42 protein-coding genes (2 of these 42 cut by a window edge) are annotated in these 57,671 nt (G+C 41.1%); 18 read left to right on the top strand and 24 right to left on the bottom strand.

The genetic code is table 11. The features are described from left to right. Positions 1 to 2,160 carry the 5' portion of an efflux RND transporter permease subunit gene (locus tag FCR06_RS19130; RefSeq protein ID WP_138502483.1) on the bottom strand. Its footprint begins 963 nt before the window's first position, so only the first 2,160 of its 3,123 coding nucleotides appear in the window; its start codon is at positions 2,158 to 2,160; its stop codon lies off the left edge, out of view. Further along, a complete protein-coding gene (locus tag FCR06_RS19125; RefSeq protein ID WP_138502481.1) occupies positions 2,157 to 3,767 on the bottom strand; it encodes an efflux RND transporter periplasmic adaptor subunit in 1,611 nt (536 codons plus the stop codon). Before FCR06_RS19125 ends, FCR06_RS19130 begins: the two co-directional genes overlap by 4 nt. An 835-nt stretch (positions 3,768 to 4,602) precedes the next feature. Between FCR06_RS19125 and FCR06_RS19120 the strand changes: the two genes are divergently transcribed. Next, a complete protein-coding gene (locus FCR06_RS19120; RefSeq protein WP_138502479.1) occupies positions 4,603 to 4,842 on the top strand; it encodes a hypothetical protein in 240 nt (79 codons plus the stop codon). Positions 4,843 to 4,926: 84 nt separating this feature from the next. Here FCR06_RS19120 and FCR06_RS19115 read toward each other — a convergent pair whose 3' ends face one another. Next, positions 4,927 to 6,081, bottom strand: a complete 1,155-nt coding sequence (locus tag FCR06_RS19115) for a PepSY-associated TM helix domain-containing protein (RefSeq protein WP_138502477.1) — start codon at positions 6,079 to 6,081, stop codon at positions 4,927 to 4,929. Between the two features lie 131 nt (positions 6,082 to 6,212). On the opposite strand from FCR06_RS19115, the gene FCR06_RS33640 reads away from it, so the two are divergent. Beyond that, a complete protein-coding gene (locus FCR06_RS33640; protein WP_223280198.1) occupies positions 6,213 to 6,353 on the top strand; it encodes a hypothetical protein in 141 nt (46 codons plus the stop codon). A 12-nt stretch (positions 6,354 to 6,365) separates the two neighbouring features. Here FCR06_RS33640 and FCR06_RS19110 read toward each other — a convergent pair whose 3' ends face one another. The 5 genes from FCR06_RS19110 to FCR06_RS19090 all read right to left on the bottom strand — a co-directional run bounded on the left by FCR06_RS19110 (position 6,366) and on the right by FCR06_RS19090 (position 15,250). Next, on the bottom strand, positions 6,366 to 6,584 hold the full coding sequence (locus FCR06_RS19110) for a hypothetical protein (protein ID WP_138502475.1): 219 nt from the start codon (positions 6,582 to 6,584) through the stop codon (positions 6,366 to 6,368). A 233-nt stretch (positions 6,585 to 6,817) separates the two neighbouring features. After that, positions 6,818 to 9,508 (bottom strand): TonB-dependent siderophore receptor, encoded by a 2,691-nt coding sequence (locus FCR06_RS19105; RefSeq protein ID WP_138502473.1) that lies wholly within the window; start codon positions 9,506 to 9,508, stop codon positions 6,818 to 6,820. A gap of 118 nt (positions 9,509 to 9,626) precedes the next feature. After that, complete coding sequence (locus FCR06_RS19100; RefSeq protein ID WP_138502471.1) at positions 9,627 to 10,610, bottom strand: helix-turn-helix domain-containing protein; 984 nt, start codon at positions 10,608 to 10,610, stop codon at positions 9,627 to 9,629. Between the two features lie 855 nt (positions 10,611 to 11,465). After that, positions 11,466 to 14,090, bottom strand: a complete 2,625-nt coding sequence (locus tag FCR06_RS19095) for a TonB-dependent siderophore receptor (protein ID WP_138502469.1) — start codon at positions 14,088 to 14,090, stop codon at positions 11,466 to 11,468. 155 nt (positions 14,091 to 14,245) lie between these two features. Beyond that, positions 14,246 to 15,250 (bottom strand): helix-turn-helix transcriptional regulator, encoded by a 1,005-nt coding sequence (locus FCR06_RS19090; RefSeq protein WP_189523488.1) that lies wholly within the window; start codon positions 15,248 to 15,250, stop codon positions 14,246 to 14,248. Positions 15,251 to 15,453: 203 nt separating this feature from the next. Here FCR06_RS19090 and FCR06_RS32800 point away from each other — a divergent pair, with 203 nt between their 5' ends. After that, positions 15,454 to 15,627 (top strand): hypothetical protein, encoded by a 174-nt coding sequence (locus tag FCR06_RS32800; protein ID WP_189523487.1) that lies wholly within the window; start codon positions 15,454 to 15,456, stop codon positions 15,625 to 15,627. On the opposite strand, the gene FCR06_RS19085 is transcribed toward FCR06_RS32800, so the two are convergent. Both FCR06_RS19085 and FCR06_RS19080 read right to left on the bottom strand, forming a co-directional pair. Beyond that, a complete protein-coding gene (locus FCR06_RS19085; protein WP_138502516.1) occupies positions 15,621 to 17,237 on the bottom strand; it encodes a flavin monoamine oxidase family protein in 1,617 nt (538 codons plus the stop codon). The two genes, FCR06_RS32800 and FCR06_RS19085, sit on opposite strands and share 7 nt — an antisense overlap. A gap of 331 nt (positions 17,238 to 17,568) precedes the next feature. Then, positions 17,569 to 20,307 (bottom strand): zinc-dependent metalloprotease, encoded by a 2,739-nt coding sequence (locus FCR06_RS19080; protein ID WP_138502465.1) that lies wholly within the window; start codon positions 20,305 to 20,307, stop codon positions 17,569 to 17,571. Between the two features lie 820 nt (positions 20,308 to 21,127). Here FCR06_RS19080 and FCR06_RS19075 point away from each other — a divergent pair. Further along, the gene (locus FCR06_RS19075) at positions 21,128 to 21,511 is read left to right on the top strand and encodes a hypothetical protein (protein WP_138502463.1); all 384 of its coding nucleotides are present in this window, start codon (positions 21,128 to 21,130) and stop codon (positions 21,509 to 21,511) included. A gap of 689 nt (positions 21,512 to 22,200) precedes the next feature. Continuing rightward, positions 22,201 to 23,829, top strand: coding sequence for a Na/Pi cotransporter family protein (locus FCR06_RS19070; RefSeq protein WP_138502461.1), 1,629 nt, complete (start codon positions 22,201 to 22,203; stop codon positions 23,827 to 23,829). A 158-nt stretch (positions 23,830 to 23,987) separates the two neighbouring features. On the opposite strand, the gene FCR06_RS19065 is transcribed toward FCR06_RS19070, so the two are convergent. From FCR06_RS19065 to FCR06_RS19035, 8 genes are all read right to left on the bottom strand, one after another. Beyond that, a complete protein-coding gene (locus tag FCR06_RS19065) occupies positions 23,988 to 24,938 on the bottom strand; it encodes an AAA family ATPase (protein ID WP_138502459.1) in 951 nt (316 codons plus the stop codon). Positions 24,939 to 24,985: 47 nt separating this feature from the next. Continuing rightward, positions 24,986 to 26,077, bottom strand: coding sequence for a DUF4350 domain-containing protein (locus tag FCR06_RS19060; protein ID WP_138502457.1), 1,092 nt, complete (start codon positions 26,075 to 26,077; stop codon positions 24,986 to 24,988). A gap of 889 nt (positions 26,078 to 26,966) precedes the next feature. Continuing rightward, a complete protein-coding gene (locus FCR06_RS19055; protein WP_138502455.1) occupies positions 26,967 to 27,782 on the bottom strand; it encodes an alpha/beta hydrolase in 816 nt (271 codons plus the stop codon). A gap of 194 nt (positions 27,783 to 27,976) precedes the next feature. Continuing rightward, entirely contained in the window at positions 27,977 to 28,435 is a 459-nt protein-coding gene (locus FCR06_RS19050) for a cupin domain-containing protein (protein ID WP_138502453.1), read from the bottom strand. Positions 28,436 to 28,565: 130 nt separating this feature from the next. Beyond that, the gene (locus tag FCR06_RS19045) at positions 28,566 to 30,962 is read right to left on the bottom strand and encodes a glycoside hydrolase family 15 protein (protein ID WP_138502451.1); all 2,397 of its coding nucleotides are present in this window, start codon (positions 30,960 to 30,962) and stop codon (positions 28,566 to 28,568) included. A 131-nt stretch (positions 30,963 to 31,093) separates the two neighbouring features. Continuing rightward, positions 31,094 to 32,029, bottom strand: coding sequence for a cation diffusion facilitator family transporter (locus FCR06_RS19040; protein WP_138502449.1), 936 nt, complete (start codon positions 32,027 to 32,029; stop codon positions 31,094 to 31,096). Between the two features lie 35 nt (positions 32,030 to 32,064). Next, on the bottom strand, positions 32,065 to 32,169 hold the full coding sequence (locus FCR06_RS34815) for a hypothetical protein (RefSeq protein WP_411268007.1): 105 nt from the start codon (positions 32,167 to 32,169) through the stop codon (positions 32,065 to 32,067). 72 nt (positions 32,170 to 32,241) lie between these two features. Beyond that, positions 32,242 to 33,054 carry an SDR family oxidoreductase gene (locus FCR06_RS19035; RefSeq protein WP_138502447.1) on the bottom strand — a complete coding sequence of 271 codons (813 nt, stop codon included), beginning with the start codon at positions 33,052 to 33,054 and terminating at the stop codon, positions 32,242 to 32,244. 377 nt (positions 33,055 to 33,431) lie between these two features. Between FCR06_RS19035 and FCR06_RS19030 the strand changes: the two genes are divergently transcribed. Together FCR06_RS19030 and FCR06_RS19025 are read left to right on the top strand one after the other, a co-directional pair. After that, positions 33,432 to 34,412 carry a VOC family protein gene (locus FCR06_RS19030; protein WP_138502445.1) on the top strand — a complete coding sequence of 327 codons (981 nt, stop codon included), beginning with the start codon at positions 33,432 to 33,434 and terminating at the stop codon, positions 34,410 to 34,412. Between the two features lie 215 nt (positions 34,413 to 34,627). Then, positions 34,628 to 35,038: a peptidoglycan-binding domain-containing protein gene (locus tag FCR06_RS19025; RefSeq protein WP_138502443.1), complete on the top strand. Its 411-nt coding sequence runs from the start codon at positions 34,628 to 34,630 to the stop codon at positions 35,036 to 35,038. 203 nt (positions 35,039 to 35,241) lie between these two features. Here the strand turns inward: FCR06_RS19025 and FCR06_RS19020 are convergent, their stop codons facing one another. Further along, a complete protein-coding gene (locus FCR06_RS19020; RefSeq protein WP_138502441.1) occupies positions 35,242 to 35,808 on the bottom strand; it encodes a DoxX family protein in 567 nt (188 codons plus the stop codon). Further along, positions 35,805 to 36,710 carry an SMP-30/gluconolactonase/LRE family protein gene (locus FCR06_RS19015; protein ID WP_138502439.1) on the bottom strand — a complete coding sequence of 302 codons (906 nt, stop codon included), beginning with the start codon at positions 36,708 to 36,710 and terminating at the stop codon, positions 35,805 to 35,807. Before FCR06_RS19015 ends, FCR06_RS19020 begins: the two co-directional genes overlap by 4 nt. A 748-nt stretch (positions 36,711 to 37,458) precedes the next feature. On the opposite strand from FCR06_RS19015, the gene FCR06_RS34625 reads away from it, so the two are divergent. From FCR06_RS34625 to FCR06_RS18995, 4 genes are all read left to right on the top strand, one after another. Beyond that, a complete protein-coding gene (locus FCR06_RS34625; protein WP_138502437.1) occupies positions 37,459 to 37,659 on the top strand; it encodes an SDR family NAD(P)-dependent oxidoreductase in 201 nt (66 codons plus the stop codon). Further along, the gene (locus tag FCR06_RS34810; RefSeq protein ID WP_138502514.1) at positions 37,625 to 37,834 is read left to right on the top strand and encodes an SDR family NAD(P)-dependent oxidoreductase; all 210 of its coding nucleotides are present in this window, start codon (positions 37,625 to 37,627) and stop codon (positions 37,832 to 37,834) included. The genes FCR06_RS34625 and FCR06_RS34810 overlap by 35 nt, the downstream gene beginning before the upstream one ends. Before the next feature lie 124 nt (positions 37,835 to 37,958). Further along, positions 37,959 to 39,590, top strand: coding sequence for an FAD-dependent oxidoreductase (locus tag FCR06_RS19000; RefSeq protein WP_138502435.1), 1,632 nt, complete (start codon positions 37,959 to 37,961; stop codon positions 39,588 to 39,590). Positions 39,591 to 39,824: 234 nt separating this feature from the next. Further along, positions 39,825 to 41,399, top strand: coding sequence for a GMC oxidoreductase (locus FCR06_RS18995; RefSeq protein WP_138502433.1), 1,575 nt, complete (start codon positions 39,825 to 39,827; stop codon positions 41,397 to 41,399). A gap of 457 nt (positions 41,400 to 41,856) precedes the next feature. On the opposite strand, the gene FCR06_RS18990 is transcribed toward FCR06_RS18995, so the two are convergent. After that, entirely contained in the window at positions 41,857 to 42,057 is a 201-nt protein-coding gene (locus FCR06_RS18990; RefSeq protein WP_138502431.1) for a hypothetical protein, read from the bottom strand. A 199-nt stretch (positions 42,058 to 42,256) separates the two neighbouring features. On the opposite strand from FCR06_RS18990, the gene mnmE reads away from it, so the two are divergent. The 5 genes from mnmE (at position 42,257) to FCR06_RS18965 (ending at position 50,039) form a co-directional block, all read left to right on the top strand. Next, positions 42,257 to 43,651 (top strand): tRNA uridine-5-carboxymethylaminomethyl(34) synthesis GTPase MnmE, encoded by a 1,395-nt coding sequence (gene mnmE / locus FCR06_RS18985; RefSeq protein WP_138502429.1) that lies wholly within the window; start codon positions 42,257 to 42,259, stop codon positions 43,649 to 43,651. Between the two features lie 539 nt (positions 43,652 to 44,190). Next, positions 44,191 to 44,520, top strand: a complete 330-nt coding sequence (locus FCR06_RS18980; RefSeq protein WP_138502427.1) for a hypothetical protein — start codon at positions 44,191 to 44,193, stop codon at positions 44,518 to 44,520. Between the two features lie 404 nt (positions 44,521 to 44,924). Next, the gene (locus FCR06_RS18975) at positions 44,925 to 45,935 is read left to right on the top strand and encodes an AraC family transcriptional regulator (protein ID WP_138502425.1); all 1,011 of its coding nucleotides are present in this window, start codon (positions 44,925 to 44,927) and stop codon (positions 45,933 to 45,935) included. Positions 45,936 to 46,125: 190 nt separating this feature from the next. Next, positions 46,126 to 48,840 carry a TonB-dependent siderophore receptor gene (locus FCR06_RS18970; RefSeq protein ID WP_138502423.1) on the top strand — a complete coding sequence of 905 codons (2,715 nt, stop codon included), beginning with the start codon at positions 46,126 to 46,128 and terminating at the stop codon, positions 48,838 to 48,840. A 35-nt stretch (positions 48,841 to 48,875) separates the two neighbouring features. Beyond that, positions 48,876 to 50,039: a PepSY-associated TM helix domain-containing protein gene (locus tag FCR06_RS18965; protein ID WP_138502421.1), complete on the top strand. Its 1,164-nt coding sequence runs from the start codon at positions 48,876 to 48,878 to the stop codon at positions 50,037 to 50,039. A gap of 54 nt (positions 50,040 to 50,093) precedes the next feature. On the opposite strand, the gene FCR06_RS18960 is transcribed toward FCR06_RS18965, so the two are convergent. Further along, the gene (locus FCR06_RS18960; protein WP_138502420.1) at positions 50,094 to 50,990 is read right to left on the bottom strand and encodes an alpha/beta hydrolase; all 897 of its coding nucleotides are present in this window, start codon (positions 50,988 to 50,990) and stop codon (positions 50,094 to 50,096) included. Positions 50,991 to 51,393: 403 nt separating this feature from the next. Here FCR06_RS18960 and FCR06_RS18955 point away from each other — a divergent pair, with 403 nt between their 5' ends. Beyond that, entirely contained in the window at positions 51,394 to 52,443 is a 1,050-nt protein-coding gene (locus FCR06_RS18955; protein ID WP_138502418.1) for a lysophospholipid acyltransferase family protein, read from the top strand. Between the two features lie 4 nt (positions 52,444 to 52,447). Here the strand turns inward: FCR06_RS18955 and FCR06_RS18950 are convergent, their stop codons facing one another. Next, positions 52,448 to 52,744: a hypothetical protein gene (locus FCR06_RS18950; protein ID WP_138502416.1), complete on the bottom strand. Its 297-nt coding sequence runs from the start codon at positions 52,742 to 52,744 to the stop codon at positions 52,448 to 52,450. 169 nt (positions 52,745 to 52,913) lie between these two features. Continuing rightward, positions 52,914 to 54,599: a hypothetical protein gene (locus FCR06_RS18945; protein ID WP_138502414.1), complete on the bottom strand. Its 1,686-nt coding sequence runs from the start codon at positions 54,597 to 54,599 to the stop codon at positions 52,914 to 52,916. A gap of 100 nt (positions 54,600 to 54,699) precedes the next feature. On the opposite strand from FCR06_RS18945, the gene FCR06_RS18940 reads away from it, so the two are divergent. Then, positions 54,700 to 57,671: the 5' portion of an alpha-mannosidase gene (locus tag FCR06_RS18940; RefSeq protein WP_138502412.1), read on the top strand. The gene runs 238 nt beyond the window's last position; the window shows 2,972 of its 3,210 coding nt (coding positions 1-2,972); it begins with the start codon at positions 54,700 to 54,702; the stop codon falls past the right edge of the window.

Raw genomic sequence — 57,671 nt, 5'->3', positions numbered from 1 at the left:
GCGGTCAATGTCAATTTGAATCTGGGAAGCAAATTGTAAATCGCTGTTGACATCCTGGAGTTCTGTCATATCCTTCATCTTGAGCACAAGTTGGGGAACATATTCCTGTAAGGGTTTGACATCAGAACTCTGAAGTGCTATTTGATAAAGTCCTGTGCTTTGTTGAGCGCCAATGGGTATCGCTGGGGGATTTTGTAAGAATACTTGGATGCCTGGAACAGTGGCGAGTTTAGTTCGCAAATTTTGCACGATTTCATCAGCACCAAGCTGGCGCTGCGATCGCGGTTTTAACCGAATAAACAAACTCCCGGAATTGGCTGCAACTGCTGCCCCACTGCCACTAGCACTCGCTCCCGCCCCAATATTGGAGTTGACTGCATCTACATTTGGGTCTTGGCGGATCAGGTTAGCAACTGTCTGCTGATGCTGGACAAGATTATCAAAGGATGCATCCTGGGCTGCTTGGGTAACTCCTGTAATTTGTCCGGTATCTTCGCTAGGAATAAAGCCTTTGGGAACTACCACCAACAACCCAACTGTCACCACTAATAGAACGACAGATAAAATCATTGTGGTAAAGTGGTATTTTAAGACTTTTTTCAGACTCCAATCGTAGAGAGCTAGGAAGCGATCAAATACATATTCGGAAGCTTGATACAATCGACTTTGATTAGCATGATCCACAGGACGCAGAAAACGGCTGCACAACATCGGAGTCAAAGTCAAAGACACAAAACCAGATACGAGAATTGCAACTGCGATCGTTACAGCAAATTCATGAAATAATCGTCCCAGGACTTCACTCATGAACAACATGGGGATGAAGACTGCAACTAAGGAAAGGGTCATCGATAAAATTGTGAAACCAATTTCTCTCGACCCATTTAACGCCGCTTCTAAGGGACGTTCCCCCATTTCCATGTGACGGACGATATTTTCTAGCATGACGATCGCATCATCCACGACGAAGCCCACCGAAAGGGTCAACGCCATCAGCGACAGATTATCTAGTGAGTAGTGCAGCAAATACATCACGGCAAAGGTGCCAATCAGGGAAACGGGTAATGCCAAACTAGGAATCACCGTCGCCGAGAGGTTCCGCAAAAACAGGAAAATTACTAAGATAACTAGAGCGATCGTCAAAATCAACGTAAATCTGACATCATCCACTGAATCTCTAATTGACTGAGACGCATCATAGAGAATCCCAATTTCCACGGATTTTGGAATCTGGTCGCTCAAATTCGGGAGTAATTTCTTGATCGTGTCTACGACTTGTACCGTATTGGTTCCAGGCTGTCTTTGAATGGTGATAATAATCGCACGGGTGTTGTTGTACCAGCTTGCTATCTTGTCATTTTCTACACTGTCAATAATCCGACCCAGTTGATTGAGATAGATGGGCATTCCATCTTTATAAGACACAATCAACTGGCGATAAGCAGCCGCATCCTCAAGTTGCCCATTAGTCTGGACTGTAAAATTCTTGTGATTTCCCGAGAGACTGCCGGTGGGTAAATTGACGTTACCCTGTTGAATCGCCGTCGCCACTTGATCTAGCCCAATTTGCCGCGCTGCCAACTGCTGCGGATCGAGTTGAATTCGAGCCGCATACTTTTGGGAACCATAGACGGCTACCTGTGCTACCCCATTGATTGTAGATAGTTTTTGCGCTAGATAAGTCTCAGCATAATTATCTACCTGAGAAAGGGGTAGTGTGGGAGAGTCCAGGTAAAGGTAGAGAATCGGTTGATCTGCGGGGTTAACCTTACTGTAAGTCGGAGGATTGGGTAAATCATCTGCAATTTGCCCCGATGCTCCCGATATCGCGGCTTGCACATCTTGCGCCGCGTCATCAATGTTCCGACTCAGGTTAAATTGTAGGGTAATTTGAGTCTGTCCCAGAGTGCTAGTTGAGTTAAGCGAATCGAGTCCAGCAATACTGGAAAATTGCTTTTCTAAAGGACGGGCAACTGATGCTGCCATTGTTTCCGGGCTGGCTCCCGGTCGGGCGGCAGTTACCTGAATTGTGGGATAATCCACACTTGGTAAATCGCTGATTGGCAGCAAGCGATAACTCATGAAACCGAAGATTAAAATCGCCGCCATCACCAAAGTTGTCATGATTGGGCGGCGGATAAATGGTTCTGAAAGGTTCATGATTCACCTCCGCCTGACTTCGGGGATTCTCCCCCTTGCTCCCTGCCCCCTGCTCCTTTTCCTCTTCTAGACTTCCCTGCATTTGAATCATTGCCAGCCGTTCTAATGCGGATTTTGCTACCCGAAACGAGATTCGCTTGACCATCGGTAACAATTTTATCGCCTGGTTGCGGCCCTTTCTGAATTACATCTAGTCCATTAATGGTGCTGCTAACTGTAACCGGGACGTTTTGTACTGTCATGTCTGGCTTAACTACAAAGACAAACTGTCCATCCGGGCCATTCTGCACGGCTTGGGAGGGAACAACCGTTGCATTCGGTTCTTCAGTCAGCGTTAATGTTGCGTTCACAAATTGACCAGGAAACAAATCTCCTTGAACGTWGTCAAATTGACCAATCAGTTGAATTGTTCCTGTAGTGTTATCAACCGTATTGTTGACAGATGTCAAAACGCCTGGTGTCGGATGACCTTGACTATTGGGAAATGTGACATCTACCTTCAGCTTGCCATCGTGCATATACTTTTGCACCTGGGGTAGATTTGTTTCGGGAATGGAAAAAGCAACTTCAATCGGGCGAATTTGGGTGATGGTAACAAGTGAAGTTGTGCTGCTAGTCGTACCAGAAGTACTGTTGCTTTCCAGGGCGTTTCCCTGAGTCAACGAAGCACTGCTGTTGGCTTGCACCACATTTCCCTGAGTCACCGAGACATTCCCCGCGCGACCATCAATTGGGGCATAAATTTTGGCGTAAGACAATTGCACTTTGGCATTGTCTAATGCTCCCTGGTCGGAAACGACAACGGCTTGAGCATTCACGATCGCCGCTTGATCACCCTGGACAACGGCTTGAGCATTACTCAGCGCCACTTGATCGCTTTTCAAAACAGCCTCAGCATTAGCGATCGCTTCTCGATCTGCTTGTAGTGTTGCTGTTGCCGATTTGCTGTTGGAAACGTATTGCTGGGCTTGATCTAAACTAATCGCGCCCTTCTTATACAATGCACTATAGCGATCGCTTTGTCCTTGAGCAAATTGTGCTTGCGCTTGATCCTTAGCCAAATTCGCTTGGGCTTGTCTTACCAAGGCTTGGTCTTTGATTAAAGTCGCTCTGGCTTGGTCTACCTGACCCAAGTCTCTAGCTAACGTAGCTCTAGCTTGTTGTACCGAGGCTTGGTCTTTTGCTACAGTTCCCTGAGCTTGCTGGATCGCAGCAGTTTGCGATCGGTCATCCAAGGTAAATAAAAGTTGCCCCTTTTTCACATCTTGACCTTTCTTAAAATAAACTCCAACGATCCGTCCGCTAGCTTGGGGCGTAATCGATACTGTAGATCCTGATTGCACATTACCGATCGCCTGCAATTGTATCGGAACCGTTTTTTGTGTCACCATTGCCACAGTTACAGGTGTCACTTGCTGTTTATTACGCCCAGATTTTTCAGCTTTGTCTGATTTGGCTGTACCTGTATAAATACCCAAAAAACCCAGCCCAGCCAGCAATAGCGTGCCCAAAATTACCAAACGAATCTTTTTCTTTTTTGGCGATCGCGGGAGCTTGGGTTCTATACTGTTCTCTGTTAAACTCTCGTTAGCAATTTCATGGTTCATCGGAACCTCCAGTGGATTTTAGTTTATTAGAAACAGCCAAATCCTTTACCACCTAAACTCCGACTGATACCAATTTCATTGAGGCGGCAGAAAAATATTAGCCCTCAAACTTTTATCAAACAACTATTTTTATATACATCGCATAGATTTAATTTCATGATTTTAAATTATTTTATATTGACTTGCATTTTGGTTGATTCATAGTGTTGCTATAGATTAGGACACCAACTGAGTATAAAATCTTTATAAGAAGGCACTTTCAAGCCTATTGTCTATTGCAAGCGAGCCTGTTGTGTGCTATATTACTGAACTTAGCGATCACTACTTAGAGCTTTAAATTCCTGAGGGTCAAAAAAACTCCGTGTAGCGATCGCCTAATTTAGTCACCATTTTTTGAATCACTCCATAAGCCTATTCCTTAGAAATATTAGGAGTGGCTAAGAAGATGTTTGAAAACTAGCAAGTTTTCTCACACCAGACAATCTTAAAAGTTAGTATGGGTTTGTGCATGAGCTAGAATTCCTAACCTGACTAGTAAAAAACTACTCAGGTTACTGTGACTTTTTTCACAATTTAACCTGAGTTGGGGATAAGGAAAGGGGCAGATATTCAGCTGAAAGTAACACATTGATCCAGCAATCTGCCTTATGTTTAGTTCAGATGCTTTATCCTGCCATGCAGATGATTTTTGTAAGGCTTTTGAAGCTCAATAGAAGATGCCATCCAAAATTTCTCACTTTGTCCAGTTAGGCGGTCCTTGTGTGATTCTTAGCCGATAATATCTGTGGTGCGTCTTTGCGTTCTCTTGTGTGCATTTCTGTCTTGGAAAGTTCTGATGCCTGCGGCAAGCCCTACGGGTTCGGGGGATCGCAATCGACGGAAACCGCCAAGACTGCGACCCCCTGACCGCAAAGCGTCTACGGATAGCGCAGCGTTAGCAAGTCTGCGAGCGTTGGAAGCCGGTGCTCAGACTTTGGGTGCGCCTCTGCGTCAGACAAAAAAATATTTATGCAAGAGGTCTGTTATGAATCGATTATTAACATTTGCCCCAGCCAAAATAATCGCTCAATGTTAATTAAAGAGTCAGCGATTCAATGACGTGTAAAAAAAATAACTCAGGAACTAATTGGGGGATATGGCGAAATTGCCAATTGATAATCTAATTCTTTACTCTTAACTTCAGCATTTCCCTGGTCTGTGGGGAGCGATTTTTCCCTTTATAGCGATACCACCACATGACAAAGCCAGTGATGAACAAGATTAACGGTGCAAGTCCGACGAAAATGTAGAAAGTCCGAGATGGTAGTCCCCAGAATGTACCATAGTGTAGGGGAATAAAAGAGTTGAGGATGCGATCGCCCAATGACATCTGCAAAGAACTATCGACTCGCAATACCTTACCACTGTATTGGTCAAGATAAACACTGCTTTGACCATAGTCTTCAGTTTCTTGGGGAAGTTTAAAAGCAACTGTTAAAGTTTCTTCTGGTTTAGTTGGAAAATAAATTCTCCTAAGTGTTCCATCCGGTAAAGCAGCCTGAGCGGTTTTTAATTGTTGTGTAAGTTCAAGCGCAGACTTACCAGCAATGGGAACAGATACAGGATTGGTTTGCTGTTTGCTAAAAGTGATTGCATAGATCATTGGGTTGACAAATTCAGAGAAGCTCCAGCAAAATCCCGTGAAAAATGCGAAGATTAGAAATACTGCTGTAATGACGCCAGCAACTTTGTGAACATCAAAGTTTGCTCGCTTAGGATGAGCATTCCACTTGATTTTAAATCCAGATATCAATCTGCGCCAACCAGGCCAGAGGATAATACCTGTAATACTCATAAAAGACATCAAAAAACCAATGATGCCCACAAACTTATAGCCAATGTCACCGCCTAAAAGAGCATAGTGGAGTGGGTAGGCGATTTCATAAAACTTTTGCACAAAGCTTGGCTTTAAGTTATTGCCGATAATCTTTCCTGTGTAAGGGTTAACGTAGTTTTCTGTCCATTCGTTTTGTTTGGTTTTCAAGACAACATTCATCGGTTCATTTGGCTTTGAAGGCAGGTAAATCCTCTGCACTGGTGCATCTGGTTGATCGGCATAGTTTTTTTTCACAGTGTTGAGAACAAGCTCAACTGGCAGCATTTCTCCTTGAGGTATGATTGTCCCAATTTGACGCTGCTGATCGAAGCTACTAATTTCGGAGTGGAAGACTAATAAGCTACCAGTCAAGCCGACAATAATTGCAATTAGTCCTACCACTAAGCCAATATAGCGGTGTAGAGTAAACACTAGATGATAAAAGGATTTTACTTGCATGATAGATGCTCTGCAATTGGAGAAATCAGTTTTGTATCTTAGAAAAGATTCTCAATAAATCATAATTTAGCATAATAAATACTTCCTAATTCGTCAGTTTAAGAATCTGTAAAGAATTGCTCTGATAGCGGATGTCAATCTCATCCAGTTGTGGGATTTTAGTAATTGTTGCTGGTTATGTAGATGTGAAACAGCTTTTCGTCAAACCTCGCACCATATTCTGTTGCATCACCCAAGACAATGCCAATATTCTTGCAAATTGCACCAGCTGATTCCCTGACTTTTCACCTCATCTGGAAAAAGGGACAGGATGTGGTGTGGGGTTGTCGGTATTGGTAAGTATTAGTGGAAGAATCAGCAGTCGTTTTGAAACTTTCCTCACTGTTGATTGCTGTTGGTTGATTGTGCTTAACCTGTGCTTGTACAGATTGTGCCATCAACAACGGCAGAAAGATCATTACTAACCACAGCCAAGTATTAGATGGCGATCGCTCAATTCTCATTATTCCTCACACTCCACCAAACCAACTCTAATTAAATGACAAGAGTTATTAATAAGACTGGGTGGTATTGTATAGCGATTCTCGCTTGTGTGTCTACCCAAAAAGGGCATTATCTTCAATCCATTTGGGCAACCCTGAATGATTTGATCCACTGTGTAGACCAGCGTAAAGCCACCTTTCCTTTTTTCCTATCCTACACCTGTCAATATTTGCCTGGTGAACTACTAGCCTTCTTAAAACTGTACTGAAACTGTTCCCAAAACTGTAAACGGTGCGGCAGGATATACACTGTCTAAACTATCGGCGCTTTCAAAGTAGTAAACATCAAATAAGTTCTTGATATTCAGTCCTACTCGCCAATTGTCACGGCGGTAATAAAGTGCTGCATCGGTTCGCACATAGCTGGGTAACGTGAATGTATTTTCTAAATCACCCTGTCTGTCGCCCACAAAAGTGACTCCACCCCCAAATCCCAACCCTTTCCAACCTCCAGTTTGAAGTTCATAGGTTGTCCATAAAGAAGCACTATTTCGGGCAACATTACTCGGTTCATTCCCCTTGTACTCTGGGTTGGTATCTTCAGTGATTTCCGGATCAATATAGGCATAATTGGCAATGATTTTCCATCCTGGCAAAATTTCACCAGCGACATCTAGTTCAATCCCTCGAGAGCGTTGTTCGCCAACCTGAAGGCTAAATCCTGGATTAGCTGGATCGTTGACGATAATATTTTGCTTGGTAATTTGGTAAGCTGCTAGCGTTGCAGACAGTTTGCCATCGAAAAAGTCACTCTTCACCCCGACTTCAAATGATTCACCCTTAGTTGGCTCAAATGTAGTATCATCGGCATTTCTGGAGAAAGCAGGAGAGGGTTGAAATGAGCGGCTATAGCTGGCGTATAAAGAGACTGGTTGAATGGGTTGGTAAACAATCCCAATACGAGGGCTGAAGGCAGTATCTTGTTGATCGCGTGAGATAGCATTTACTGTTTCCTCATAGGAGGATTCTACAAAATCAAAGCGTCCACCTAGCAAAACCTTTAACTTATCTCCAATTGAGATCAAATCCTGGGTATAGACACCAATAAAATTTTGAGGACTTTTTTCATCATAAGCTTTCGTATCAAATTGAATTGCAGGTCGGTCATAATTTGGGTTAAAGAAATCGATGGGTGGCAAATTGGGCGTTGGATTAAATATCTTTCGGGTGAAATCAGTTCTACTTAATTCCAAGCCAAATAGCAAATCCTGCTTAACGATGCCAGTTTGAATCTTGCCAATTACATCAGTTTGTACATTGTAATTCCGTGACTTAGCTTGATCAAATCTGGCATTACGATCAATTGTTCGATTATCTACTCGTAGCCCTAAATTATAGGCAAACGCCTCATCATAATCTTCAAGCTCTGCTCTAAATGCATTGCGAATTGACCAATTGTCACTGAATTTGTGTTGTAAACGGTATCCAAGTCCTATAAAATCCCGTTCCAATTTCAAATCTGGATCATCGACAAACCGAGAGCGGGGAACTCTGCCAAGGGGGTTTGGTAATAATGAACCTAGGGCCGGAATACCTATATACTCTACTTTGGAGGTATTGAGATACTCACCTTCTAGAACCAAGGTAGTATTCTTTCCCAAGTCAAAACTGATAACAGGTGCGATGAATGCCTGCTTTGTTTTTACAAAGTCCACAAAGCTACCAGAGTTTTCATACGCCATATTCAAGCGATAGCGAATCGTTTTGTCGATATTTAAGGGGCCAGAAAGATCCAATGTGGGACGGTAAAAATCAAAGTTACCAATGGTTCCTTCAACGGCGTAATAAGGAGTTGCAAGAGGTTGCTTAGTTACAATATTAATAATCCCCCCCGGATCGCCTAGCCCGTAAAGGACAGATGCTGGCCCTTTAAGAACTTCAAGTTGTTCAATGTTTGCTAAATCCAGACTGCGACTAAGGATGTTATTCCTATTAAAACCATCAACAAAAGTACTAGAATCAGAGGAGTCCGCAAATCCTCGTAAAATGAAACTTTCACCAAACGTAGTTTGAGAACCACCGGGCCCAGCAGTTATTCCACTAACGTTAGAAACTGCTTCTCGAACTTGTGTAATTTGTTGATCCTTTAACACTTGTCGCGGGATGACTTGAATTGAGGCGGGAATATCGCGGATAGGCGTATCAGTTCTTGTAGCAGTCGAGGCATCAGGCACGCGATACCCATCTTGCTCACCCGTTACAACCAACTCAATTGGTTCCTCTGGTTGCGTTTGGTTCGCTGGTTGTTCTTGTGAGGGTGTTGGTTGTGTTTGGGGTAGCTGGTGTGCAGTAGATGCAGCAGTTGTCAACCCGAAGATAAGACCTTCATCACTGTCAAATAACTCGACTGTTGGTGAGCTTGCCTCACCGATCGCCGTTACCCGGATGGTATTAGCATCAAAATTTGTTACTGTAATTTCAGTAATTCCCGCAAGTGGTTTTTCGGAACGGAATATAAATGCCTCACCACTAGGTAAACGCAACTGGGCATTAGGAATATCTGCAATAAAATTATTACCAGCACTGCGATTCGTAACTTCTAACTGTTGCCCCTTAGTTGTTTGTAAAATCACCTCCACACCTTTATCAGTGGAATTTGCCTTCACCCCTGTTACTTGCACAATTGCTGATGCAGGTATTGCTTGTGGGGTTGACGATTGAGAAAGCAATCTACTAGCATCGGTGGCTGGGCGTTCAATCTCGCTTAGTCGCCTAATTTTTCTGTTAGTAGAAGAATCGGCAGTCGCTTTGAAACTTTCCCCAGTGTTGATTGCTGTTGGCTGATTTTGTTTGACTTGTGCTTGCACAGATTGTGCCATCAACAACGGCAGAAAAATCATTACTAACCACAGCCAAGTATTAGATGGCGATCGCTCAATTCTCATTATTCCTCACACTCCACCAAACCAACTCTAATTAAATGACAAGAGTTGTTAATTAGACTGGAGGGTATTGTATAGAGATTCGCACTTTCGTGTCTACCCAAAAAGGGCATCATCTTCGCTAAAGGGACTTTTTACCCAACAAACATTCGCTAGGTGCGATGCCAAATTGGCGTTTAAACGCAGTCGCAAAGTGTGCCGGATTTGAGTAACCTAGTAAATTAGCGACTTGTGCCACAGTATAATTGCCAGAACGTAAGCATTGCTGTGCTTGCTCCATACGTTTATTTAATAAACAGCCAAGTACGGTTGTGCCAAATAATTCTCGAAATCCGCGTTTGAGAGTGCGTGAGCTAACCCCCACCATTTGCGACAATTCTAGTATTGATGGTGGGTTTTCCAGACGAGAGAGCAAAATTTCTCTAGCATGGTGAATGCGAGCGATCGTTGCATTCCTTAATCTTGGCGATGGTTGCACTCCAGATTGTTCAGCTAAAAAAGGAGCAAGTTGCAGTGCCATCAACTCTATGACTTTACCTTGTAAATACAAGCGCTTCGTCATGCCATAGTAAGGACAGTTGACAATTTGCTGTGCTACTGTCTGGATTGCGGTCGTGGTTTTTGGATAAAGCAATGTCTGCCACTCATTAGTTTTTGTCAAAAAACGTAGTTCCGGTAAAATTTCTCCATCGATTGTTGGGAAAAAGGTTGCCAACAACTCTGGAGGCATACTAAAGCCGACACCCATACCTGATTGTGAATATAAATAAGTCATGCTTCTTTGAATGCCACCACCAGAAATAAACGTGTATCCTTCTCCTACTTGCCCACCATATTCATCTGTAATTGTTCCACAAAGGCGAACACCAAATTCCAAAGGGTGAACGCATTCACAGCCTGATTCCAGTATGCGATCGTAGTATTCGCGCTTACCAATGCCCAGCCACACTTGAGGATGCACTTCTATGCTTCGCACATATCCTTTGCCTAGTTGTTTGGGTATTTGACAATAGGATTCAAATGGTTCTAATGGGTGCTGCTGACTATCTTGTTGAGCTTCTGTCCAAAGTTCTGTTTCTTGTTCTGGCGTGAGGATAATTGTCATAGTTAGCGACTAATATATCTTCAAAATTAATGCGAATATATAGCAATAATTTTACCGCGATTTAGCTTTAACAAAATCCTGTGAAAAATGCAAATAGCAAAAAAATTGCTGCGTTAAAAATATGACATTTGTATCTAACTCTATGTATGAGAATACAGGAATTTGAGCGATCGCTGCAAATTCAGATTATTTTCTCTGCCTAAGACGAATAGTCAGTGAGTGCTTTTGACATGATGCGTAGCCCGCCGCAGGCATCGCCGGGATGATTGGAACACTTCAACTCGAAATGCTCAGAATGTAAATGAGATAGAACCAATGACGGAAAAAGGAGCGCCTGCAAAAGCGTCACGAGATTCACTTATCTATGTAATACCCGCTATTGGTTTTTCTGAGCGAAATGTGAATGCATCGCCACTAGGCAACCGTAATTGAGCATTGGGAACATCTACAATAAAGCTATTACCAGCACTGCGATTTACCAGTTGTAATTGTTGCCCTTAAAAAGGATCGTAGCGTTGTTTGGTTTGTTCAACTTCAAAATAGACATCCCAAAAGAGATTCCGCGAAATGGTGATGGTCATCTTTGAGCTTCAGCGATACTCTTTCGAGTCACTTCGTGAACGCAATATTTGCAATAGTTTCTCATAAAGTCGGTGTGAGGCAATGTCTATTGACAAGCCGAGGAAGCGTCTGTGCTTTTGTCAATTAGTAATTCGTGATTAAGAAAGCTATATCAGGGTTTGGTGGTTTGAATGTGTTGCCTCATTTTAGATGATGCGATCGCGTAAAGCCTACAGCTTAAAGTAGAGAAGTGACCCAAAGAGTATTGCCTAAAATTTCAGATAGCTGTGTGTGTCAAAACTCCCAAGAAATTGTGCCCTGCACCGTAAACGGATCCCCATAGAAAACGCGATCGCGAAACGCAGCAGAGTCAAAATAATCAATGTCAAACAAATTCTTGAAATTCAGCCCAGCGCGGACTTGTCCACGTTTGTAGAATAGAGCAGCATCGGTGCGAAAGTAGCTCGGTATTTGAAACGTGTTGCCTAAATCGCCCTGTCTGTCTCCCACAAAGTAAAATCCCAAACCAGCCCCGAATCCTTGTAGGGCACCAGATTGAATTTCGTAGGTTGTCCACAGGTTGAAGCTGTGTTTCGGAACATTATTGATTTGATTGCCCACTATAGGTGTATTGTCTTTGGTAACTTCGGCATCAGTGTAAGCATAGCCAGTAATGACGTTCCATCCCGGCAAAATTTCGCCAGAAATATCAAACTCAATCCCCCTGCTGCGCTGTTCTCCCACTAGGATAGAGAGCAATGGGTTATTGGGATCTGGGGTAGGCAAGTTCGTGCGAGTCAGGTCATAGAATGCCAGAGTCGCCGCCAGACGGCTACTCAAATCTGCCTTGACGCCCACTTCGTATTGGGTACCACGCTCAGGTTCGGCTTGAGCTCGGGCTGTGGTTGAAGCTTGGAGGAACGATTTGCCGTAGCTGGCGTAGAGCGAAATAGCTTTTATCGGTTGATAGACAATGCCAACTCTGGGACTAAATGCCTCATCTTGTCGGAAGCCACCAAGCACAGTGTCTAATCGACGATAATCATTACTGGCAATGTCGAAGCGTCCACCCAACAGTACCTTGAGGTTGTCTGCCAATGTGATTTGATCTTGCAGATAAATACCTAGTGCGTCGTTCCTGATGCGATAGTTCAAGGGACTAAAAGCAGGTCCGGTTGGTCTGCTGCCGTACTGGGGGTTGAATAGATCCAGTGAAGCGATCGCGCGATTGAAATTGGTGGCAAAGGTATCCTGTCTCGATAGATTTAATCCTGTGACCAGTTGATGTTGAATACTGCCAGTAGCGAACTTGCCAACAATATAAGTATCGAAATTGTAGATGCGATCATTGAAGTTCTGTTCGCCGTAACTTCGAGTGAAGGTACGTTTATTTGCTGCAAGGTTGCCAAAAACAGCTTCTCTATCTAGACGCTCAAATGAGGTTTGCAAGGCGCTACGTACTTGCCAGTTGTCGCTAAAGCGGTACTCAAAGTTATAACCAATTCGATAGATGCGAGTATCGCTATCGTCAACTGAAGGTTCACCCCGGAAGCGATTGCGCGGAATCTTACCGTTAGGATTTGGGAACACAGTACCATCTGCTGGAAGACCGTAATCGAAGGGTCCTTTATCTTCGTAATACTGGGCTGCCAAGGTAAGCTTGGCTCTGTCATTAATTTGCCAGCTTAATGAAGGTGAAACGTTGTAGAATTGATGTTGATAGAAATCAATAAAGCTTTCGGTCGTCCGGGCGGCAACACCTAAACGATACAGCACCGTTTTGTCGGCATTAACTGGACCCGACAGATCAATCGCCCCTCGATAAGAATTAAAACTCCCCGCAGAGCTTTCTAGGAAATAGTAGGGTTCCCTCAATGGCTGTTTCGTGACGATATTAACAATACCTCCCAGTGACCCTTGCCCAAACAGAACCGAGGCAGGTCCTTTGAGAACTTCGATGCGATCTATCGTGACAGACTCGTAGCCACCATTAGCCAGCGAACGATCTAAGAGTCCGTCTTTGAGGATTTCCGAACTGTTAAAACCCCGAATCAAATAACTCTCAAATACGCTGCGCGGAGAGCTTCCTGACTGTACCACACCTGGTACGTTTTTTAACACATCACCCAAGCGGAATAGTTGCTGGTCTTTAATCACCTGTTGCGGCACTACCTGAATCGACTGAGGAATGTCACGCAGGGGAGTATCTGTTTTGGTCGCAATTGATGCATCCGGTGCATTGTATCCGTCTTGCTCACCTGTCACCACCAACTCAATCGGCTCATTACTTGTTGATGGCTGAGTTGGTTGTGTCTGGTTTTCTGGCTGACTAGCTTGTGGTGTTTGCGTTGGCTGTGGTGGAGAAGTTGCCGTTGCTGTAGTTGCTACTGCAAAAACCAGACCTGCATTATCATCAAATAATTCAACTATGGGCAAAGCTTTCTCACCCACTACTGTCACTCGCACAGTATTGACATCAAGGTTTATTACTGTTATTTGTGTAATTCCCGCAAGCGGTTTTTCGGAACGAAATGTGAAAGCCTCACCACTAGGCAGTCGTAATTGTCCACCTGATACATCGACTATAAAATTATTACCAGTACTGCGATTTGTAACTTGCAGTTGAGTACCAACAGGTGTCTCTAAAATCACCTCTACACCTTTATCGGTAGGATTGGCTTTCACCCCCGTTATTGGCACAATTTCATTCCCCTGTTTTCCCTCTTGCGAAGCAGGATTTTGTGGAGTTTGAGACTGCACTAACATTTCGGCGCTAGTGAGTGGAAGTTTGATATCGCGGATACTAGGGATATTAGAACTTGCAGATTTCTGCTGTTGCGTTTGTGCTAACCCAGCCTGAATACCCAACACGAACAAGGTGCTTACCATCAACACCACTTGTTGCAATTTATTTATCATCACTCCTACACACCTAACATCCAAGAAATTGAGAAAAATTTGAAAAATCAACAATCTTTCTCAAGAATCTTACCTTGGATAGAGTTTTTGTTAATGTGTGTGTCTTCTTCGAGCAGGACTTTTTCTTCTTGCAACCGGACTTTTTTCGCAAATGTTCAGCAGCGTTTCAAATAATCTCCAGGATTGATACCAAATTTTTTGCGAAATGCAGCATGAAATGAAGTTGGACTTGCATAGCCAATAATCCGGGCAACTTGTTTAACACTCAACTGCCCCGCCACCAAAAGCGATCGCGCCTGTTCCATGCGATAGTTGTGTAAATAGCCAAACACCGTTGTGCCAAAGCAAAAACGAAAGCCTTCTTTGAGTTTGCGCTCATTAATTCCAGCTTGCTTTGCTAACTCAATTAACGATGGTGGATTGTCAAGATTTCTTAGCAAAATATTTCTCGCCAGATGTATGCGATCAACATCATCTAGTTTTAATAGAGTAGGATTGTGCCTATCCTCTTTTATTTCCAACTCCTCTTGAACGATTAGTGTCATCAACTCCAGCGCCTTGCTCTCTAGATACATCCGTTTAGTCATTCCTTGATAGGGACAGCGCAGTATTTGTTGTACAATATCTTGCATTGCTGCTGTAGTTGTTCCACTGCCGCTACAATTGGACTGTTCTATTGGACTAATGAGACATTTTAACGCTGAAGGAATTTCTCTCTCTACATTGCCTGCAAATGAGCAAAATAGCTCTCGTGCCATCCAAACAGACACAGCCAGATGATGTTGCTCTGGTAAAATTGCACAAATTTCGCTAGGAGCTGCGCCACTACCCCCGAAAAAATACTGTCCTGCTACTCCTGTTTGATGATTTCTTGTATGAATATCCCAAATTTCATGGCTTCCTGAAAGACGAAAGATGTACTGTATGTTATCGCCTGCACGTTCTGGGACTTTTATAACTAGGCGGTCATCAAGTCGGTAGTCGTTAATCAGTAGTCCCAATCCCTCTCGTAACTCAATGATTCGGCTGTATCCTTTACCAAACTGAGATGGATACTGCCAAAGAATATCAAATTCGTCTGAAGAATCGTAGCGTTGTTTGGTTGGTTCATCTTCAAAATAGATTTCCCAGAAGAAATTCCGCGAAATGGAGATGGTCATCTTTGGGCTTGAGCGATTGCAATACTTGCAATAGTTTCTCATGAAGTGAGTCTGAAGTGATATCTATATAAACCTCTTGCAAAAGTCCCCTAACACCCCACCCCCAGGAGGCTCTTTGGGTTCTTTTTTTCTAGAGCGGCATTTGCTAGAGAAGGTGAGATATTCAAGTAAACTAGGGAACGCAGAGAATATGTGGTGTATGAATGGCAAGAAAAAGTCCTCAACCAAAAGCGACATCATCTGAAGTACTAGAATGCGTGCGGCAGAATTGTCCTAGTTGCGGTAAACCAATGTGGAATGAGTACAACAATCTGCGACGCGTGAGAACTCTAAAAGGAGTAGTAGAACTGCGCTTAAAAATTCGTAGTTGTCAATAAGCAGTGATTCGTACCTCAAGGGAAGCAGCACTCTTTTTCAGACCCAGAGAACGCAGAATTTGAGCCGCAGCAATTTCACCGGTTCTACAACCGCCTTCCATATAACCTTGGTATTTTTGAGAGCAATGTTCGCCAGCAAAAAATAGATTGCTCACTTGTTGTTGCTCGGCTCCTGCAATTGTTGTCCACTGTCCAACCAGATAGCAAGCATAGGAGCCTCTTGTATAGGGTTCTCTGCGCCAATAGGCAGTGAGAGGTTGACCTGTGTGGACACTACTAATTCCTGGAAAAATCTTCTCTAATTGTGACAGCAGTTTTTGAGTTTGAGATTCAGCCGAAGTTAGCCCAACAGGTAAACTTTTTTCACCGCCTGTAAAGTCGGTAAGTACACCACTTGCACTCCTTTGATAACGAGAAGCTTCCCATACACTTTGAATATCTAAGTCAGTAGAAACAAATGCTGTGGAGTCATAGCGTGTGCGCCAAAGGCGTTTGTGATAGGCAGTAATTAGCTTGGCATTGTTACCATAACCTAATTGTGCGATCGCTTGCTTTTTCACTACTGGTAACTCTATATTTAGTGCAACTTGGCGCAGAGTACTAAACGGCAGTGCCAGCAAAATTCGCTCATAAATGCGCTCACTAGAGCTTTGAGATGAACGTAAACTAACTCGGTAGCTGCCATCACTGCGAGTTGCGATCGCTTCTAATTGAGTCCCTGTTTCAATTGAATTTATCAAATATCGCGCTAAGGCACGCGGGATTTGGTCATTTCCCCCAACAATTTGATAACGCTCATCACTCTCCCCCAGAATCTGGAAGTTACTCGTATCTGTTCCGATGAACAGTAGCATATTTAAACTAGACTGCGCGGTAGATTCTGTCCCGTATAAACCAGTGTAAGTGACTTGTATTATTTCACTCAATAGTGGATCGATTTCCGCTTGCTGTAAATACTCAGTGATAGAGGTATTATCTAACTTAACAGCAACCTGATTATGTGCGTCATACCGTACAGATTTATTGCCAAGGGCAGCCAAATCTTGCTTAATCTTCTGCGCTAGTGGAATGAACAATGGCAGAATTTCTTTATAAGAAATTTTACGACCTTGAAAATAGAGTGTTCCTTGTATCAAACCTTCATCAGCAGCGTACAAATCTGCAATCGCCAGACCTAATTCTTGTGCCAAAGAACGCAAGCTCTTATGKTTGGTGTCGATAAATTCTCCACCTAAATCTACAGGTATAGAAGTATCTGCAAAATTTTGTAGTGTATATATCCTACCGCCGATCCGATTTCTTGCTTCAACAATATCTACAGGTACTCCAGCTTGAGAAAGGCGATATGCAGCAACAAGTCCAGCAATTCCAGCACCTACTACCAATACTTTTGGAATTGTGGCGTATGTAGTAGGGTCACTTCCTCCACCATGCCATGTTACTGCACCCAGCGCACTTGCTAATCCCAAACTCCCATATAGCAGGCGACGACGAGTAGTTTTGTGTTGGAGAACATCAACGATTTCATCGGCAGGAATTCCCGTATCTCCAGATGAAATCGTGATTTGGTAAGCTTGTCGTAACGATGCGAGCAGTGCCGATCTCGCCATTGGCTGCGCCTTCATCTTGTAGATGGTCACGACAAATGGTATCAACAATTGTTTCCAGTAGTAAACTACCTACAGAACAAAATTGAGAATGGCTGTAAGGTAATTTTGATAAGGGTTTTAGCGATTAATGTCAAGATGTAGTCTGGTAATATTGGCTGACACGTTTGTAAAAATCATCTACGATTTGCCCAATACCCTGCTTTCCACCAAGATTCGCAATCCTCAAAATTACTTGGCTTATCTTGAAAGTATAGTTCTCTAGCCAGTTTTGCTGCTCTAGTTTTTTTTATTTATCCAAGAAGTCTAATGATTAATAACCAATAACCAATAACTAATTCGAGAGTAACTGTGCGTGTAATGCTTTATTGATGCGATCGCCAGAAACTTGTAAATGAGCTAAGGTGTAAATATCGATGTTTTCACTCAGTTGTTTGAGTCTGACATCTATCGCTTTTTGCAATTGATGCAATTTATACCAAGCCAGTGTCCGACCATCTTCAGGTGCATCAGTAGTATGCAACATCATTGCTAGCAAAATATTCAGATATTCTCGTTGCAATGAACGGCGGATGCTAGAAATTGGCTTGAATTCTCTTGGGGTTAAAACTTCTGTCCAGATGCTTGTTTGTAAAGTGTCGAATAATTCAGGAATGGTGAGTGCTTGTCCGGGCTGGGTTTTTAATTCTATATCTTGTAGCCGATTTAACCGTTCGCCATCTAATAGCGATCGCAATATCAGACTTTGGAAATTGAAAATGCGATCGTGAAGCGGATAATCAAGGCGATAATTAGGTACAAAACTACCCCAATGTTGCCAACGCGATGGTGCTAACTGATTCAACAATTGTCCTGAGAAATTAAAAGCATTATCAGCAAACACATATTCTTGTAATTTTGTCAATGCTTGACGTTGTTTGAATAATGAAACTGGTACAAATGCCCAGGAACTATCATCACCAGCATGAAGACGCCGAAACGATTGCCCACCAATGTATTGAGAGAGCAATTTAGCATTACTAAAATAATATAGAAGTACTCTATCGAATAAGACGCGCAAATTGCTATAACTTTCTCCCGGTGATAAATAACCCTTTTCTAAGCGCTGCCACATAACGCGGGCATTATCCATTTGCCACTGGGAATAAACTAAAACATCATTACTCATATCCCAAACATTTGCTAGGGGATTAATGTCTGAGATATCTTCATCTGTTGCGTAAGATAATTCTGGTTGAGGTGAGGCTAAAGCAATCTTTTCCAAAAAACTTTTTTCCGTTTCTGGAATCATTGGCTCAATTTTTGCTGATGGGTTTATTTTATAACCATACTCAATTGCCCATTCATCGTAAGGGCCAATAATCTTTGGAAAATAGTCACCTTGATCTACTCCCTGTGGTGCTACGTTCACGGGTAGATAGTCCATCACCGAACCCACTAAACCTTTAGTGTGAGTAATTTCAGTGTTATTTAACTCTTCAGGTGCTAACATAGCGCTGCCGTGAAAGTTGTGGCGCAAACCGAGAGTATGCCCGACTTCATGAGCAATTAGAGAACGCAAATATTGATGCACATATTCTTGTATGGCTTCACTACTAGGTGCGGCATTTTGTAAAATTGACAATGCTAACACTCCCATATTTGCCTGATTTACAAATCCCTTACCATAGCAAATATCAGCATTTGTTGTGGAAGTCAAAGCTAGAGAGTTAGCAGTCTGGGGTAAGTGTCTATCACTGCATTCGGACGCTAAAGTTATGTTTCTATTCCTAAATTGCTTGTTATTTGATTCCACATAGGTGCGGTATATTTGCCGAATTGAGCGCACCATACTGGCATCAACCATAATATCTGCATCTAATATTTCTCCTGTGAGTGGGTTAATCCGAGTCGGCCCTTTGGCAAAACCTGCATCCAGAGAATTGAACCAGCGAATAGTGTTGTAGCGCACATCTGCCGGTTGCCAATCAGCATTATCCGGCATTTGCTGGACTTGAATGGCATTTTGGAATCCAGCTTTTTCAAATGCTTTGTTCCACATCAAGACGCCCTCACGAATTGCATCCCGATACTCTAGCGGCACAGCATTTTCAATCCAAAATACAATTGGTTTTTTGGGTGGAGATAAAACAGCGTTAGGGTCGGATGGTTCTAAATGCCAACGATTAATGTAACGTACAAATTCTTCTTGAGAGTTATTGTTAGAGAAATCTTGGAAGGCAGTAATAAAATATCCAACCCGATCGTCGGCAAGTCTAGGAATATAACCGTTGTTTTCTTTTAACTGGGAAAAACTGTAATGCACCTTGAGACTGAGTGCCCTACTATCAGGTACAGTAACTAAATTTGCTCCTTCTGATGATGAAAAACCGTAAATCGAATCAATCTCTACATTTTGCGGGAAGCTGTTGACATCACCGAAATAAGACTTACTTAGCTCCAACTGATAATCAGCTTGCAAAGAGTATTTTAATAAAGGAGTTAGTCCCGGAAAATCCTGCATTAACAGGTCATCTAGGTCGAGCAAAATATTTTTACTAAATGGATGAATACTATGAATTTCTATAGAATAAATAACTGAATCGCTAAACGAACGGACAAGCGATCGCTCTTCTGTGATACTTTTTGTACGAAATTTCACATTCCGAATTACAAAATGCAATTTATTATTTATTTGTCGAAAATAAAATAGAAAATCAGCAAGAGGTAATCCACTATAGATCCCACTTTCACCAATACCTGATTCTAATGTGATTGTAGCTAAATAATTCTTATTTAGCTGCTCTGGTTTAATTTCTAAGTAAATTTTGCTTAAGTCATCATTACAATAAAGTGTGAAAAGTCCCTCTAGTTTACCTAACTTTTTGGCTATTTCACTGAACTGACGAAAATCTGCTTTTTTACTGTTCCCAAAATTATTGTCAGCACTTGCTAAGTTTTCAATTACTGAGAGTGCATTTAATGACTGCACATCAATATTTGAAAGTTGACTAGCTTCTGCGTAATCTGTCACTAGTAACAAGTTGTACAAAAAAACTATAAAGATTATTAATTTTGCAACCCAGTATTTCATCCTTTAGCTTTCCACCTCAAGCAGTTATCGTGTTGAGAAGAAAAATGTTGGCTAAGTGTCGATAGCCTAAAAATAGTGTTATTTTTGATTGCTATTAGTAAATTTTGAGAAATTATGCATTTTCCGCCAAAATTTATTTATACATCAGACTTCTATGTTTTCAGATACATAACTTATATATCTAAAGACGTATATTTTTTGAGACTAGATTATTGTATTAAAATGCAAATGTAGCACTAAAATTGTATTAAGTGCTACATTTAGTCTAGTAAGAAATCTCAAGCACAAGTTATAAAAATGTAGTGTGGCTCGTCAAATCAGCCTATTTCCAAAGTATTGTTCCTAATTTCACTCATTTGGACGTGATAGCGATTCTTATACCTTGTCATCAGACTTTGTTGTCTGGTAGATTCTGGTCGTAGCAAGCTTGAAGAGTACTTGCTAAAAATAGAGTGCAGAAGTTAGAGCAAAAGAAAAATTCAAGATTTGCTTGATTTGAGAATTATAAATTATCGTTCTTCCCTCAAGCATATAGTGCTACTTAACTATTTGTGAATGATAATATCATCAAGTTCTTTAATAAATCCAGGATCTCAGTCTTGTGATTTGAGTAGAATCAAATAAAATTGCTCTAGCTGCCTTTTTTAGTTCGCCAGCACGTTGTTTGACCAGAGTAAGCTCATTTATTTGACAAATCCCCTATTACCGAGGATTGAAAAATATTTGATTTTTTATAACTGAGATATGTCTTTTGTTAGAAGGATAATTATTTTTTTCTAGTTAGTCTTTTATGTGTACTGAAAAAAGCGCCCTAATTTCCATGACAAGTTTAATTTCTAACATCTTTGGTCATATCAGTTCCCTGCTTAAAGGACTTGAGGTAAAACGTTTTTTAGCTGTTGCCTTAGTTGGTTTTCTAGTACTGACCACGAATATGACTTCTGGGTACACTGACAAAAACTTAGGTCAAAGAGTTCGCGAACAGGTACAGCAAGATGATGCTCGCAGACCGAAAACAACAGGTGAATGGAATAAAGAAGCTCGTGAAACAGAAGGTAATCCTGGAAAACGGCTTCAAAAAATTGGGGAAGAGTCAGCAGAAGCCTTTAAACAATTTGGCTCAGGCTATGTAGAGGGCGCAAAAAACACTGCTAGTGATGTAGGTGATAGTGCAGCAGAAGCTGGCAGAAATATCGCTAAATAAGGGATTTTCAGAAAATAAACTATCCCTCTTCTGTGGTGGGCATCTTGCCCGCCCTGAATATGGCAGGGGTGAGGACACCTATCCCACAAAAGATATAGAATGTTTTTTATTCTAAAGTCCCTAATTTTAACCTAAATGCAGTAGATTGAAAAGTTTTGCGACGCCTATGGCAGGCGTAGCTATCGTTGAAAAATAGTAGTGTATAATACCGTTTTTGGGTAAATATAAAAAAGTTGATTGCCTTAGACGAAAGATAAGATTTACCTATTAATAAATTTCTGAAATTTTACAATTATCTATATCATTCTAGAAATTATTTTTAGTTTTTATTAGCAAATAAGATGCCTTCGCCCTGACCATGTTATGAGGTGGGATTTGCTGTTACGCTCTTGGGAGATTTATTAGCTTTACTTATGTTCTAATTTCAAGTGAGCTTCTGAATACTAGTGTTTAAAGTTATATAGTATCTCAAAAAATCTTACTGAAACAGCGTTCATTACAGAGCGATAGCTTCAGTGAGCTGAGTCGCTTTGCGACACACTGCATGTAGCTTGCTTCCTGAAGGGTACGCTAACGCAAAACTTTTCAGTCTACTGATGTTTATTTAACCTTTAGTTAACTTATCCTTAATTACAGTATGTATACCAACTTACTGTATTTTTTGTAAGTTAACAAAGTCAGGTGTGCCGATGCTGAAGACTCAAGATCCTACACAAGTCTTGATATTGTTAATTGGAGGTTCCACTCTGCTTCTGTACGGAGTGAGACTAGTTACTGATGCAATGGAGCGGGCATTAGGTTCACGTCTGCGAGTAGTGATGATGAGGCTGGCAAGGCGTCCTCTGGCAGCTTTTATATCAGGGATTATCGTAACTATGCTGACCCAAAGCTCCACAGCAACTGCCTCGGTGATGGTGGGACTGGTTAGCGCCCAGTTAATACCCTTAGCAGCAGCAGTAATCATGCTACTGGGAGCTGCTGTAGGCTCTACATTGGTTGTACAACTGTTGGCGTTCCACATTACTGAATATGCACAACAGTTCCTGGGTTTAGCGGCGGCGTTTGCGCTATTGACCCAACGCAATGCACTGCGGGATGTTGGTCGTGGTGTATTCAGTTTTGGGTTGGTGTTGCAGGGTTTAGCAATGATTGACGCCAGTAGCGCTCCCATTGCTGATAGTCCGATTACGAATGAAATTATGCAGGCACTCTCCCAGTCTCCTCTAGTACTGGTATTACTGGGAATCTTGCTGGCAGCAGCATTTGTCTCTAGCATTGCCGCAATTGGAATTGTTATGGCTTTGGCTGGAGGGGGTGCGCTCCCACTAGAAGCAGCTCTGGCAGTAATGCTAGGTGCTAATATTGGCACAACACTCATGCCCTTACTTACTGCATTAAATCGAGGCAGCGTTGTCGGACGCCGACTAGGGTTCATCTATGTTGGCACTAGGCTCCTTGGGGGAGGATTCGTGCTGGCATTGCTGAATCCCTTAACAGTGTTGTTGACTCGTCTGCTGCCCAATCCTTCAACACAAGTAGCATTAGCACACCTGGGATTTAACTTAATACTGGCGATCGTTTTTGTACCACTAGCAAGTCTACTTGCAGACTTAGCGACCAGACTTCTACCAGAGCCTCAGACAGAAAAGAAACTAAGTGTGCGCTACCTTGACCCCAATGCGTTGACGCTGCCTGCCGTCGCACTCGGTCAAGCAATGCGTGAGATTCTGCGGATGGCAGATTTGTCCGCAGAGATGTTACAGCTTAGTATTCAGGCGTTTGAAGATGGGGTAAAAGATTTACCTAAACGGATTGCGGCACTCGATAACCAGCTTGATGACCTAGAAACTGCTGTTAAGCATTACCTAATTCAACTCAATGATGAATTGCTGACGGCAGAACAGTCGCAACGAGAGTTAACATTACTGTCTATTAGTACCGAGTTAGAGGCAATTGGCGATATCATCGACAGACAACTTATGCGATTAGCCCGACGCAAACGGCGCAAACAAATTGCTTTTTCTCAGCCAGAGTGGAATGATATTGTTGCTTATCACACAGAGGTGCTGGGACTGCTGCAACGAACACTCACAGGGCTAGCTGCACAAGACTCAACTATTGCAGATGAAGTATTGTCCCAGCGGCAGTGGCTCAATCAATTTAAGCGGGAAATTTATCTACGGCATCTCCAGCATTTGAGTTCAGGAGATCCTGTTAGTCTTAATGCCAGCTCCATTCTCTTGGAGATGGTTAATGCAATGAGTCGTATTCTTTCTCACATCAGTAGCATTGCCCGTGCCATTCAGGGAGAGTTATAATACAAAGTTGCGATAGATTGTATTATTTAGCGGTTCTCTTAGGGACTTTCAGAAAATAAATTATCCAATTTAATCAGGTGATATTTTCTATCTTCCCCATACTCCCTGCTAATAACTGCCTACCCCATCGATGAAATATTTTTTTAATTGGAAGTCCCTTACCTGGGAATGGGCACTTGATTGATTACCGACGCAATTACCGCGTCAATTTGTAAGCCATCCAACATCGCTTCTGGTTTTAAAATCAGTCGATGACGTAGCAACGGCGATGCAACTGCTTTGACATCATCTGGTGTGACAAAATCCCTTCCTGTTAACCACGCTAAGGCTTGAGATGTCTGTAACCAAGCACCAGCAGCGCGAGGCGATGCACCTAAAGTTAAATCCGGATATTGACGCGATATTCTCACCAACGCTAACAAGTAATCAACGATCGCTTCTGATACCTTAACTTCTTTGACTGCTTGTCGTGCTTGCAAAATATCGGCTACTGTCGCAACTGGTTTCAAACGGCTAATATCCAAACGCCGTGCTGCAAATCCCGCCTGACGATTGAGTAACATTTGCTTTTCAGCAGCTTGCTCAGGGTAATCTACCACTAACTTAAATAAAAACCTATCTAACTGCGCCTCTGGCAAAGGATAAGTCCCCTCAAATTCTAGAGGATTTTGAGTTGCAATCACCCAAAATAACTCCGGCAAGGGTAAACTTTCTCCATCTAACGTTACCTGCATCTCTTCCATAGCTTCCAGTAGCGCTGCTTGTGTCTTAGGCGGAGTTCGGTTAATTTCGTCTGCTAGCAGCACTTCAGTAAATATTGGACCTTTTTTTAAAGTAAAATTACGGCTATTTAAGTCAAAAATATTTATACCAGTAATATCCGATGGTAAAACATCTGGTGTTAGTTGAATTCGGCGAAACTCCCCTTTAATTAACTGTGCTAATACTTTTACTAATAAGGTTTTACCAGTCCCTGGTACTCCTTCTAAAATTATGTGTCCACCAGCTAGCAGCGCCACTAAAAGTTGTTGTATGAGGCTGGATTGTCCGACAATTACTTGATTAAGACCTTGACCAAGGCGAATTAAAATAGGATGGGTTTCGCTCATAATATTAATTTGTCATTTATCATTGATTACGAATTACGAATTACGAATTACGAATTACGAATTAATCTAATTGTTCGCCATTTTCCCAACCAGCTTAACAGCTCTTGTTCACTCATGGGCTGTTTGCGTGATTGCAGCTTTAAAACGGCATCTAGTTCTGCGCCACTTGCACCTGTTTTTTCTATCCAGAAATTGAGCAAAGCTTGATGTTCGAGGGGTATTTGTCCTAATCCCAAGGCTTTTTGCAGGTGCAATTGTTCCTGTTTTCCCACCATTTCAGTTACAAAGTCAGTGGTATCAGCTTTCTGCAATACTAAGGCTAAGGCTTGGATGTATGCCTTGCTATTGTCTGGGACTGGTGTATCTAAAGTTAGTGGTTTCCCAAAACGGCGATTCTGCGCCCAAATCAGCATCAATAGTAGGATACCTACTTGGATAAAAATTGGAAATAAAGGAGTCTTAGCAAAAAAACTAGATAAATCTCCTTCACTTTCTTTCTGCCTGACATCGGCATCTTTATACCCATGGATATATTCATCCACAAATATTGTGTTACCGTTTTTGACTATATCGGCTAAATACCTAAAATTACTTAAATTATCTTGATAGGCATTGGCAGCTAAATAAGGAGTGGTAGAAAAAATTACCTTGCCTTGCTTGTATTTTTCTTGCCAAACAATAGCACCAAAGCGATCGCCTAAATCAATTTGCTTTTGGTTAACTTTTTTATTTCGTCTGCGCGTATCAATTTTAATATCGCCGTTGAGGGATTTTTGCACGGTGCTAAAGTCTGCTTCGGTAACTCGCCCCCCCGTACCTAAGATTACCAAAGTATTTCCTTTTTCTACCCATTCACGTTCTTGACTATCAAGGGTTGTATCTCTGGGATAGCTGCTAATCACAAGGAAGGTGACTGGACTATTCTCTGAATGAATTTCATTAAAAGGCTTTTGCCAGCGTTTGATAGAAATTCCTTGATGTTCGATGAAAGCATACCAAGCGCCATAGCCATTGGGGGCACGGTTATAAGTAGAGCCAGCATCAAGTTTGGTATTATTAGGAGCTGCAATCAAAGTCAGTAAAACTATCGCTGCAAGTGCGATCGCTCCCATCCAAGCAAGGCGATTTGAACGTTTCATTTTCCAGTTTCACAATCGTCAATTCATTTTATAATCTATAATCAGTATTTTGAGTACTAATACTTACTTATTGTTCAGTAAAATTAGTCAGAGAATTAACTTTAATTAAATTCTGCATTCAAACACTTATGGTAATAAACTGTAGTAGTTTCTCAAATTATGCGGATGATAATCTTAACGGTTCGCGTGGCGGCTTCAATCGTTAAATCACGGTAAAACAGGCTGGGAATCAGAGATTATGGGGAAAAGTCGAGTTTGTAACTCAAAAATTTGATTTTTCTCAATAATTTACGCAATTTTAGCTGGATTTCTCTTAGTAGGCAGATGCCAATCTTCTCGAAGTTGTATTTGCATGACTTGACATCCGCTAAAGTCGTACTGACGTAAAAAACCCCACCCTTGAGAGAGGGTAGGGTTAGTTATATTACTAAGGCTATATAACTTAATATGATATCACGCAAATTAGATAAGCGATCGCTCGGATACAATAATCAAACCGACACAATCAAGTTGAAATCAAGTTTATACACATTTCAACTTGTTTGGTAATGTTTAAATTTGTTTCGGCTACATAATAAATTCAAAGACAACATTTAGCCAAAATTCATCAATTCTGACTTCCATACTCTGTTTTAATACCAACTAAGTTAGAATAGATATCTAAAAGTGCGATCGGCATCGTAAGTTGAAGATATGATGGTCAACTTAATAGACGATCGTACTTATATCAATAAAATCTTTAGCTTATTCTTTATTGGATTACTGCCAAATATGGCTAAAATTCTATCATCCAACTGCCAATATTTAATCAGTGTCACTAATCAAGACAACGAGCGCACCTGGTATCATTGCACTTGTAAAATGAATACTTGTGATGACGAATAGTTTATTATGTAACAATATTAGCTGATAATAAAATTTGATAAAGGTTAACATCCGTTTCAACTAAACAAGCATGACCGCTATTAGGTAGAGTGATTATTTGAGAATTCGGGAAAATATTACTTAAATGTTGTGCCTCTGCTTGTGAAGGTAAGAGTCGGTCGTTTTTGCTAGCAATAAGTAACACAGCTTGAGTAATTTTAGATAACTTTTTTTCATCAATATCAAATTCTCTCATTAAAGATAAACGCTGATTAGCAGTATTTTTTGGTGCAGAACTAGTCGATTTTAAAAGAGCTTGGCTAGCAACAGGTGAAATTCGATTTAAATTAGCTAGAAAAGGTAAAGATATTAACGAAGAAATTTTATAAAATAAATTAGGTGTGTAAGGAAACAACAGCGAACCTAAATTCAGCCAAGGTACTCTATGAAATGAAGAAGCAGAATTAATTAAAATAATTTTTGTAAATAAGTGAGGAAATTTCTCTAAAATTTTTAGAGCCAAGCAACCACCGAATGATTCTCCACAGAGATAAACAGGCAATGTGTCACGACATGCAACTTCGTGTTTTTTCGATACTTTTTCTAGTTCTATCTGGGTTAAATTTACCACTTGTTCTGTGATTTTATCCCAACTTGTTAGCTCGTCAGGTGGAATTACAAAACAACGTACATTAAAAGCAGCTTCTAAACTTGCTGTTTGGATATGCATTAGTTCCTTTCCAGTCTCATCCATTCCTGGTAGAAATACAAAAAGTGGATAATTAGGATTAGATGGCTGGCTAGTTAAAAAATAAGGATGACTGCGAATTTTAGATGACATAACTAGGACTAATATCAATAACGAAGATGATAATTTAATATCGGTTATCAAGGAATTTAAATTAAGGCTCAAGTGGAGTAAAAATAGAGTTTTTGGACTACATGATATAGGTATTTAGAAACCATAGTATTGATATTGCTATAGTTTCTTATCGTTCTCTAGAAAGATATAAATGCTGTGGTTTTGAGTAAGTCTTAGCTAAATCGACAAGATTGCTCAATAGTTGGAGTCTCGTCGAGTTGCACCATTATCAAAACAGCCGGCTCATTGCCTACTGTTCCAGATAAGTGACCTTTATGACCTCGGGCGTCTGCTTTGGTACCTTGGTCTTCTCCAAATGAAATTTCGCCAGGCCCCATTTCTACTCGTTGGCCGTCCATAGTCTCCACAAACCAACGTCCCGATAAAGGGATGATCCATTGGGGTTTCGGGTTCTCATGCCAGTTTCCAACCCATCCCACAGGTAGCACAGTAAAGGTGATTGTTGCACCAGACTGCTTCAAATTAGAAAGCCACTGGGGCGAGGTATCTGGGGCTATACCTTTTTGAATGAAGTCTTGAATTTGGCAACGGGACTGGTGGCTTACACCGTCTTGGTCAATCCAGACGTGCCAGTATTCAATTGTCGGCTTGGGCGATTGATTATTCTGCATAAAGTATAGCTCCATTTAATTATGCATTTGGATGACAAAAATCTTTAATCAATAAGTTTATAGTCAGCAATTTAGTGTTTAAATATTTGAGGACTAAAGTTTTTACTGCTAACACCAAAATTACTTACTACTATTCAACTACAACTGTGTAATTACGCCCTTCCCATTTACTGCTTTCAATCCAGAAAAAGGTAAAGTTGATTGGCTGTTGCTGGTTATCAGAAATATAAATATCTACAAAATCTACTCCTAATTTTGTGGAAGTAGAAAGCGTATCTTTGACAGTTTGCCAATTATCTTGTGACCAATGTAACCCAAAAGATGCTAAAGCCTGAATTCGTAATTTATAGCCTTTTTTAACTTTATCTATTTGACGGTTAAACTTCCAAATTTCTAATGATTTACATTGGTTTCTTTCGCCTAAATATCGATTCGCCACCTCTGGAATTAAATCAAACACCTGACCATCATGATTTGATCGTAGCAACTTGATATACTCTGCGTGTGCCCACATCAAAGGCATGGCGGAACCTGTTGGTTTTCCTAAATACATATGAATCTCAGGTCTATCAGCTTCATCCCAAACTTGTTCTGGCAGCAAACAAGTGTTTGRAGCAAATCCCTCCGTCGCTTTAATATATGTTTTGATATCGCCACCAGCAGCTAATTCATAATGTCCTCGTTCTGCTGCTAAAAGAGGCCAAGCACGTCCTTTGCCCCAACCAGTATAAGGACTTCCATCTTCTTGCTGACCATAGCCGTCGTGGTTGTAACGATGCCAACAAGGCCCAACAGGTGTATCTACTTTCAAGATTGCATCGATTACTTTCACAGAATCAACGATAATCGGGTCATCAGGTTTACGAATTCCGTAACGCACCAATTGGAGAAACCCGCCATCGACAATTTCCTTCGCCGGAAATTCTGCTGATTCATCAGGTGAATGATTTTTAATAAAAATAGTTCCTTGGTTAGGATTTTCGTTGGGTTGAGGATTATCAATATCTGAAGGAGTAATCCGAATATAATGGCGTTTGATGCCAGGAACTAAAGTGCCTTCAGTAGTAACTGTCCAAGCTTCAAGGTGAGATTCTAAAAAATCGGCATATTCTTCAATAAATTGTGCCGTTAGTTCATCCCCATATTCACGAGCAAATTCAGCAGCACAAATCAGGGCTGCAATATTAGATGCCAGTGTTGATGGTGAATAACCGCTGTTTTCTTCCCATCGTTCTTGTTGTGTAGCAGGGCCGTATCGGATCAAATAACCTGCTGCCCGCAGAACCATTGGATAGACATCAAAGTTTGAGCAAGCATTTTCCTGGTGCAATAGCCGTGCTAGTAAAATAGGAAACGCTACCTCATCAAGCTGGATACCTTTCCAGTAAGGTTCGCCATCAACCSAAAAATTTTGGGCAAAACCCCCGTCTTCCTGTTGACTGGTGGCTAGATAAATTAGCGATCGCACTGCTGTATCAGTTTTACCAGCAGCCACTAACGCTGCAACACTGTTGACCATATCCCGCGTCCAGACAAGGTGATATCCGCCTTGGTCTTCGTCGTTCTTGGCTTCACCCCAAGGAATAGCCATAGATGCAATTAAAGCACCTGGATAAGCTTTGTCTTCATGAGCTAAAAGCAGACTAATGCTGTTGTGATATAATTTACCATCATCATCAGAAATATTTTCTAATGAATGGATGCCATTGCGCGATCGCTTCCACTGTTCAAGATAGTCTTGCTTCTGCTTTTGAAAAGGCACGTTGAGCGACTGAAGCAGTGTAGAAATTGCATTGTGCAGGTTTGTACCAAATGCTAGTCCTAAAGTAAACTCATTACTCTCATCTAAATTGAGTTCTCCAGTCAAAGCCAGATTGCCATTCAAAGCACTGTCAAACTCCCAATCCATCTGGAAATTGTCTGCTAAATCTGTCCAACCATCACTTTCACCGACGTAGCCACAGGAAAGACGCTTGAAGGGAACTGTTGCACCTAACGCCAGCCATGTTCCTTTTTTTTCAGCCGTGAGAATATGATAACCACCAACTTCTACAGCGTAACCATTATTACTTTCACCTCCAACTTCTAAATGCGGCGCACACAATGCATATAACTGGAGTTGAGAAATAAACTCGCGCTCTCCTGTTAATTTTGTGTGTTGTAAAATACAGGACAAATGCGGGTCAGCAATTACTTCTTTAATTACAGCATAACGTCCTTGTGGATCGAAATTCGTAATCCGGTATCCTAAACCATTAGTCCACATAAATTCCATTTTTGATTCGAGATCGCGTTGTTCTTCATGGAAAAAGCTTTTTCCATCACAAATTAGATACTGTAAATCCCGAATTTGGGGTCGATCTACTGTAGGATAGTATACTTCTGTAATGATACCGTCCCAGATAGTAAACCAAATGCGACTAGAGGTAGAGTAAGCTGTTCCGACTCCATCTTTACTAGCATGAGTCCATCGAGGATCGATACCCGGTGAGCCAAAAGCCTGTACTTGACCAAGAATTTTTACCATGATTTATGGTTTTGGAAATACTGTAGGTAATTAATAATCAGCGTTGCTCAATCAAAGGATGAATTTGCCTCATGCAGAGACAAAACAATATTTATATAAAAGGAGCGTAATTAATTTTGTCATAAACTTATTTAATAGCTTGGAGGAAAATTGCGAGTAGCAGCTAAAGATTTAGCTTCAATAAAAATTTGTTTTATTTCCGGATGTTTTTGGCGAATTTTTACTTCTAAACTCTCTACGGTTAATGCTATTTCTTCACCTGTGAGATTTTTAGAGAATTGAATTTCTAAGTTGAGTAATACTTCTTGTGGAGCAAGCTGCATTGTTAGTATACGTATGACTTCTTGCACTTTTGGTTCTGTTTTTGACACAGAACGGATGTTGGCTATGGTTTGAGGATTAGCACTTTCTCCAACTAATAATCCTTTACTTTCCCTTGCTAATAACACTGCTACTACAGCTAATATAATACCGATAATAATCGAGGCAATGCCATCAAAATAAATATTATTAAATAAGTGTCCCAAGAAAATTCCTAAAAAGGCAACAACTAAGCCCAAAATTGCCGCCGAATCTTCAAATAATACAGTAAATACTGTAGGGTCTTTACTGTTTTTGATTGCTTGCCAGAAATGTTCTTTACCCTTGGTTGGCAAAAACTCTTTTAAAGCTACAGTCCAAGAAAAACCTTCAAGTATAATTGCTATACCTAATACAATATAATTCCACATAGGGTCTTCTAAAGGGCTGGGGTTTCTTAAATGAGTAATTCCTTCATAAATTGACATACCCCCACCAATGGCAAAAATCAGGATAGCAACGATTAAAGTCCAAAAGTAAAGTTCTTGACCATAACCAAAGGGATGACTATCATCTGCTGGCTTTTGACTCATGCGGAGTCCCAATAAAAGTAGCAGTTGGTCGCCAGTGTCTACAATTGAATGAATCCCTTCAGATATCATGGCCGAACTGCCAGTAATAGTGGCAGCAATAAATTTTGTAACAGCGATCGCTAAGTTAGCACCCATTGCCGCAAAGATTGTTTTCTTAGATGAATCAGTTGCCATGAATGTAAATAATTATCCAGAAACTTGCAATTGACCTATTTTACTAGTAACTTTTCATCGCGTTTGTTCTTTTTGGGTGTCAGAACGTTCTTTGCTTTCACCTCAAAGATATCTGCAAAATCTGAACGAATTGCTAGCATCAGTTGAAATCGATTGGTTCTAAGTGATAGTTTGTGATATAGATATCTTCATGCATGTTTCTAGTCCGTTTTTTACCCATTATCTGCAAACCCCGGATACAAGGTCATGCCTCCGTCTACAAAAAGTGTTGTGCCATTGACATAATCAGATTCATCAGAAGCCAGCCAAACTGCTGCTTTGGCAATATCTTCTACATTACCCACTCGTTTAGCTGGAATCAATTCTAGTAATTTTGCCTCTGCTTGCGGAGTATCCCAAGCTGATTTATTGATTGGGGTTTTGATAGCACCAGGGGCAATACTATTAACACGAATTTTGTGGGGAGCAAGTTCTTGGGCAATACTTTTCATCAGCATATTAATTCCCCCTTTACTAGCAGCGTAATTAACATGACCCGCCCAAGGAATAACTTCATGCACCGAACTAATATAAATAATTTTACCTGCGGCAGATGAAATTTGCGGCTGTACTCCTCGACGTAAGAATTCCTTTGCAGCTTCTCGCGCACATAAGAATTGTCCTGTCAGGTTTATTCCAATAACTGTATTCCATTGATTAAGGCTCATATCTACAAAAGGTGCATCTTTTTGCACACCTGCGTTATTGACTAAAATATCAATGGTTCCGAAGTGCTTAAGTGTCTGGCTAAACATCGCCTTAACTTCATCTTCGTTACTGACATCAGCTTGGATTGCAAAAGCTTCACCATTTGCAGCCTTAATATCATCGACAATTTTTTGAGCTTCTTGGGCTTGAGAATGATAGTTAACAACCACAGCTGCACCGGCTGAAGCTAAACTGCGAGCTATACCTTCACCTATACCAGAACTAGCACCCGTTACAAGTGCTTTTTGACCTTTGAGCAGATAAGGGGAGTAGCTCATAGTGCTTCCTTAAAATGTAGAGCTTTATTGTGTGTGACACTGCCAATTAGCAGCATTCAGAAATGATCACTGATTTGATAGCCTCAATCGTAGAACTGCTTATAAAACAAACCTATAATTAATCTGTGCTAAATATCACTTATATGTACTTGATTTAGGAGAACAATTTTTAGATTCTGGGATTACTTTAGAAGTTTGTGATGGCGATCGCTTCTAGCTGTTGAAGTAAAAAATATCTCTAACTAAAGAATTAGAAAAATTTCATTCATTATTGGATGAAATCCTCAAAGCAGCAAGTTAACAGTAGTTTATGGTAATCAGAAAATAGATATTGTAGGAACTTGCAACTTCATTTTTTAGTATAGAGGCTGTTAAATATGTGTAGTCACAATCTACAGGTACAAAGAATTAGGGCTATTGGCTTAACGGTGACAAGCTGCGATCGCTCTTTGGATTTCTATAGACAAGCACTTGATTTTGAACTCGTTTGTGACATCACTGTTGCAGATGAAGGTTATAACAACCTAGAAGCTGTGACTGGCACAAAAGTTCGGATTGTGACTTTACGGCTAGGTAATGAACTTATCAAGTTGATGGAGTATCTCAACTTCAAGGGAAAACCTATCCCTAGTGATTCACAGAGTAATGATTTGTGGTTTCAACACATGGCGATTGTGGTGAGTGATATGGATCGCGCTTATACTCATCTGCGTTCGTTTTCCATTGAATCCATATCCGTTGAGCCGCAAACCATGCCACCTGATAATGAAGCATCAGCTGGTGTGCGCGCTTTCAAGTTTAAAGACCCTGACGGGCATGATTTAGAGTTGATTTGGTTTCCGCCTGACAAAGGACAAGAAAAATGGCATCAGCACACGAATCGCTTATTTTTAGGAATCGATCATAGTGCGATCGCAGTTTCCAATACCGAGCAGAGTCTACACTTTTACCGCGACCTTCTGTTAATGCAAATTGATAGCCGCAGTCTTAATTGGCAATCAACCCAAACTCGCTTGGATAATTTACCAAAAGCCAAAGTCCAAATTACAGCACTGCGACCTGTTGAAGACGGTGTGGGAATTGAACTGTTAGACTACATTTTGCCTGGAAAGGGTCGTTCTATACCGAGTGACTGGAAAAGTTATGATATTGGACATATTCAAATGGAATTAGTTGTAAATAATATTGAGCCGCTAGTGGATAAGCTACGACACAACCAAGTGCAGTTTCTAGATAGCTCATTTGGTGACAATCAAGGTTACTTAATAAAAGATCCTGACGGACATCCAATTTTGCTGATTGCTGAAGAAGATGAGGAGAATTTTCAGAAATCAACAACAGAATCTCATGCGACATAAATCGTAATAAATTTAGTCATATTTTTGTCACAATTTTGCAATAGCTCTGTCAATACGACGTGTAATGCTATAGCTCTGGATTCGGAAATAGTCTGATACTAAATCCACACACCAGAATCTACCGAGGAGAATCATTGATAAGGCACAAGCTCTTATAAAGATGATTCTATCAAATCGAAATTGCAAAATCTCACCAAGTTGGAAGAAATAAAAAGATGAATTGGAAACTACTTGCTTTGCTCCCGGCTCTAACTATAGCCACTGCTGTACCTGCTTACTCTTTAACCAATAACAAAAGCCAAAATCCGGCTACTGCTACTCGTGTCGCACAAAGTACTCAGCAAGGCAGCACGATGAAAAAACCTAATGCTATGCACAAGCCTAATGCTGTACACAAGTCCAATACTATGGCAAAGCGTAGTAGTGGTGGTGTACTGACAGTAGGCAGCACAGGAGAGGGAGTGAAAAATGTCCAGAATTCTTTGAAGCAGCAAGGATTTTATACGGCAAGTGTGAATGGTGTCTTTGATAACAAGACTCGGGCAGCGGTGATGAAATTTCAGAAGTCAAAAGGATTAAGAGCAGACGGAATTGCTGGACGCCGCACTTTAGCAGCTCTTAAATAAATAGAAATTAGAAATCAGAATATAGAATTCAGGAGTGTTTTTGGTTTTGCTCCTGAGTTCTAAATTTTTATCGATTGTATAATTAAATAATTAGTAATTCGTAATTCGTAATTCATCCTATAAGTCAGTAACTTTAGTTATAAAATAATAATTACGAATTATCTCTTACCAAATTGCCTGTATGGTGAGGTGTTAAAGATGATTTATCGTCCAAAAATTAAAGCATCAAGTGAATAAGCACCAGGGCCGATAACTGCGATCGCAATCAGCATCACACAAAAGAGAAAGGCTTTTTCCCAACTTGGTGGTTCGGCTTTTCCTAAAGGGCCTTTGTACTGATCTTCGGGAATTAAGTAAGGGTCTGCGGCAACAAAGGGCTTACCTTCAATTAGATGTAACCAGATTGCAAACAACATAGAAGCCAAAATCGGCAAAGTTGCTAAAAGTGTGAGTAATCCCAAAATAAGGAAAAATCCACCACCCAACATTGTCCATGCAGAGATAAAGCAAAGAAACACGGGTGTTTTGAGAGACTCAGCCCATTGGCGAAGATGCACTGCTTTTGGATAGCCGTGGAGGAGGAACAAACCGCCAACACTGACTCTGAGCAATAAAAGCGCTAATCCCGGAAGTCCGCCAGGATAGACATGAGACAGAGAACTTAATAGATACGGGCCTAGAAATGGATAATTAACTGAAGCTAATACAACCATTATCTTGGGTAGCACCCACACAGCGATCGCTACGCCTAGCATAAATTGATAAATCATAACTGCACACCACGGGTATTAAGGTCGATAACATATAAGGATTTACCTGCTGTGATAAACAGGCGATCGCGTTCTCTACCACCAAAAGTTAAATTAGCGCTTGTTTCTGGTACAAGAATTTTCCCTAACTGAGTTCCGTCGGGGGCGTATACTTGCACGCTGTCTTGAGAACTAGTAAAAACATTGCCATGTTCGTCAATCCGCAATCCATCGGGTTGTCCTGGATCGATAATTGCGAACACGCGACCATTCTTCACATGGCGGGAGTCTACAGTTTCGTAGACACGAATATGATGAGGGCCGCCAGGAATATTAAATGCAGCTGTATCTGAAACATATAAAAGGCTTTCGTCTGGACTGAAAGCTAGCCCATTCGGACGTACCATGTCAGTGACTACAGGATAAATTTCACCAGTTGTCGGATCGAAGCGGTAGACGTAACTTCCGGGTTGTTCTGGTTCGCCCCCATAACCTTGATTTGGCTCGGTGATCCCATAAGGCGGATCTGTAAACCAAATCGTGCCGTCGCTTTTTACTACCAAATCATTGGGACTGTTAAGGCGTTTGCCTTGATAGCGATCGACTAAAATCTTCCATTCACCATCGTCTTCGCATCGGATGATCGCCCGCAAACCAGATGAACAAGCAACCAGACGATCTTGCAAGTCGCGGTAATTACCGCTTTGATAATCAGATGGATCGCGGAGGACGGTTACATTGTCAGTAGGACTCCAACGTAACAGGCGGTTGCTGTGAGCGTCACTCCAGACAACGCTATCATCTTCGTGGAAGTAAACAGGCCCCTCGCTATGGACTGCACCATTGGCAAGCTTTTGGAGTAAAGCACCTGGGCGTACTAAGGCACACATGCGATCGTCATAAATCTTAATGGCTTGGGCCATAAGAATCTCCTGTTATTCAACTTAGTTACTGGCAATCAATAGCAGGTTCAGGCTAATACCAAACTTGTATAAAGGTATATTGAGGTATTCATTATTATAAAAGTACAATTTTCAACTTTCACAATTTTTACTAATTTTTAAGTTTAATTTTTTAGATAATTGGTATGAAGATAATTATTATTCAATGAACTTTGATTTACCTCAAACCATAGATATATTCTCATATAAACATTTTTTCTATTTTTATTAAGAAATGCTTCAATTGGATTATACTAATTAATTCTCTTTTTCGGAATTATTTTCTTTGAGCAAATACTTTTTCAAAGTCAGTTTTGATAAAGTATACTTTGTCAAGTATTTTGCTTAAATTTACATCCAATCTACCCAATTTAGATAATATTTTACAAAAATATGAAATAAAAAATAAACATTACCCTTTCTTTAGGTATAAATAAAAGTTAACCCATTAAATAAAATCTAAAATTTTAAGTTAGTAATGTAACTGTTGGTCTGGTTTCTATCAATTCATCCACACCAAAAATTTTTCAATTATCAGTTCAAATAAATGTTTTCAGAGTTTATCTATGTCCAAAGATGGAACTTTTGATTTTAAATATATACCAATTATGACTTGAAAAAGTCAAATTAGATGAAATAAACTAAAGCATCTAAGCAAAAACTATCTGAATATTTTTCTGTTAATTCGGCTTAGCAGAAATTGTCTACAATATATAGAAACGAATAACCTATGGATCTTGGTCTTAAAGATAAAGTCGCTGTAGTTACCGGAGCTGATTCTGGCATTGGGAGAGCGACAGCCGAACTGCTTGTTCGTGAGGGTGCAAAGGTTACTATTCTTGATAAGACTTCAGAAACTCTTCAACAGGCAGCGGCGGAATTAAAAATCTGGAGAAATATTTACTGTTCAGGCAGACCTCACCCAGCCTAAAGAAGTTGAAGCTGCCAAAGAGCAAATACTTGAGCGCTTTGGAACAGTTCACATTCTTGTCAATGCAGCAGGGATTACAGGTGCTACAGGAGATTTCCTGGAGCTTAGCGACGAGGAGTGGTATGAGACGATTAGTGATAAACAGAGTATAGGAAGTTTTTTGTTGTTATATTAATTAAGAATGAATGGGTGAAAAGACTTGCGCCCACACTCAAATTAGATTTAGTTTTTCCGATTGGAATCTGTTGCTAAATTTGAAACAATTSATATAACTATTATTCTTAATTTAAAAGTTGATTATGAAACAGATAGAAGCAGTAGTTGCTAATATCAATGATTTAAAAGACGGTGAAATGAGACAGGTGTCTGTCGGCGAAACAGAAATATTACTTAGTCGGATAGATGGAAAGTATTATGCTGTTGGCCCACACTGCACTCATTATAAAGCGTCACTGGCAGAAGGTGTATTGAGTGGACATTACGTTATTTGTCCTTGGCACAATGCCTATTTTGATGTGACCACAGGCGACCAACTAGAGCCACCTGGCTTGGATAGTATAGCTTGCTATCAAGTACGCATTGAAGGTGAAAAGGTTATTGTCAGCGTCCCAGAGGACACAACAGGATTGCGATCGCCTGCAATGGCGCAATTTGATCCCAACGTTGATGGACGCACATTTGTCATCTTAGGCGCAGGAGCAGCAGGTGCCCATGCCGCAGAAACTTTACGAGTAGCTGGATATCAAGGGCGAATCGTGATGATTACTCAGGATGACAAGCTACCCTACGATCGCACCAAACTGACTAAAGACTACTTTATTGGTCAGACATCCGCCGACGAAATGCCTTTACGTTCCTCCGATTTCTACAAAGAACACGGCATAGAAGTGCTGTTGAATAAGCGAGTCGAACGGGTGGAAACAACGGCAAAAGCGATCGCCTTTACCGATAGTGCCAGCAGTAGCGACACCCAAGCCTTTAGTGATTCATTGACTTATGATGCCCTATTGGTAGCAACAGGAGGAAAACCACGTCAGCTAGATATTCCAGGTGCGGACTTAGAAAATATTGTGACATTACGCAGTTTTAAGGATACCGATTGGATCTTGACAAACATCAAGGAAAAAGCACAAGCGGTAGTCATTGGTTCGAGTTTTATCGGCATGGAAACCGCAGCCGGGTTGTGTCAGCACGGCTTGCAAGTAACTGTAGTCTCCCCGGATTCTGTACCTTTTAAGAAAGTCCTGGGTGAGAAAATTGGCAAACAATTTCAACAAGTCCATGAAGAAAATGGCGTTTGCTTTAAATTTGAAAGAAAAGCGGTGCAATTTGAAGGTAACGGTAAAGTAGAAACTGTAGTTTTAGATAATGGCGATCGCTTGCAAGCAGATATCGTAATAGTCGGAATTGGTGTACAACCTGTAACAGACTTTCTGGAGGGTGTTGATTTGCATCCCAAAGATAAGAGTGTTGTYGTTGATGAATACTTGCGTGCAGCTGATGGCATCTACGCCGCAGGTGATATTGCCCGTTATCCCGATTGGCGTACCAGCGAATCGATTCGCGTTGAACATTGGCGAGTCGCAGCTCAGCAAGGGCGAATTGCAGCTCATAACATGGCAGGGAAAGCAGTCAAATTCAGAGGGCTTCCTTTGTTCTGGACAATGCAATTTAAGTTTCCCTTGCGCTATATCGGCCACGCCGAAAGTTGGGATGAAATAATTGTAGATGGAGATTTGCAAAAACAAGAATTCATTGCTTTTTACGTCGAAAAAAATAAAGTCTTAGCAGTTGCAACTAGCCATAAAGATACAGAAACAGCAGCTATCTCAGAATTGATGCGCTTGAACCAGATGCTAACTGTTGAAGAATTACGCAGCGGCATAATTGATTTGATTCAAAAACAGCCTGAAGCTAATAATCAACACTAGCTTTGTAGTCAGTGCTTCACTACTCAATTGAATACTTTAGTGCTGACTATAAATCGCCAGACTAATAAATCCAAGAAAAATAATTTGCAACTTCCTATATACTCCTGCATATATAGGACTCATGTTTGATTGCGTGAAAAAACTCAGTATACTTCAAAGAGCATTCTTTTATGTTCCCTGTCAAGAGTTCCCTAACTACGTAAATCATTTCTCTAAATCAAACCGGATTCCTATATGACCAACATCACTGAGCGCTACGACATCATCATTATTGGTACGGGAGCAGGTGGAGGTACACTGGCTCACCGTCTCGCATCCACAGGTAAAAAAATTCTCGTGCTGGAACGAGGCGACTTTTTGCCCAAAGAGAAAGATAACTGGAATCCACAGGAGGTTTATCAAAAACATCGCTACCATACTGATGAGCAATGGTATAACAAAGAAGGCAAGACCTTTAAGCCCCAGACAGGCTACTGGGTTGGCGGCAATACTAAACTCTACGGTGCAGCCTTAATTCGATTTCGGGAGCGAGATTTTGAAAGGGTAATTCACAAAGGAGGAATTTCTCCAGAATGGCCTTTGAAATATCAAGACTTTGAGCCGTACTACACCCAAGCAGAAAAGCTGTATGACGTGCATGGCAAAGAAGGAGAAGACCCAACCGAACCACCTCGCAGCGAACCATATTCTTATCCACCAGTCAGCCATGAGCCAGATATGCAGCAATTGGCTGATGGTATCCGCGAACTGGGTTATTACCCATTTCACTTACCATTAGGATTAAAGCTGAATGAAAGCGATCGCGCAAATAGTCCCTGTATTCGCTGCGATACCTTTGACGGATACCCCTGTCTGCTACATGCAAAAGCTGATGCTGATGTTAACGCCATTCGTCCTAGCCGCGAAAAGTATGCCAATTTAACTCTCAAGACCAATGCCAAAGTCTTGCGGCTGCATACCAGTGAATCAGGGCGAGAAATTACAAGCGTAGAAACTGAAATTGCTGGCGAAAAATATTGGTTTGCCAGCGATATTGTGGTTGTTGCTTGTGGTTCTATCAACTCAGCCGTCTTGCTGTTACGGTCTGCTAACGATAAGCATCCCAACGGATTGGCAAACAGTTCCGACCAGGTGGGGCGCAATTTTATGAAACAGTTGGAAACCGCGATTGTTTCCATACATCTAGATGTAAATCACGCCAAATTTCAAAAAACGATCGCTGTCAACGATTTTTACTGGGGAGAACCGGATTTTCCTTATCCGATGGGCATGGTGCAAAATACAGGTAATGTACTTGCCGATATGATTCCCGCAGAAGCACCATCATTGATGGCTCCGTTTATTAAGTTGATTCCTCACTATGAGCTACATTTAGTTGCCGAGCGTTCCGTTGGCTGGTGGTTGCAAACAGAAGATTTACCAGACCCGAATAATCGGATTCGTCTAGTGGGTGAGAAGATTCACATTGACTATACACTGAATAATACCGAAGCAAGCGATCGCTTAATTCATCGCTGGACATCTGTATTAAAGTCAATCCCTAACTCTGCTAAACACGTCCTCCCATTTAGCATTTATCCCCGTACTCATATCCCAGAACAAGCAGTAGCCCATCAATGTGGTAGTTGTCGATTTGGTACAGATCCGAAGACTTCAGTCCTTGACCTGAATTGCCGTACCCATGATATCGATAATCTCTACCTGGTAGATAGTAGTTTCTTTCCCTCAAATTCAGGTGCTAATCCGACATTGACAATTATGGCCAATGCCTTGCGCGTTGGCGACCTGCTTGCAGCAGCGCTTCGTTAACACATAGCTGAACGATTGAAGTCAAAAGTTATCAAACCGGAGGCATTACAGAATTCATCGATTAATTTGTTATTGCCCCTAGCACTGATTATAGGGCTAGTTGTGCAGATAAAAATTTTGTATGTATATAAATTGGTATCAGTTTCATTATCAGAAAAATCTCGAACAAAAATTAGCTAGTAATGGGGTTCTGAGAACATCTGTGAAAAGTCATAACAACTAACAGATCAATCAAGTATCTGACTCACGTCATCTGGAAAAAGTGACAGAGTGTAGGGTTACAGGTATTGGTAAGACTTTGATGATTTCCCCTACACCCTACCCCCAGCGATGACAAATTATCAGATAAAATTGAAAGTTCAAAACTCCTGTATTTTTAATCAGGAAATGTAGAACTAAAGAGCAATTTTAATTGCCATAAAAATGCTACAATGCTGATTAATATCAATGCTGAACGCTAAGGATCTTCAGGAAAAACCCATTTTGGCGGTTCCATCATTTTTCTTCGCAGACGTTCTTCAGCCATTTCTAACATTTGATCTAAAGAAGTATCTTCAACAAATTTGGCAGCTGCTTCTCTAAACTCAACATTGGGGCATTTATCCCCTAAAACGCAGCCGTTAACACAGGCTACAGCACAATTAATTTTTTGTTCCACAGTGAATTCCTCTCTTTAAAAGTTATGAGTTATAATTTCAACTCCTAACTTTTTAACTCTCAAACATTAGCTTCTAAATAAATTTTACCTTGCCCGTTGCCATACCAACCGTCTAAATACTTGCTATTTAGAAAGTTAGCAGTTATGAGTTATGATTTTTACTCCTCACTCCTAACTTTTCACCTGATAAAAAGCACTTATGTCCGAATTCTTTGCCACTAGCGGAACTATAGCCGCGATCGCCACTGCTGTTGTCCCCCAACAGGGTAGTGTTGGCATTGTCCGGGTGTCTGGTGACCAAGCGATGTCTATCGCCCAAACTTTATTTCATACACCAGGACGACAAATTTGGCAAACTCACCGGATTCTCTACGGTTACATTCGCCATCCCCAGACGCAACAACTGATAGATGAAGCTCTGTTGCTAATTATGAAAGCACCTCGTTCTTACACCCGTGAAGATGTGGTGGAATTCCATTGTCACGGGGGAATTATGGCAGTGCAGCAAGTATTACAACTGTGTTTGGAAAGCGGTGCCAGATTAGCCCAACCCGGAGAATTTACTCTCCGCGCCTTTTTGAATGGGCGGTTGGATTTAACTCAAGCCGAAGGGATTGCCGATTTGGTAGGAGCTAAATCCCCCCAAGCAGCCCAAAGTGCTTTAGCTGGTTTGCAGGGAAAATTAGCTCATCCAATCCGCCAGTTACGCGCTAACTGTTTGGATATTTTGGCAGAAATCGAAGCTCGAATCGATTTTGAAGAAGACCTGACTCCGCTCGATGATAAAGCGATTGTATCAGAGATTAAGAAAATTGCCGCAGAAATTTCTCAGTTGTTGGCAACCAAAGACAAAGGTGAGTTGTTACGCACTGGTTTAAAAGTAGCAATTGTTGGGCGTCCGAATGTGGGCAAATCGAGTTTATTGAATGCTTGGAGCCGGAGCGATCGCGCGATCGTCACAGACTTACCCGGTACAACCCGCGATGTGGTGGAATCCCAGTTAGTTGTGGGGGGGATTCCCGTGCAAGTGCTAGATACTGCCGGGATTCGGGAAACAACAGACCAAGTAGAAAAAATTGGCGTCGAGCGATCGCGCCGTGCGGCAAATGCAGCTGATTTAGTCTTGCTCACCATCGACGCTTCGACTGCGTGGACTCAAGGCGATGAAGAAATTTACGAACAAGTGCAGCACCGCCCTTTAATTTTAGTAATCAATAAAATCGACTTAGTAGAAGAAAACCAAAGAAAAACTCTTCAATCCCAAATCCCAGAGGTGAAATTTAAAATTTTCACCTCTGCATCACAAAATCAAGGAATTGATGCCTTAGAAACAGCGATTTTAGATATAATTCAAACTGGAAAAGTCCAAGCTGCTGATATGGATTTAGCAATCAATCAAAGGCAAGCAGCAGCCTTAACTCAAGCTAAAATTTCTTTGGAACAAGTGCAAGCAACTATTGAGCAACAGTTACCTCTTGATTTTTGGACAATTGACTTACGGGGAGCGATTCAAGCACTAGGAGAAATTACTGGAGAAGAAGTTACAGAATCAGTTTTAGATAGAATTTTCAGTAAATTTTGTATAGGAAAATAAACTAAAAAATTGTTGATAAATAAGGAAAATTAAAAAATTGGTGCAGCCTGACGAAGAAATCCTATTAATGGATGCACCAACTGTAGAGAACCTACAGAACTTTTTGAGCATTGGAGTTAGTGGACAGAATAAATTTAGGGAGATTTGCTGAAATTTGTTGAGAATCACAGGTTTATACCAGTTCTCCAAAAGACAGCTAAAGATGATGACGCGGGGACACGGGGACGCACAGATTGATTTGTTGCGATATTTTAGAGAATTGGTATTACAATTTTAGAACCTAATTTACAACTCCAAAACTTGATTTACAACTTCAAAACCTGATTTACAACTCCAAAACCTGATTTAGAAGCTAGAATTGATAGTGCGTTACGCTGGTGCTAAGTAAGTTGGCACAAGAAAATCAAATTATGTTAAGAAAAAGAAACTAGACTAAAACCTTTATTCTTCTTTTAAGAATGCCTATTACCTTATTCCAGCGATAAATAATTATTTACGCCAATTTACTTAATACAATATATTACTTGTAACCGAAGCTTATGAAGTTTTTTGTCCCGGCAGCTAAGGATGAAGTGAAAGCGGAACAGGTCTACAATGCTCTGGCTCAGTCTGTCCAAGCACCAATAACTGAAAAACGGATTTGGAAATTACAGTGGTGTGACAATGAGACTGAGATGAAATGCGAGGTAGGTAAACCTTTACCATCTTCTTATCAAACAGGAAAAGAGCTAGTTCTGGCAATCTTTGAGTGTGAAAACCTTTATAAAATTTGTACTCTTACCCGTGGAGGAGTAAAGGGAGAACCTATCTTAGCTATAAAAAACTCTCAATCCTCAGCAACATATTTTTCAGATAATCTAAATAACTGATTCTACTGTTTACATCAAACTAAATGCGTAGGCGTAGCCCGTCGTAGACATCGCCTCGGTAACATAGTAAATAAAATTGGTTCACCCAAACTCTCAAGATATGACCAACCTTAAGATTTCCTTACCTGAGTTGATGAAAGCTTTTATCGAGGAACATATTGTTGAAGGCGGTTATATTCAGCCAGTGAACATCTTCAGAAACTAATCCTTCAAGACTAACAATAAAAAGTCAATAACGAAAACAAGCTTTGTTAATAGCGAAGACTTACACACAATGTCAACTCAACAATGAAGAGTTTTAAATTTACTTTTCCTTAAAAATATTTAATTTCTGTTATCAACTAGTTGTAAAAAAATGAGATGATTTTTCAATAAATTTGAGAAAAATTTAATCAACTGCAACAATGACAATTACCCTTTCAGCCTCAGATTATGATCAACTATGGGAGCAGAGCTGGCAGAATACCCATCGTTTATACCAATCAGACGACTTCGACGATATCTTTGATTACCCTAAACAGTTAGGAACAGGATACAGGCGATTAATTTGGCTTCAGGATGGGTTTTGGCTTCGAGTTCGGGAATTTGAATGCCGAGAATTTATTCGTTGCGATGATTATGAAGAAGGATGGACGGCATCAGTTTTAACATTCTTTATTTCCGGCGATGCTGGAGTGGTAATTCACAATACAAACGACTACTTTCACGAAATTAGCGGACAGAATTGTTTCGGATTTGGCTCTGCCATGGAGACAGAAGAGTGGCCTGCCAACCAACGAATTTTCAGAGTCCAGATTTGCATGGAGCCTTCTTTCCTCAAATCATACGGCAGCAATCAGCTTGACTCTCTACCATTGCAGTTAAAAAATTTGATTGAGGGAAACAAGCAGGAGGATTTTAATCTGCTGGGAACAACTACTCCAGCAATGCAGCTAGCAATTAAGCAAATTCTAACTTGCCCTTATCGAGGATGGATTAAGCAGCGGTATCTGGAAAGCAAAGCCTTAGAATTATTAGTTTTGTACTTAGAGCAAACCGTCAAACGCGAACAGGGTTTAAATTTGGTCACAACCCTCAAGTCTACTGATATTGACCGCATTTATAATGCTAAAGAAATTTTACTGCGGCATCTGGATAATCCACCGTCTTTACTAGACTTGGCAAAGCAAGCCGGAATTAATCACAACAAGCTTAAAAGAGGCTTTCGTGAGATTTTTGGCACAACTGTATTTGGCTACCTACACGATTATCGTATGGAGAAAGCGCGGCAGTTGCTCTGTGAAGGTAAGCTGAGCGTAGCGACAGTGGCAAATATAGTGGGCTACGCCAATACTGGGCATTTTGCTGTGGCTTTCAAACGCAAGTATAGCATTAGTCCTAGCGCCTGTCGTTTAGGAGAAAAGCCTGCTATTTGAAATTTATCAAACATTTGGTCTTCTTTGAGTTGCAAGCAGTCTTCTGTGAGCGGAAATAGTCATTGAAATCCTGTATGCTCCGTATAACTTAATTAATTGCCAATTAATTTCAACAACTTTGTGAGTCAAAGAGAAAGTTCTCTAAATGACTTGCTGGCGGAGGGTGTTGGCTTTTTTGTTGTGAGGAGCTATGAAGGTTCAGCGGCCTAGTTTATTATGCTTTATTGTCAGTGGATGCATCACGAGTGTCTTCATGCCACTTGTTGCTCAACCTGTTTGGGCGCAAAGTACAAGAGCCGATCCTATTACAGCAACCACTAAGGCTAGTGCAGACTCAACTCAACTGACTAGCAAAAAACAGATTATTGAACCGATTAAAAAGATTCAGCAATTCAAGCAGATAAAGCATTTTATCAGCAGCGCCCAAACGTTACTCGTACAGTCACCAACATCACAAACAGTGCCAACTCCTGAATTAGTGCAAGTGACAGGAGTTAAAGCAAATCCTACCTCCAAGGGTATGGAGGTGATTTTGCAAACTAGCAAAGGACAAGAGTTGCAAATCACAAATCGCAGTGCTGGCAATAATTTTATTGCTGATATTCCTAATGCTCAACTGCGTTTACTTAATGGTGAGGCGTTCACATTCCGCTCTGAAAAACCAATTCAAGGGGTTACAGAAATCACAGTCACAAACTTTGATACTAATACTATCCGGGTGACGGTGATAGGTGAAGCGATGCCTACTGTTGAGTTGTATGATAGTCCAGATGAGGGTCTTATATTCTCTGTGGCAACTGCTGCATCATCGGCACAACAACCTCAAACGCAACCAAGTCAGCCGCAGAATCAGACACCGCCAAGTCAACCGTCAACACAAAATGATCAACCAATTGAATTGGTGGTAACAGGTGAGCAAGATGGATATGGTACAACTGATGCTTCATCTGCAACTAGAACTGACACACCCATCCGCGATATTCCTCAATCTATTCAGGTAATTCCCCGACAGGTGATTGAAGACAGGGTAATAACCAACCCGGATGATGCAGTTAGAACAGTTAGTGGTGTGATCCCATCCAATCCTTCCTATGAAGGAGGGTTAAGTTCTTTTTCTATTCGGGGCTTTGACAGTGGCTCGAATGTTCTCAGAAATGGTGTCAGGGAAATCGATTTTGGCTCAATATCTAGAAACGATCTCACGAACATAGAGCGCGTTGAAATCTTGAAAGGCCCAGCTTCTGTGCTATATGGTCAGGGATCTTTAGGTGGTGCAGTGAATATTGTCACCAAACAGCCATTGCCCGACCCTTTCTATAACCTTGAGTTTCTCGCTGGAAGTTACGACCTCTACCGGGGTGCAGTAGATTTTTCTGGCCCACTCAATGATAGCCGCACTGTCCTATATCGCTTAAATGCTTTTTATCAAGACTCAGATACCTTCATTGACTTTAGTCGTAATAATCGTTGGTTGGTAAATCCGGTTGTTAGCTGGCAGATTAGCCCGAATACCAAACTTACCATTGAAGGAGATGTGTCGAAAACAGTCAGTCAAACTTCTGCCGGCTTACCTGCTGTGGGTACAGTACTGCCCAATCCCAACGGTAAGATTCCTATCAATCGCTTTATAGGTGAACCAACTGACTTCGACACTTACTCGTTTGCCAGAATTGGGTATGACTTACAGCATCAGTTTAGTAAAGATTGGTCAGTACGAAATGTTTTTCGGTACACAGTTTTAAAAAGAGGAGGAGGTGGATTTACTGCTGGTAGTAGCCTTGACCCTGATGGCCGAACTCTGGACCGCTTTTACTTCGACGATCCAAATCCAAAAACAGATGATACCGTAAACGGCTTTATTGTAGCGACTGACTTGACTGGTAAGTTTCAAACTGGGTCGATTAAGCATACACTTCTATTTGGAACCGAGGTATATAACACCAAACGAACAGGTTTTGAGTATATATCTGGCGAAGTTGCACCGCTTGACCTGTTCAACCCGGTGTATGGCTCTCCTAGAGGTGCTGTTGAAGATAGAGGTAATAGTACTCAATCAAGCGGGTTTGTTGGGGTTTATCTTCAAGATCAGATTGCTTTAGTAGATAACTTGAAACTAGTACTAGGCGGACGGTATGACTGGGCTAATCAGGACTCGAAGGATTTGCTCACAGATACAAAAACCAGCCAATCTGATGAAGCATTTAGCCCACGGGTGGGAATTGTCTATCAACCCATTCAGCCGATTTCCCTTTATGCTAGCTACAGTCGATCATTTAACCCCAACAGTGGCACTGATGCCAATGGCAATTTATTCGATCCAGAAAGTGGAACTCAGTATGAAGTGGGCATTAAGGGAGATTTAAGTAACAAACTATCTGCAACTTTGGCATTGTTTGACTTAACTCGCTCTAACGTGCTGACGACCGATCCCAATAATTCTAACTTTTCTATTCAAACTGGGAAACAACGCAGTCGCGGTATTGAGTTGGACGTTAGTGGTGAAATCTTGCCAGGATGGAGCATTGCGGCTGGTTATGCCTACATTGATGCGCGCATCAGCGAGGACACAGATTATGCTGTAGGCAACCGCTTGGTTAATGCGCCAGAAAATTCCTTTGGCTTGTTCACATCCTACAAATTTCAATCCGGTAGTTTAGAAGGATGGGGGTTAGGCTTGGGTTTCTTTTATGTTGGCGAGCGAGAAGGAGATTTAGATAATAGTTTTACGTTACCGAGCTACTTTCGCACCGATGCTTCTATTTTCTACAAACGCGATCGCTTGCGAGCTGCCATCAGCATCAAAAATCTCTTCAACGTTGATTACTACGAATCATCTTCTGACATTCTCAGAGTCTTTCCAGGCGAACCGCTAACGGTTCAGGGAACAATTTCCTGGCAGTTTTAAGCCCACTACAATCTGAACACAAAGGAGTATTCTTTATGCGCTCCAAAAAACTCCGAGACTTTGTATTCAGGCTACACCGTTATATCGGGTTAGCTGTAGGTTTGATTGCAATTATTATCGGTTTAACAGGCAGTTTGCTAGTTTTTCATGATGAAATTAGCGAATTTTTATTGCATCGTCAAATTGGRACGATTAATCATAATGGCGAACGCTTACCTGTGGAAGTTATCCTCAATCAGGTGAAAACAGCTTATACAAATCAACCAGATGTCACAATCGATCGCATTTATATATCTGCCAAGCCAAATGCTCCCGCAGTCGTTGTTCCCAGGAAACAGGATACCGATTTGGCTGAACTCTACGTTAACCCTTACAACGGAGCAATTATTGGTAACAGTCAGAAAATTTTTTCCGAGCGCTTTTTCTCCGTTGTCTACGAACTCCACTACAGTTTGTTAGCAGGCAAAACTGGATATGCGATCGCTGGGATTGCTGCTTTATTGATGTGTATCCTTAGTATTACAGGCATTGTCCTTTGGCCCGGTTGGAGAAAACTACTTAATGGCTTCAAAATCAAACTTGATGCTCATCCCAAACGAGTTAACTTTGATATTCACAAAGTAGCAGGTATTGTTACAGCTATATTTATTGCCCTCACAGGCTTCACTGGTTTCTGCTGGAATTTCTCTGATTTCACTAACCCGATAATTTATGCAGTGACATTTACTAACAAGTCAGCATCGGAACCAGTCTCTAAGCTGATTCCAGGTAAAACCCCATTGGAACTGATAGACCAATTAAAAACTGCTCGTGCTACGTTCCCAAATGCGATGCTGGGGACGATTTATTTTCCTCGTAAACCACAAGATGCTTTGAGCATTCGTTTTAAATTGCCTCAGGATGATGATGAAAATGGGCAAAGCTATGTTTATCTGGACCAGTACACTGGTAAAGTGTTGCGAGTGGATAACATATTAGAGACACCGTTGGGCGATCGCGTTCTCAACTCTTTTGAACCACTCCACTACGGCACTTTTGGCGGATTACCTACGCGTATTCTCTACGTCTTTGTGGGACTTGCACCATTAATCTTGTTCATCACTGGCTTTGTAATGTGGTGGTATCGTAGAAAATCTACAAGTAAATTACTCAAAGAAGCGATATTTATAGAAACCTTAAGCAAAAACGCTCAAAAGTAGAACAGCGATGTTTCGCACTCCTGACTAATCTAAACTCCAGTCATGTACTCAAACCTAAGAACCAGGAAATTCCAAATTAGCGGTTTCTCCTCCGAGTTGCGCTGTCTGAGTTGGCAAATATCGCTCCAACCAATTTTCTAAATCAGTCATTACCTGTTGATAATTCAAGTCGCTTTGCAGCTCGTGATAAGCACCTGGATACTCAATTCTTAGTTTATCTGGACAACTCACCTGCTGATAAAAAATTTTCCCTCCCTCAGGTAGAGTTACTCGGTCTGCTCCTCCGTGGAGAATCAACAATGGTAATTGCCAATCAGCAGCATGGGCATTAACCCAATCAACGGTAGCGAAGAATTCTGTAGCTAGACGGGCACTGCCTCTAGTATGGCGCAAAGAATCTTGGGCATAAGCGGCTAAAATTTTTTCATCCCGGGAACCAGCAGAAAGATCCAATCCAGTATTCAAGGTGAAACGCGGCCATACCCGTGAGAGCTGCTTTCCTATAAGTAACCGGGTTTTTGATACCCCAACCTTTCCTAAAGCTGGTGCTAAGGTAATTACACCTTGTAATCTAGATGCTTCTTGGGGACAACGCAGAGCATAATCCAAGACAATCACCGAGCCTAAGCTATGACCTAAAAGAAAAATTGGGATTTGTGGCTGTTGAGTTTTAATTAATTCTAAAAAGGCTTGTAAGTCTTGGCGAAACTCACTCCAACGATTAATGTAGCCTTGCTGACCAGGCGAACGTCCATGACCGCGCAAATCAAAACTGTAGAGAGCGTATTGCTTGGGTATTAAATGTTGAATTACGTTATCGTAGCGATCGCTATGCGCTCCCAATCCATGTACGATCGCTAATATTCCCCTAACTTTACCCTCTGGATACCAGCTTTGGTAATACAGTTCCAGCTTGCCAACACCTTTAAATGTACCTTCTTGATGGTGCATTAGATTAATTTGTTACGCCTTTTCCCATTTTCTGACTAGCTTATTAAGGTACATTGTATAGAAAATTGCTTCCAATCTTGGCAATAATTACAAAAGTAGGCAGAGGGCAGAGGGCAGGAGGCAGGAGGAAAGAAGTATTAATTAAAACTTTAGTTCTAAATATAAAACTCAGTTTAAAAGAGAATACTGGTACGAGCAGAAAGTCCTTGAGATACAAAGTGTCCACTTACTTAGTCCCAGGTTTTAAAATGTGGGTTCCTCTTTATCTCCTGAATGCTTATTAGAAACTCGGTACTGAGGATTGCAGACTGGAGACAATTATACAGGACTAACTCAACGCTCYCAATCCACCTTATAACTGCGGGTTGTTTTATACTAGGCGAACAAGAACTATGATTTGTTTATGAATTCAAAGAGGTTGCAATCCGAAAGTTCTTCTGGCGACTGTGTTCGGGAAGACCTAGCTGATGGGGTAACTTCCCAAGTTCATACCAGTGAAAAAACACCTGACTTAAAATCGAGTCATCAGCAGGAAGATAATAGACAATTAGAAATTCCATTACTGAGTGATGCTAGCATCCAGCGAGTGAAAGAGGGTGTAGCCGCAGCTGGCGATCGCGCTGTTCGCCAAATTGTTGAAGAAACTCTCAATCGTCTTCAAGCTATTAATCAACACGATTCTCAACCGAGAGTTAATTCTTGGCTGCGTCGGTTTGTCATGCGATCGCTTATTCATACTCTTTTCCGAGTCCGCGTTGAACACCTCGAAAGGATACCTCTGCAACCAGCAATCTTAGCAGTTAATCATCTCCACCATCTCGATCCATTACTTTTGTTAGGTGAACTTCCCACCCAACCGTGTTACTACATCTTGGGTGATGCTCGTACTCTTTATAATAAGTGGTGGAAGCGCTTCATTCTCGGTTTTACAGGAGGTGTAATTCCCTTAAAACGGGTGTGGAAAGAAGAAGTAGCTGTCATCAAAGCCGCTAAAGCCGGAAGGGAAGATTTGGTTGACCTAGCCGCAGCAATTGAACAGACAGTAGCCACAGGGAAAGATATACAGACATTGCGCCAGATAGACCGGATTATTCTCGCAATTTTGGCTCGTGGCAATGGGATGATTATCTTTCCTGAAGGACGATTGGGAACGGCTGAGGCTCAGTTGCATCTACCGTTGAAGCGTGGGACGATAATTTATGCCTTGCGTGCTAGCGTACCGATTATTCCAGTTGCAGTCATTGGAACTCATGATCTATATTTGAGAAAAAAGTTAACAGTAAAAGTGGGTGAACCGTTACACTTTGCCTCAACAACTAGACCAAAGCGACAAGAAGTAGATGTAGCTTTAGAAACTCTACAAAAAGCAATGCTTGCTCTATTACCAACTAATTATCAGGAACCAACAGGCTTCAAACTGTTACATCATTTCCTCAATCACATGTTGTGCTAAAAAATTATTTTTCTAAAAAGTTCGTAATTTTGAAATTTGACGTTCCTTCCCAACAGTGGTTTAAAAATGCGCTTACTTGAGCATCTGCTGAATCAGCCGATTTTTTAGAAGCATTAAACTGAACTGCTGTAACTATGTACTCAAAAATAATTACAAATTGCTTTTGGGGTGAAATTCTCTCAACTACAATTGTTTCACCCACTTGAGGAATTTGAGATACATCCACTACAAACGTTTCAATTTTTGGCTTATCTAGTAGATTTTTGAAATTGAAATATTTACAGTAAACAATAATTTTCACTTCAGTAAGCCACCAATAACACTAAACAATTCAAAATGTAAAACCTCAATTATCAATTTTTTGAAAGTTTAATGTCTACCAGGTTATACCAACAATTCAAAAGAAAACTACAAATTTAAACTCGAACCCCTCATAAAATCTGAATTTATTAATTACGAATCACGATTTGTTATTTAGCTTGCCACACTCGTTGTAATGACTGAAAAATTTTCACAAATAATTCTTCTAACCAAAGCATAACATAATCAAGCCATTCCAGAATTTTCTCTAGAGGGTGCTTCTCATAACCTGTTACAGTTGCTTTGATTTCTATCCAGTCTGGCTGTGCTTCAACTTCAGTGCTTTGAGAAAATTGCTGTTGAAAAATTTCTCCTTTAAGAGTTTCACTATCAGATTGCAAAATGGCTGCTTGAGTTTGTTCAACAACAGTGACTTTTGCAGATGTTTTGGAAACTGAGGCGAGATGACGACTTGTTTTTTTCCTTTGTACTAAACTAGATTTTGCTTTCGGCTGTTGTAAAGTTAAATTCTTTGGCCAAGAAAGTTTTGCTGATAAACTTGAACCTAGAGCAGGAGTTGTATTTTTAGAAAGTGTAACTGACTTTTCAGCAACCGTATCGGTGTTACCAAACAAATCATTCCATGTTAACCAGGGATCGTCTATTAAATCCTGTTTTTGCAACCGAAGGCTTTGAGATAAAGCTTTTGTGGGGTAACTAGATAATATTTTATTTGGCTGTTCATCGGTGGTTGTTGGCTCAAATGTTTTTCTACTACCAACACCAAAAAAGTAATTAAGTGCTGCTTCAATTATAGCCTGAAAATTCAGTCTATGAGTTTCTAAATCATCAGGTGTGACTGCAATTTCTCCTTTAGCAGGTAACTCTTCTTTTCTATAAAGAAATATATTTAACTGACTTTGGGCAGCTTGGATAATTTCTTTGCTACGTTGTTGAGCGGGTACTAAAGCATTTGATTCTAATTGGGCAATAGCTACATCTAAAAATATTAATAATTTATTGGATTGGGGTAATTTATTTGATATTGCCTCAGCTAAGATTGGAGTCTTAGCTGGATTTTCTCCAGTAAGTTTTGCCAATAAACTGTCAATTTTTGATAATAATTCTTTTTGTTTTCTAGCTTCAGCCAATCGCCTTCGCGTAGCGTCTCGCAGAGAAGACTGCCAGTAATCACTAACTTCGCTAATAATTCGCTCTTCTAATTTTGTCTGCTGATCTTGTGTCAAAATATCGAGAATTTCATTTTCAACAGTGACAAGTACTAAATTACGATTCAGCAAATTTGTTGCGATTCCCTGGATGACTGCAAGATGCTGTTTAAGAGCGTTTTCTGGCTGTGAAGATTCGATAGCAGCATTGTCTGTAATCGCTGGAGAATGAGTAATATTAATATTATTTTTTGAATTCTTCGAGATAGATTTTTGCCAAAAAACTCTCAAAAAGCTCAAAGGATTGAAAGGTTCAGAGGCTTTCTCTGGAGTAGCGTAGGCGTAGTCCGTTGTAGACTTCACCTCTGGGGATGACAGATAATAAACTGTCTCTAATACATGTTCAATGGGAGTATCAACATTTAAATAAGTTTCCGGCTCAAAATCAGTATCAGAGGATGGTAACTGGTGCCTAGATTGTGCTTCTTGGGTGTGTAGCGTTTTAGAATCGGATTCAGATGACCGAAACAGTAGATACACTGGATAAAGTAGTAATTCTACACCCCACTTAGTAGCAACTTGCAAATGCCGGAAGGTGTCTTCCCACTGATGTGTCAACCGCCGAGATTGCTGGTGAACAAAATTAAATAGTCTGCTTTGATAATGACTAGAAGAACCAGAAGCCATAGTAGTAATTTTTGAGTTTGAGTCTTGTTTAGTTGTGAGACTCCCGCCAAATAAAAATCACAAACTGTTAATGATTGTGTGCCCTCATTTTAGCGAAAATATGAGCCAAATTATCTCTCAATCCCAGACTGATTTAATCTCACAAGCCATTGAGCAACTGCGCTCTTTTTCTCAAATTAATCTTCAGTCTAGCTGGTTATACAGAGAATCTGAGGAAATAATTAGTGATGTCGCAGCTTCAGATTGGCAAGCTGTGCAGTTGAATGCTAAAGACCATATTGCTTGGACAGGTGGGAAAAAAGTACTATGGCTAATGCAAAAATTGGTGGTTCCTCAAGATTTAGAGGGTTATCCTTTAGCTGGTTTATCTTTGCACCTGGCGTTAATTTGGTGGGCTGATTGTGCCAAAATTTATCTGAATGGGGAGTTAGTGCTGGAGGGAGATTTATTTGATTCTTCACCGAGAGTGCTTTTGAGTCGCGCGGTAACACCAGGGGAAGAATTTATTGTGACTGTGCGCTTAGTGAGTCCAGGACATTGTGATGGTGCTTTAGTGCGATCACTCCTTGTCTATGAGTCTAATGATGATAATAATCCCGATCCGGGTTTTGTGGCTGATGAGTTGGCTGTATTGCAACTTTATTTGCAAAACTTTGCACCAGACAAGTTGGATGTTTTGGCAAAGACGGTCAAACAGGTAACCAACCGCCCAGATGCCAAGCCGGAATTGGTCAAGTCATTAAGGCAAAACTTAATTAACTCTGAAATCTTAGCCCCCTTTTTGAAGGCAGGTTGGGGGGATCTTAAATCTAAAATCTACTTACTGGGTCATGCTCATCTAGATTTAGCATGGTTATGGCCTGTGAGTGAAACTTGGAATGCAGCCCAAAACACTTTTGCATCGGTTTTGAGGTTGCAAGCAGATTTTCCAGAGTTAATTTTCTGTCATTCGACTCCGGCGCTTTATGCTTGGATTGAAGAACATCGCCCGGATTTATTTAGCGAAATTCAAGCACAAGTAGCAGCCGGACGTTGGGAAGTTGTCGGCGGAATGTGGGTAGAACCGGAACTGAACTTAATTGCTGGTGAATCGATTGTGCGTCAGCTATTGTATGGTCAGCGATACGTACAAACAACATTTGGCAAACTTTCGACTGTGGTCTGGGTTCCAGATTCTTTTGGTTTTTGTGCAACTTTACCGCAGTTTTTCGCTAACGCCGGAATTGAGTATTTTGTCACCCAAAAGTTGTGCTGGAATGATACTACTAAATTTGATTATGGTGCTTTTTGGTGGCGATCGCCTGATGGTAGCCAAGTCTTTAGTTTGATGTCTGCACGCATCGGTGAAGCGATCGACCCAGTTAAAATGGCATCATACGCTCTAGAATGGCAAAGCCAAACTGATTTACCAGATTCTCTTTGGCTTCCCGGTGTCGGCGACCACGGCGGCGGCCCCACCCGTGATATGTTAGAAACCGCCCAACGCTGGCAAAAGTCACCTTTCTTCCCAGACTTAGAATTTACCACCGCCGAAAAGTATTTGCAGCAAATCAAGGCAGAAGTCGGAAGTCAGAATTCACAAGTCAGTAGTTGTTCTCCCTCATCTCCTCTTCCCTTCCCCACTTGGAACGACGAATTATACCTCGAATTCCATCGTGGTTGCTACACTACCCACGCAGACCAAAAACGCCAGAATCGTCGTTGTGAAGTTTTATTGTATGAAGCTGAACTATTTGCAACTTTGGCAAACATCACCTGTGAGGTAACTTATCCCAAAGCGGAAATTGAAGCAGCATGGAAACAGCTATTATTTCAACAGTTTCACGATATTTTGCCTGGTTCTTCCATTACCGAAGTTTATCAGGATGCCTTGCCCCAATGGCAACAAATTAAAGCAGTGGGAACGAAAATATTACAGGAATCATTGCTGGCGATCGCATCTCACATTACCCTACCACAACCACCAAAGCCTAATAGTTTACCTATTTTCATTTTTAATTCTCTCAATTGGCAGCGTTGTGAGGTAGTTTCTATCACTTTACCTACACCAGCAACAACTAGCCAACAATGGCAGATTTATGACGCTTCTGGCAAACTGCTTATTTCCCAATTATCTCAACCATCCACCCTACTATTTCTCGCCACTGACATCCCGCCTGTAGGCTACCGCCTTTTTTGGCTTTCCCCCTCATCCCTCTCATCTGGCTCATCCCCTTCATCCCCAGAATGGGTTTTAGAAAATGAATTCCTCCGAGTTATTGTCAATTCTGACACGGGAGATTTATCAAGTGTTATTGATAAAACTTATCAACGCGAAATTTTGAGTGGTGCGGGGAATCAACTGCAAGCTTTTAAAGATAGCGGTCAATATTGGGATGCTTGGAATATAGACCCCAATTACACCCAGCATCCCTTACCCCCAACAAATCTTCTATCTATTGAGTGGGTAGAACAAGGTGCGGTAGAAAATCGTCTGCGCGTAGTCCGTCAGTTAGGCGAATCAGAATTCTGCCAAGATTATATTCTCCAAGCCGATTCGCCTGTGCTAAAAATTTCTTCTAGAGTGAACTGGCAAGAAAATCAAGTATTAGTCAAAGCTGCTTTTCCTCTCAACATTGAAGCAGACTTTGCTACTTACGAAATTCCCTGTAGCGCAATTCGCCGGACAACTAAACCGCAAACCCCCGCCGAACAAGCAAAATGGGAAGTCCCAGCCTTGCGTTGGGCTGATTTAACAGCAGAGACAAACGAGGGTTTATACGGTATCAGTTTACTAAATGATTGTAAATATGGTTACGATGCCGAAGCCAATCAATTACGCCTGACACTGCTACGTAGTCCCAATTGGCCAGACCCAGAGGCTGACCGAGGTTTGCATGAATTTACGTATGCCTTGTATCCCCACGCAGGTAGCTGGGAAGCAGCCCATACAGTACAGCGTGGCTATGAATTGAATATACCCTTACAAGTGATACTCAACCCAGTCAACACTCAACACTCAACACTCAACACTCAACATTCAGCAAGTTTTTTAGATTTCTCATCTCAAAATCTTATTTTGATGGCTTTGAA

Origin of the sequence: Nostoc sp. PA-18-2419 (genome assembly GCF_005869855.1) — a bacterium.
Lineage (GTDB): Bacteria > Cyanobacteriota > Cyanobacteriia > Cyanobacteriales > Nostocaceae > Nostoc.
The sequence above is the reverse complement of the archived record's forward strand: the minus strand, read 5'-3'. Positions and strand labels throughout refer to the sequence as shown.

Excerpts from the sequence above, each read along its gene's own strand:
- FCR06_RS19025 (WP_138502443.1), top strand. The coding sequence starts at position 34,628 with ATGAATTGGAAACTACTTGCTTTGCTCCCGGCTCTAACTATAGCCACT.
- FCR06_RS19020 (WP_138502441.1), bottom strand. The coding sequence starts at position 35,808 with ATGATTTATCAATTTATGCTAGGCGTAGCGATCGCTGTGTGGGTGCTA.
- FCR06_RS18960 (WP_138502420.1), bottom strand. The coding sequence starts at position 50,990 with ATGCACCATCAAGAAGGTACATTTAAAGGTGTTGGCAAGCTGGAACTG.
- FCR06_RS19015 (WP_138502439.1), bottom strand. The coding sequence starts at position 36,710 with ATGGCCCAAGCCATTAAGATTTATGACGATCGCATGTGTGCCTTAGTA.
- FCR06_RS19095 (WP_138502469.1), bottom strand. The coding sequence starts at position 14,090 with ATGATAAATAAATTGCAACAAGTGGTGTTGATGGTAAGCACCTTGTTC.
- FCR06_RS19050 (WP_138502453.1), bottom strand. The coding sequence starts at position 28,435 with ATGCAGAATAATCAATCGCCCAAGCCGACAATTGAATACTGGCACGTC.
- FCR06_RS18970 (WP_138502423.1), top strand. The coding sequence starts at position 46,126 with ATGAAGGTTCAGCGGCCTAGTTTATTATGCTTTATTGTCAGTGGATGC.
- FCR06_RS19065 (WP_138502459.1), bottom strand. The coding sequence starts at position 24,938 with ATGAGCGAAACCCATCCTATTTTAATTCGCCTTGGTCAAGGTCTTAAT.
- FCR06_RS34625 (WP_138502437.1), top strand. The coding sequence starts at position 37,459 with ATGGATCTTGGTCTTAAAGATAAAGTCGCTGTAGTTACCGGAGCTGAT.
- FCR06_RS18995 (WP_138502433.1), top strand. The coding sequence starts at position 39,825 with ATGACCAACATCACTGAGCGCTACGACATCATCATTATTGGTACGGGA.
- FCR06_RS18945 (WP_138502414.1), bottom strand. The coding sequence starts at position 54,599 with ATGGCTTCTGGTTCTTCTAGTCATTATCAAAGCAGACTATTTAATTTT.
- FCR06_RS19110 (WP_138502475.1), bottom strand. The coding sequence starts at position 6,584 with ATGAGAATTGAGCGATCGCCATCTAATACTTGGCTGTGGTTAGTAATG.
- FCR06_RS19040 (WP_138502449.1), bottom strand. The coding sequence starts at position 32,029 with ATGGCAACTGATTCATCTAAGAAAACAATCTTTGCGGCAATGGGTGCT.
- FCR06_RS19120 (WP_138502479.1), top strand. The coding sequence starts at position 4,603 with ATGCCTGCGGCAAGCCCTACGGGTTCGGGGGATCGCAATCGACGGAAA.
- FCR06_RS19100 (WP_138502471.1), bottom strand. The coding sequence starts at position 10,610 with ATGACAATTATCCTCACGCCAGAACAAGAAACAGAACTTTGGACAGAA.
- FCR06_RS19115 (WP_138502477.1), bottom strand. The coding sequence starts at position 6,081 with ATGCAAGTAAAATCCTTTTATCATCTAGTGTTTACTCTACACCGCTAT.
- FCR06_RS19060 (WP_138502457.1), bottom strand. The coding sequence starts at position 26,077 with ATGAAACGTTCAAATCGCCTTGCTTGGATGGGAGCGATCGCACTTGCA.
- FCR06_RS19070 (WP_138502461.1), top strand. The coding sequence starts at position 22,201 with ATGCTGAAGACTCAAGATCCTACACAAGTCTTGATATTGTTAATTGGA.
- FCR06_RS32800 (WP_189523487.1), top strand. The coding sequence starts at position 15,454 with ATGGCAAGAAAAAGTCCTCAACCAAAAGCGACATCATCTGAAGTACTA.
- FCR06_RS34815 (WP_411268007.1), bottom strand. The coding sequence starts at position 32,169 with ATGCTAGCAATTCGTTCAGATTTTGCAGATATCTTTGAGGTGAAAGCA.
- FCR06_RS19105 (WP_138502473.1), bottom strand. The coding sequence starts at position 9,508 with ATGAGAATTGAGCGATCGCCATCTAATACTTGGCTGTGGTTAGTAATG.
- FCR06_RS19090 (WP_189523488.1), bottom strand. The coding sequence starts at position 15,250 with ATGACCATCTCCATTTCGCGGAATTTCTTCTGGGAAATCTATTTTGAA.
- FCR06_RS19080 (WP_138502465.1), bottom strand. The coding sequence starts at position 20,307 with ATGAAATACTGGGTTGCAAAATTAATAATCTTTATAGTTTTTTTGTAC.
- mnmE (WP_138502429.1), top strand. The coding sequence starts at position 42,257 with ATGTCCGAATTCTTTGCCACTAGCGGAACTATAGCCGCGATCGCCACT.
- FCR06_RS19055 (WP_138502455.1), bottom strand. The coding sequence starts at position 27,782 with ATGTCATCTAAAATTCGCAGTCATCCTTATTTTTTAACTAGCCAGCCA.
- FCR06_RS19035 (WP_138502447.1), bottom strand. The coding sequence starts at position 33,054 with ATGAGCTACTCCCCTTATCTGCTCAAAGGTCAAAAAGCACTTGTAACG.
- FCR06_RS18980 (WP_138502427.1), top strand. The coding sequence starts at position 44,191 with ATGAAGTTTTTTGTCCCGGCAGCTAAGGATGAAGTGAAAGCGGAACAG.
- FCR06_RS19075 (WP_138502463.1), top strand. The coding sequence starts at position 21,128 with ATGACAAGTTTAATTTCTAACATCTTTGGTCATATCAGTTCCCTGCTT.
- FCR06_RS19030 (WP_138502445.1), top strand. The coding sequence starts at position 33,432 with ATGTGTAGTCACAATCTACAGGTACAAAGAATTAGGGCTATTGGCTTA.
- FCR06_RS33640 (WP_223280198.1), top strand. The coding sequence starts at position 6,213 with ATGTCAATCTCATCCAGTTGTGGGATTTTAGTAATTGTTGCTGGTTAT.
- FCR06_RS18975 (WP_138502425.1), top strand. The coding sequence starts at position 44,925 with ATGACAATTACCCTTTCAGCCTCAGATTATGATCAACTATGGGAGCAG.
- FCR06_RS18955 (WP_138502418.1), top strand. The coding sequence starts at position 51,394 with ATGAATTCAAAGAGGTTGCAATCCGAAAGTTCTTCTGGCGACTGTGTT.